At 69.4% G+C, this 57,149-nt stretch carries 51 protein-coding genes and 4 tRNA genes (1 of these 55 running past the window's edge); 27 read left to right on the top strand and 28 right to left on the bottom strand.

Going from position 1 to position 57,149, the window contains the following annotated elements; genetic code table 11:
- Positions 1–3,068 carry the 3' portion of a hypothetical protein gene (locus tag ACFSJG_RS25240; RefSeq protein ID WP_378487991.1) on the top strand. The gene continues 262 nt to the left of window position 1, outside the view, so only the last 3,068 of its 3,330 coding nucleotides appear in the window; the start codon falls outside the window, past its left edge; it ends in the stop codon at positions 3,066–3,068.
- Here the strand turns inward: ACFSJG_RS25240 and ACFSJG_RS25235 are convergent.
- Both ACFSJG_RS25235 and ACFSJG_RS25230 read right to left on the bottom strand, forming a co-directional pair.
- Positions 3,058–3,831: an ABC transporter permease gene (locus ACFSJG_RS25235; RefSeq protein ID WP_378487990.1), complete on the bottom strand. Its 774-nt coding sequence runs from the start codon at positions 3,829–3,831 to the stop codon at positions 3,058–3,060. The genes ACFSJG_RS25240 and ACFSJG_RS25235 overlap by 11 nt on opposite strands.
- The gene (locus ACFSJG_RS25230; RefSeq protein WP_378487989.1) at positions 3,828–4,790 is read right to left on the bottom strand and encodes an ATP-binding cassette domain-containing protein; all 963 of its coding nucleotides are present in this window, start codon (positions 4,788–4,790) and stop codon (positions 3,828–3,830) included. The genes ACFSJG_RS25235 and ACFSJG_RS25230 overlap by 4 nt, the downstream gene beginning before the upstream one ends.
- Positions 4,791–4,890: 100 nt before the next feature.
- On the opposite strand from ACFSJG_RS25230, the gene ACFSJG_RS25225 reads away from it, so the two are divergent.
- The 4 genes from ACFSJG_RS25225 to ACFSJG_RS25210 all read left to right on the top strand — a co-directional run bounded on the left by ACFSJG_RS25225 (position 4,891) and on the right by ACFSJG_RS25210 (position 9,179).
- Entirely contained in the window at positions 4,891–5,658 is a 768-nt protein-coding gene (locus tag ACFSJG_RS25225; RefSeq protein ID WP_378487988.1) for a TetR/AcrR family transcriptional regulator, read from the top strand.
- Positions 5,659–5,796: 138 nt separating this feature from the next.
- Complete coding sequence (locus ACFSJG_RS25220) at positions 5,797–7,287, top strand: glutamate/gamma-aminobutyrate antiporter GadC (RefSeq protein ID WP_378487987.1); 1,491 nt, start codon at positions 5,797–5,799, stop codon at positions 7,285–7,287.
- Between the two features lies 1 nt (position 7,288).
- Complete coding sequence (locus tag ACFSJG_RS25215; protein WP_378487986.1) at positions 7,289–7,798, top strand: hypothetical protein; 510 nt, start codon at positions 7,289–7,291, stop codon at positions 7,796–7,798.
- Between the two features lie 25 nt (positions 7,799–7,823).
- Positions 7,824–9,179, top strand: a complete 1,356-nt coding sequence (locus tag ACFSJG_RS25210) for a dipeptidase (RefSeq protein WP_378487985.1) — start codon at positions 7,824–7,826, stop codon at positions 9,177–9,179.
- Between the two features lie 93 nt (positions 9,180–9,272).
- On the opposite strand, the gene bcp is transcribed toward ACFSJG_RS25210, so the two are convergent.
- Positions 9,273–9,746 (bottom strand): thioredoxin-dependent thiol peroxidase, encoded by a 474-nt coding sequence (bcp, locus tag ACFSJG_RS25205; protein ID WP_378487984.1) that lies wholly within the window; start codon positions 9,744–9,746, stop codon positions 9,273–9,275.
- A gap of 74 nt (positions 9,747–9,820) precedes the next feature.
- On the opposite strand from bcp, the gene ACFSJG_RS25200 reads away from it, so the two are divergent.
- Positions 9,821–10,042: a DUF3618 domain-containing protein gene (locus ACFSJG_RS25200; protein ID WP_378487983.1), complete on the top strand. Its 222-nt coding sequence runs from the start codon at positions 9,821–9,823 to the stop codon at positions 10,040–10,042.
- A 44-nt stretch (positions 10,043–10,086) separates the two neighbouring features.
- Here the strand turns inward: ACFSJG_RS25200 and ACFSJG_RS25195 are convergent.
- Together ACFSJG_RS25195 and ACFSJG_RS25190 are read right to left on the bottom strand one after the other, a co-directional pair.
- Positions 10,087–10,162 (bottom strand) — tRNA-Lys (locus ACFSJG_RS25195).
- A 72-nt stretch (positions 10,163–10,234) separates the two neighbouring features.
- Positions 10,235–10,310 (bottom strand) — tRNA-Lys (locus tag ACFSJG_RS25190).
- Between the two features lie 300 nt (positions 10,311–10,610).
- Here ACFSJG_RS25190 and ACFSJG_RS25185 point away from each other — a divergent pair.
- Positions 10,611–11,783, top strand: coding sequence for a L,D-transpeptidase (locus ACFSJG_RS25185; protein ID WP_378488025.1), 1,173 nt, complete (start codon positions 10,611–10,613; stop codon positions 11,781–11,783).
- A gap of 8 nt (positions 11,784–11,791) precedes the next feature.
- On the opposite strand, the gene ACFSJG_RS25180 is transcribed toward ACFSJG_RS25185, so the two are convergent.
- The 9 genes from ACFSJG_RS25180 to orn form a co-directional block, all read right to left on the bottom strand.
- Positions 11,792–12,955 (bottom strand): phosphotransferase family protein, encoded by a 1,164-nt coding sequence (locus tag ACFSJG_RS25180; protein ID WP_378487982.1) that lies wholly within the window; start codon positions 12,953–12,955, stop codon positions 11,792–11,794.
- Positions 12,952–13,422, bottom strand: coding sequence for a hypothetical protein (locus tag ACFSJG_RS25175; protein ID WP_378487981.1), 471 nt, complete (start codon positions 13,420–13,422; stop codon positions 12,952–12,954). Before ACFSJG_RS25175 ends, ACFSJG_RS25180 begins: the two co-directional genes overlap by 4 nt.
- Positions 13,423–13,438: 16 nt before the next feature.
- Positions 13,439–14,167 carry a hypothetical protein gene (locus ACFSJG_RS25170; protein WP_378487980.1) on the bottom strand — a complete coding sequence of 243 codons (729 nt, stop codon included), beginning with the start codon at positions 14,165–14,167 and terminating at the stop codon, positions 13,439–13,441.
- A 156-nt stretch (positions 14,168–14,323) separates the two neighbouring features.
- On the bottom strand, positions 14,324–15,013 hold the full coding sequence (locus ACFSJG_RS25165) for a hypothetical protein (RefSeq protein WP_378487979.1): 690 nt from the start codon (positions 15,011–15,013) through the stop codon (positions 14,324–14,326).
- Complete coding sequence (locus ACFSJG_RS25160) at positions 15,010–15,801, bottom strand: CbbQ/NirQ/NorQ/GpvN family protein (protein WP_378487978.1); 792 nt, start codon at positions 15,799–15,801, stop codon at positions 15,010–15,012. The genes ACFSJG_RS25165 and ACFSJG_RS25160 overlap by 4 nt, the downstream gene beginning before the upstream one ends.
- Positions 15,798–17,303, bottom strand: a complete 1,506-nt coding sequence (locus tag ACFSJG_RS25155; RefSeq protein WP_378488024.1) for a nitric oxide reductase activation protein NorD — start codon at positions 17,301–17,303, stop codon at positions 15,798–15,800. Before ACFSJG_RS25155 ends, ACFSJG_RS25160 begins: the two co-directional genes overlap by 4 nt.
- A 158-nt stretch (positions 17,304–17,461) precedes the next feature.
- Entirely contained in the window at positions 17,462–18,070 is a 609-nt protein-coding gene (locus ACFSJG_RS25150) for a TetR family transcriptional regulator (protein WP_378488023.1), read from the bottom strand.
- Positions 18,071–18,214: 144 nt separating this feature from the next.
- A tRNA-His gene (locus ACFSJG_RS25145) sits at positions 18,215–18,287 on the bottom strand.
- 87 nt (positions 18,288–18,374) lie between these two features.
- Positions 18,375–18,974, bottom strand: a complete 600-nt coding sequence (gene orn / locus ACFSJG_RS25140; RefSeq protein ID WP_378487977.1) for an oligoribonuclease — start codon at positions 18,972–18,974, stop codon at positions 18,375–18,377.
- Between the two features lie 114 nt (positions 18,975–19,088).
- Here orn and ACFSJG_RS25135 point away from each other — a divergent pair, with 114 nt between their 5' ends.
- A complete protein-coding gene (locus tag ACFSJG_RS25135) occupies positions 19,089–20,804 on the top strand; it encodes a helicase HerA-like domain-containing protein (RefSeq protein WP_378487976.1) in 1,716 nt (571 codons plus the stop codon).
- 53 nt (positions 20,805–20,857) lie between these two features.
- Here the strand turns inward: ACFSJG_RS25135 and ACFSJG_RS25130 are convergent, their stop codons facing one another.
- The 5 genes from ACFSJG_RS25130 to ACFSJG_RS25110 form a co-directional block, all read right to left on the bottom strand.
- On the bottom strand, positions 20,858–22,495 hold the full coding sequence (locus tag ACFSJG_RS25130) for an AMP-binding protein (RefSeq protein WP_378487975.1): 1,638 nt from the start codon (positions 22,493–22,495) through the stop codon (positions 20,858–20,860).
- A gap of 90 nt (positions 22,496–22,585) precedes the next feature.
- Entirely contained in the window at positions 22,586–23,911 is a 1,326-nt protein-coding gene (gene lysA / locus ACFSJG_RS25125) for a diaminopimelate decarboxylase (protein ID WP_378487974.1), read from the bottom strand.
- Between the two features lie 123 nt (positions 23,912–24,034).
- On the bottom strand, positions 24,035–24,838 hold the full coding sequence (cmrA, locus tag ACFSJG_RS25120; RefSeq protein WP_378487973.1) for a mycolate reductase: 804 nt from the start codon (positions 24,836–24,838) through the stop codon (positions 24,035–24,037).
- Between the two features lie 69 nt (positions 24,839–24,907).
- Complete coding sequence (locus tag ACFSJG_RS25115) at positions 24,908–26,914, bottom strand: oxidoreductase (protein WP_378487972.1); 2,007 nt, start codon at positions 26,912–26,914, stop codon at positions 24,908–24,910.
- A gap of 20 nt (positions 26,915–26,934) precedes the next feature.
- Positions 26,935–27,513 carry a PadR family transcriptional regulator gene (locus ACFSJG_RS25110; RefSeq protein WP_378487971.1) on the bottom strand — a complete coding sequence of 193 codons (579 nt, stop codon included), beginning with the start codon at positions 27,511–27,513 and terminating at the stop codon, positions 26,935–26,937.
- Positions 27,514–27,649: 136 nt separating this feature from the next.
- Here ACFSJG_RS25110 and ACFSJG_RS25105 point away from each other — a divergent pair, with 136 nt between their 5' ends.
- Positions 27,650–28,987 (top strand): MFS transporter, encoded by a 1,338-nt coding sequence (locus ACFSJG_RS25105; RefSeq protein ID WP_378487970.1) that lies wholly within the window; start codon positions 27,650–27,652, stop codon positions 28,985–28,987.
- Here the strand turns inward: ACFSJG_RS25105 and ACFSJG_RS25100 are convergent.
- Together ACFSJG_RS25100 and ACFSJG_RS25095 are read right to left on the bottom strand one after the other, a co-directional pair.
- Positions 28,984–29,556: a DUF4203 domain-containing protein gene (locus tag ACFSJG_RS25100; RefSeq protein ID WP_378487969.1), complete on the bottom strand. Its 573-nt coding sequence runs from the start codon at positions 29,554–29,556 to the stop codon at positions 28,984–28,986. The genes ACFSJG_RS25105 and ACFSJG_RS25100 overlap by 4 nt on opposite strands.
- Positions 29,553–30,395, bottom strand: coding sequence for an alpha/beta fold hydrolase (locus tag ACFSJG_RS25095; RefSeq protein WP_378487968.1), 843 nt, complete (start codon positions 30,393–30,395; stop codon positions 29,553–29,555). Before ACFSJG_RS25095 ends, ACFSJG_RS25100 begins: the two co-directional genes overlap by 4 nt.
- A 190-nt stretch (positions 30,396–30,585) precedes the next feature.
- Here ACFSJG_RS25095 and ACFSJG_RS25090 point away from each other — a divergent pair, with 190 nt between their 5' ends.
- Both ACFSJG_RS25090 and ACFSJG_RS25085 read left to right on the top strand, forming a co-directional pair.
- A complete protein-coding gene (locus ACFSJG_RS25090) occupies positions 30,586–31,803 on the top strand; it encodes a PucR family transcriptional regulator (RefSeq protein WP_378487967.1) in 1,218 nt (405 codons plus the stop codon).
- Entirely contained in the window at positions 31,800–32,810 is a 1,011-nt protein-coding gene (locus ACFSJG_RS25085; protein WP_378487966.1) for an endonuclease/exonuclease/phosphatase family protein, read from the top strand. Before ACFSJG_RS25090 ends, ACFSJG_RS25085 begins: the two co-directional genes overlap by 4 nt.
- 13 nt (positions 32,811–32,823) lie before the next feature.
- On the opposite strand, the gene ACFSJG_RS25080 is transcribed toward ACFSJG_RS25085, so the two are convergent.
- Positions 32,824–33,438 (bottom strand): TetR family transcriptional regulator, encoded by a 615-nt coding sequence (locus ACFSJG_RS25080; RefSeq protein WP_378487965.1) that lies wholly within the window; start codon positions 33,436–33,438, stop codon positions 32,824–32,826.
- Between the two features lie 173 nt (positions 33,439–33,611).
- On the opposite strand from ACFSJG_RS25080, the gene ACFSJG_RS25075 reads away from it, so the two are divergent.
- The 5 genes from ACFSJG_RS25075 to ACFSJG_RS25055 all read left to right on the top strand — a co-directional run bounded on the left by ACFSJG_RS25075 (position 33,612) and on the right by ACFSJG_RS25055 (position 37,406).
- The gene (locus ACFSJG_RS25075) at positions 33,612–34,661 is read left to right on the top strand and encodes a ferredoxin reductase (RefSeq protein WP_378488022.1); all 1,050 of its coding nucleotides are present in this window, start codon (positions 33,612–33,614) and stop codon (positions 34,659–34,661) included.
- A 26-nt stretch (positions 34,662–34,687) separates the two neighbouring features.
- A complete protein-coding gene (locus tag ACFSJG_RS25070) occupies positions 34,688–35,866 on the top strand; it encodes a fatty acid desaturase family protein (RefSeq protein ID WP_378487964.1) in 1,179 nt (392 codons plus the stop codon).
- Positions 35,867–35,873: 7 nt separating this feature from the next.
- Positions 35,874–36,131 carry a hypothetical protein gene (locus ACFSJG_RS25065; RefSeq protein WP_378487963.1) on the top strand — a complete coding sequence of 86 codons (258 nt, stop codon included), beginning with the start codon at positions 35,874–35,876 and terminating at the stop codon, positions 36,129–36,131.
- A gap of 229 nt (positions 36,132–36,360) precedes the next feature.
- Complete coding sequence (locus tag ACFSJG_RS25060; RefSeq protein WP_378487962.1) at positions 36,361–37,110, top strand: HNH endonuclease family protein; 750 nt, start codon at positions 36,361–36,363, stop codon at positions 37,108–37,110.
- Between the two features lie 32 nt (positions 37,111–37,142).
- Entirely contained in the window at positions 37,143–37,406 is a 264-nt protein-coding gene (locus ACFSJG_RS25055; protein WP_378487961.1) for a hypothetical protein, read from the top strand.
- 43 nt (positions 37,407–37,449) lie between these two features.
- Here the strand turns inward: ACFSJG_RS25055 and ACFSJG_RS25050 are convergent, their stop codons facing one another.
- Positions 37,450–37,803, bottom strand: a complete 354-nt coding sequence (locus tag ACFSJG_RS25050; protein ID WP_378487960.1) for a VOC family protein — start codon at positions 37,801–37,803, stop codon at positions 37,450–37,452.
- Between the two features lie 67 nt (positions 37,804–37,870).
- The gene (locus ACFSJG_RS25045) at positions 37,871–38,401 is read right to left on the bottom strand and encodes a MarR family winged helix-turn-helix transcriptional regulator (protein WP_378487959.1); all 531 of its coding nucleotides are present in this window, start codon (positions 38,399–38,401) and stop codon (positions 37,871–37,873) included.
- Between the two features lie 75 nt (positions 38,402–38,476).
- On the opposite strand from ACFSJG_RS25045, the gene ACFSJG_RS25040 reads away from it, so the two are divergent.
- Together ACFSJG_RS25040 and ACFSJG_RS25035 are read left to right on the top strand one after the other, a co-directional pair.
- Positions 38,477–39,877 carry an FUSC family protein gene (locus tag ACFSJG_RS25040; protein WP_378487958.1) on the top strand — a complete coding sequence of 467 codons (1,401 nt, stop codon included), beginning with the start codon at positions 38,477–38,479 and terminating at the stop codon, positions 39,875–39,877.
- Between the two features lie 99 nt (positions 39,878–39,976).
- Positions 39,977–40,150 carry a hypothetical protein gene (locus tag ACFSJG_RS25035; RefSeq protein WP_378487957.1) on the top strand — a complete coding sequence of 58 codons (174 nt, stop codon included), beginning with the start codon at positions 39,977–39,979 and terminating at the stop codon, positions 40,148–40,150.
- Between the two features lie 20 nt (positions 40,151–40,170).
- On the opposite strand, the gene ACFSJG_RS25030 is transcribed toward ACFSJG_RS25035, so the two are convergent.
- The 3 genes from ACFSJG_RS25030 to ACFSJG_RS25020 all read right to left on the bottom strand — a co-directional run bounded on the left by ACFSJG_RS25030 (position 40,171) and on the right by ACFSJG_RS25020 (position 42,125).
- A complete protein-coding gene (locus tag ACFSJG_RS25030; protein ID WP_378487956.1) occupies positions 40,171–40,830 on the bottom strand; it encodes a hypothetical protein in 660 nt (219 codons plus the stop codon).
- A gap of 97 nt (positions 40,831–40,927) precedes the next feature.
- The gene (locus tag ACFSJG_RS25025; RefSeq protein WP_378487955.1) at positions 40,928–41,350 is read right to left on the bottom strand and encodes a hypothetical protein; all 423 of its coding nucleotides are present in this window, start codon (positions 41,348–41,350) and stop codon (positions 40,928–40,930) included.
- 701 nt (positions 41,351–42,051) lie between these two features.
- Positions 42,052–42,125: transfer RNA gene (locus ACFSJG_RS25020), tRNA-Arg, on the bottom strand.
- A 126-nt stretch (positions 42,126–42,251) separates the two neighbouring features.
- On the opposite strand from ACFSJG_RS25020, the gene ACFSJG_RS25015 reads away from it, so the two are divergent.
- Complete coding sequence (locus ACFSJG_RS25015; RefSeq protein ID WP_378487954.1) at positions 42,252–44,282, top strand: bifunctional copper resistance protein CopD/cytochrome c oxidase assembly protein; 2,031 nt, start codon at positions 42,252–42,254, stop codon at positions 44,280–44,282.
- On the opposite strand, the gene ACFSJG_RS25010 is transcribed toward ACFSJG_RS25015, so the two are convergent.
- On the bottom strand, positions 44,279–45,202 hold the full coding sequence (locus tag ACFSJG_RS25010) for an oxygenase MpaB family protein (RefSeq protein ID WP_378488021.1): 924 nt from the start codon (positions 45,200–45,202) through the stop codon (positions 44,279–44,281). The genes ACFSJG_RS25015 and ACFSJG_RS25010 overlap by 4 nt on opposite strands.
- Before the next feature lie 141 nt (positions 45,203–45,343).
- Between ACFSJG_RS25010 and ACFSJG_RS25005 the strand changes: the two genes are divergently transcribed.
- The 8 genes from ACFSJG_RS25005 to ACFSJG_RS24970 all read left to right on the top strand — a co-directional run bounded on the left by ACFSJG_RS25005 (position 45,344) and on the right by ACFSJG_RS24970 (position 56,996).
- Positions 45,344–45,994, top strand: coding sequence for a TetR/AcrR family transcriptional regulator (locus tag ACFSJG_RS25005; protein WP_378487953.1), 651 nt, complete (start codon positions 45,344–45,346; stop codon positions 45,992–45,994).
- 371 nt (positions 45,995–46,365) lie between these two features.
- Positions 46,366–47,484: a lipase family protein gene (locus tag ACFSJG_RS25000; RefSeq protein ID WP_378487952.1), complete on the top strand. Its 1,119-nt coding sequence runs from the start codon at positions 46,366–46,368 to the stop codon at positions 47,482–47,484.
- Positions 47,485–47,564: 80 nt separating this feature from the next.
- Positions 47,565–48,707 carry a lipase family protein gene (locus tag ACFSJG_RS24995; RefSeq protein ID WP_378487951.1) on the top strand — a complete coding sequence of 381 codons (1,143 nt, stop codon included), beginning with the start codon at positions 47,565–47,567 and terminating at the stop codon, positions 48,705–48,707.
- An 82-nt stretch (positions 48,708–48,789) separates the two neighbouring features.
- On the top strand, positions 48,790–50,463 hold the full coding sequence (ettA, locus tag ACFSJG_RS24990; RefSeq protein ID WP_378487950.1) for an energy-dependent translational throttle protein EttA: 1,674 nt from the start codon (positions 48,790–48,792) through the stop codon (positions 50,461–50,463).
- Positions 50,463–50,882 (top strand): acyl-CoA thioesterase, encoded by a 420-nt coding sequence (locus ACFSJG_RS24985; RefSeq protein ID WP_378487949.1) that lies wholly within the window; start codon positions 50,463–50,465, stop codon positions 50,880–50,882. The genes ettA and ACFSJG_RS24985 overlap by 1 nt, the downstream gene beginning before the upstream one ends.
- A gap of 111 nt (positions 50,883–50,993) precedes the next feature.
- Entirely contained in the window at positions 50,994–55,895 is a 4,902-nt protein-coding gene (locus tag ACFSJG_RS24980) for an NAD-glutamate dehydrogenase (protein ID WP_378487948.1), read from the top strand.
- Positions 55,892–56,347 (top strand): acyl-CoA thioesterase, encoded by a 456-nt coding sequence (locus tag ACFSJG_RS24975; protein ID WP_378487947.1) that lies wholly within the window; start codon positions 55,892–55,894, stop codon positions 56,345–56,347. The genes ACFSJG_RS24980 and ACFSJG_RS24975 overlap by 4 nt, the downstream gene beginning before the upstream one ends.
- On the top strand, positions 56,340–56,996 hold the full coding sequence (locus ACFSJG_RS24970) for a DUF8185 domain-containing protein (protein ID WP_378487946.1): 657 nt from the start codon (positions 56,340–56,342) through the stop codon (positions 56,994–56,996). The genes ACFSJG_RS24975 and ACFSJG_RS24970 overlap by 8 nt, the downstream gene beginning before the upstream one ends.
- The last annotated feature ends 153 nt before the right edge of the window (positions 56,997–57,149 follow it).

The following is a 57,149-nucleotide window of genomic DNA, read 5'->3' as shown; positions in this document are numbered from 1 at the left end:
CCGCGCAGATCATGCCGCACAGCAACCGGATTCCCGACGACCTCGCCGCGGATGTCCTCGCCACCCGCGGCCCGGAATTCGCGGCACGGTTCGTCGGCGCGGTGTGCGTGTCCTCCCGCCGGGCATGGGAGCACTGCACATCGGCGCACGCCGGCGTCGCGGTGCGGTTGGTCGCCCGGCACACCCTCCCGGTTCCCGAGAACATCGAGTACCTCAAGGACTGGGCCGTGTACGCCCTCGGCGCCCTCACCGGGCGGGGCGAGCTGTTTCCCGACTCCCGCGGCTGGATGGACGCCGCGGCGATCGAGTCCGGGTACGCCGCTCACGCTCGTGTCGCCGTCGCGGTGGGAATGCCCGCGACGGGCCCCTTCCCGGAGACCCTGCTGCCCGCGATCGAACGTGGCTGGATCGACCGCGACGAGGTGGTCGAGCTGGCGTTCGCGGCGCTCGACGCGGCGCAGCGGCCCGGCGACCGGAAGGCGTGGTTGCAGTTGCTGCTCGGCGGACTCGCGGTCGGGGACGATGTGCTGCAGGATCGCGCCGACGCGCTGATCTCGGTGCTGGCCTTCGGTGATCCGTTCGTCGTCGAGGCCCTGACGCCCGTCCTCGTGGCCGACGCGGACGACGACCTCCTGGTCGACCTGCTCACCGTCGCACTCGGGGTGAAGACCCGCAAGGCCCGCCGGTTGGTTCTGAAAGCCGTTGCCGCCAGACCGAAACCGGGCGCCGACGCGGTGGACGCGCTGACGCCACTGGTGGCGGAGCACGCAGCCGACGGGGATCGTACGCTCGTACGCGCCGCGGAGGCGGTCCTCGCCGCCTGGGACGTGACGGTGGACGCGGCCGAGGCGGAAGCGGATCCGGTGCGGGGCCTGTGGCGCGCCACCCCACCGCTGTGGGAGGTGCCGCGGTTCGAACTCGGAAACGTCGGCCCCGCAGCCCTCACCGATGCCGCCGCCGCATTGCTCTCCCGTGGGTCGAGTGCGGTCGACGTCGAGGTCGAGCATTTCCTCGCACTGGCGAACGCGGTCGCGCACGACGATCCGGACGCCGCCCGCGCGGCGCTGCGGGGTGTCCCGGAGAACTGGATCGAGGGTCTGTGCGTGGTGCCGTCGTGGCGGGACGGCGGCGACAACCCGCTGCGTGATCGTGACTCCGACAGCGATTCGCTGTGGGTGAGCGCGACGGTGTGGGAGCCGTTGCGGGCGCGGGAAGCCGCGGTCGTGGCTCGGCTCGGCGCCGCGCCGAACCTGCTGTCCACCCCGTCGTGGGTGGATCTGCGAATCGACCCCGCGGACCTGCTCGAACGGGTTCGTGAGTACACGGCGACGGGCGCGGCCGCCGCGGAAGCCGATCTGTACCTGGCGATGACGCGCCTCGACCTGGCCTCGATGACCGACACCCGGCGTGCCGAGTTCGCCTCCCTCGCGGTGCCGGTCGTGCTGCAGTCCGGTGAGCCCATGACGGTCACCGTGGGCGGTGCGATCGCCGCGTACGCCGTGGATCCGGTGGTGGAGCCGCCCGTCGTGGTCGACGCGCGGTGGAAGTCGTGGCGGCCGGCTCTGACGCTGCCTGATGCGTTGGCGGACTTCCCGCCGCGACTCGACGACGAGTCGTACCGGACGCCGGGCCTCGCGGTGTTCCCCACCTGGGGCGACGCGGCGGGAAGCGACGTCACGCACGACGAGTCGGCGGAACGCGGAGCCGTGCTGCGACAGGCCGCCCGCCGGGCCGTCCCGTTCACCCCGGGGCTCGCGGTCAACATGCTCGGCGCCCAACGCGGTTTCCATCACGCCGCGGCGGCGGACGGCGGCGCGGCGGTGGTCGAGGCGTGGCAGCGGGGGCTGCTGCGCCCGGGGGTCGCCGACGTCCGGCTGTTGGACTGGAGCGCCGCGCCGCCGCGGAACCTCGCGGCGTTCGCGCGGTCCGCGGTCGACCTGGCGGAGGAGGGACTGCTGTCGGTGCTGTGGCCGGTACTCGACGCGCTCGTCGGTGCCGGGCTCGAGGCGCCGCGGATGCCCGCCGGGACCGCCGACGTCGCCGAGGCGATCGCGCGGTTGCTCCCGGAGGCGCGCGCCGCCGTCGACGCCGGTGCCGCTGACGCGGCGGTCCTCGATCTGCCGGGCACCCGTGGTCTCGCGGCACGCCCGGGCAGTTCGCGTGCGGCACAGGTCGCCCGCGCAATCGTGGCCCAACTTCCCGAACCCACCGCCGCGGCACCGCTGCCGCCTGCGCCCGCCACCGGGCCCGAGTTCGCGCAGGTCTGGGCCGACGGCGCGGGAACCGCACCCGCGACTCCGGACGGCGTCACTCTGACCGCCGCCTGGGCGGACCCTGCCGCGCCCACGAAACGCATCGTCCTCGACCTCACCCTGCCGGGCCGTGTCGACCGCTTCCGCGTGGACAAGGGCTGGTACTACGACCTCGAGTGCGAAGGTCAGTGCGCCGCAACGAGATACACACGCGATTCACCTTCGGAGCGTGGCCCCCGTGATTCCTGGCTGTACTGGGACGCCGACGCCGGGGCGCTCGCCGTCGCCGAGCACCGGAACCGCACCGCCGGCACGGATGCCCCGCTCGACCGGAACGGGCCGGTGCCGCCGCTGACCACGTCGATGGTTGCGGTCGTGCTCGCCGGTCTCTGCCACGACGCACCGGACCTGTACTACGTCACCGCGATCCTGACAGCCCGTGCGGTCGGGTCCGAATCGGTCCGCGCTGCGATGCGGGCCCTGCTCACCCAACCCGATGTCAGCCCCGCCCGGATGATGAAAGTGCTCGAGAGCGACCCCGAGCTCTTGCCCGTGCTGTGGCCCGTCCTCACCGAGTCGGTGCGGTGTGCGGCCGAGACGAGCGGCCCGTTGCCACGCTGGCTGAACCGGGTGCTCGACGTCGCAATGCGTTCCGCGCCGGTGCTTCGCGAGGCGGCGCTCCGCGGACTGATCCCCGAGGATGCCGCGGCGTGGACCGGACTGGCGGCGGTGGCCGGGCGTACGGGATCAGCGGCTGCGGTGGTCAAGGCCCGCACGCTGCTCGGGGAGCTGGGGCTGCCTGCGGTCAGCGCGTGAGCCGCCGCCGGTACAGGACGTTCGCCCAGACGAATCCGACGATCGCGATCCCGGCGCACCAGGCGACGGCGAGCCAGGCATTCGACCCGATCTCGGTTCCGGTCAGCAGCCCCCGGACCGTCTCGATCACTGGTGTCACCGGTTGGTTCTCGGCGAACCCCTGCAGCCAGGTCGGCATGGTCTCGGCGGGGACGAACGCGCTGGACACGTAGGGGACGAACATGATCACGAAGGTGAACCCGCTGGCGGCCTCGGGGTTCCGGGCGATCAGCCCCAACGCCGTGGACAGGTAGGAGAGCGCGACGAGGAACAGGGCGAGCAGCGCGAACGTCGCCACCCAGCGGACCGGGTCGGCGGTCGGCCGGAAGCCCATGACGACCGCCACCGCGATCACGAGCGCCGCGGTGATGAGGTTTCGTGCCACACTCGCGAGGACGTGGCCGGTGAGGAAGGCGGATCGGGCGATGTCGAGGGTGCGGAAACGGTCGACGATGCCCTCCGTCATGTCGGAACAGACGCTCACCGCGGTTGTCGCGGCGCCGAACGCCGCACAGAGCAGGATGATTCCGGGCACGACGTAGTTCAGGTAGTCGGTGCCGGTGTCGATCGCACCGCCGAACACGTACACGAACAGCAACATCAGCGCGATCGGCAGTGCCAGCGCCATGATCACCGAGTCGGGGCTGCGCAGCAGGTGGGTGAGGTTGCGGCGCAGCAGGATCGTGGTGTCGGCGACCGTGCCGGGAAGGGTGGGAGTGCTCATCGCGCAACCGCTTTCGTCGTGGTCTCGCTGCTGCGCTGCGAGCCGGTGAGTGCGAAGAAGACGTCGTCGAGATCGGGTGTGTGCAGCTCGACGCGCTCGACTGTCAGTGTCTCGTCGATGCGGTCGAGAAGTGCGCGGAGTGAAGCGATGCTGCCGTCGGTGGGCGCGGTCAGCGCGAGGGCGTTCGCGTCGACGGTGGCATCGGACAGTGCGCCCGCCGCGCGCCGAAGGTCCTCGGGGGAGCCGAAGTGGAGCTCGACGTGCCCGCCGGGGACGAGGGCCTCGAGTTCACGCGCCGTGCCCTCGGCGACGATCCGGCCGCGGTCGAGGACGGCGATCCGGTCGGCCAGTTCGTCGGCCTCGTCGAGGTACTGGGTGGTGAGGAACACCGTGACGCCGCTGCGGACCAGTTCGCGCACGACCGACCACATCTCGCGCCTGCTGCGGGGGTCGAGTCCGGTGGTCGGCTCGTCGAGGAACAACACCTCGGGATCGCCTGCCAGGCTCATTGCGATGTCCAGGCGCCGGGCCATACCACCGGAGTAGGTGCCGGCCCGTCGGTCCGCGGCCGCGGTGAGATCGAACCGCTCCAGGAGCTCGTCGGCCCGCTTCCGTGACGAGCGTCGACCGAGGTGGTTCAGCTCGCCGACGAGGGTGATGTTCTCGCGGCCGGTGAGCAGCTGGTCGATCGCGGCGAACTGGCCGGTGACGCTGATGGCGCGGCGGACCGCGCGCGCGGACCCCGGCAGCGGGTGCCCGGCGACGACGACGGACCCGGAGTCGAAGGGCAGTGCGGTGGAGAGGATTCGGACGGCCGTCGTCTTGCCCGCGCCGTTGGATCCGAGCAGGGCGAACACGGTGCCTGCGGGGACCTCGAGGTCGACACCGGTGAGTACGTGCTGGTCGCCGAACGATTTGTGGAGATCTGTCACCGCGATCGCGGTCGTATGTGCGGTCATGTCTCGCTCCCGGAGAGTAACTGCGTATGGCATAAACTATTGTTTAGACCATACGCAGTTTTAGGATGAGCGCAAGTGTCGAACGGTGGAAGGGAGTCTCGTGGAGGACTCGGAGGTGGTGTCGGATCCGGATCTCCCGCGCTCGGTGCGGCTCGCCTGGGGAATGGAGAAGGCCGGCGCGCGCGGCCCGAAACGCGGACTGAGTCTCGAGCGGATCGTCGACTCGGCGGTCGAGGTGGCCGAGGAGGAGGGAGTCGGCGCGCTCTCGATGGCCCGGGTCGCGAAGCGTCTCGGGTTCACCACGATGTCCCTGTACCGATACGTCGCGAGCAAGGACGAGCTGATCGACCTGATCAGCGACCGGGTGATCGGTCCGCCGCCGGTCGTCCCCGCCGGATCGTCGTGGCGAACGGGCTTGCGGCACTGGGCCCGCGCCGAGTACGACCAGCTGATGCGGCACCGCTGGTGGCTGCAACTCGCCGTGGGCTCGTCCCCGCCCACCGGCCCGAACAACATCGCGTGGCTCGACGTCGGACTCGGCACCCTGGCGGACACGCCGCTCTCGCCCGCACTGCGTTTCCAGGTCGTCCTCAACACCTCGCTGTTCGTCATCGGCCGCGCCCGGTTCGCCGCCGACTTCTTCGCCGCCTCCGTGGACCCGGCCGCCGAGCGTGGCGTTGCCCGGTACGACTACGGGTTCGTGATCGGGAGGCTCGTCGCGGGCGGCGACTTTCCCCATCTCGCCGCGACGTTGTCCGACGGTGCGTTCGACGCAGACGAGGGAGTCGAGTGGAGCGACGCCGACTTCCTGTTCGCCCTCGACCTGTTCCTCGACGGAGTGGAGAAGCTCGTCGACCGGAGTTCCTGACGTGTTCACCCGATCCGGGTGAATGTTGCCCGGCGTGCTGCGCTCGGCGGCCGCGGGGCGGATAGTGCAAGGAGGAAGCCTGCGCCGTCGCCTGCCTCCCCGGTCCGCGGCGGCCCGTCCGACGGGATGGTGGAGCCGATGAGCGTCGAGACAGCCGGAGAACCGAAGTCCGCGCGCGTGCTGAGTTCCGCACCGCGACAGCAGTACATCACCTGGATCGCCCTGGCGATGATGACGACCAGTTCCGTCGCCAGCCTGCGGTCGGCGCCGTCGATGGCGGTGTACGGACTCGCATGCATATTCCTCTACGTGGTGCCGGCGATCGTCTTCCTGCTACCGACGTCGCTGGTGTCCGCGGAACTGGCCTCGGGGTGGTCCGGCGGCGTGTACCGCTGGGTCGGCGAGGGCATCTCCGACAAGGCGGGATTCCTCGCCGTGTGGTGTCAGTTCGCGATGACGATCTTCTACTACCCGACGTTGCTCGCCTACGTGGCGAGCACGTTCGCGTACGTCATCAACCCGGCGCTGGCGTCGAACGGCCTGTACACCGCGATCATCATCGTGACGCTGTTCTGGACCGGTGTCTTCGTCTCGTCCCGTGGCATGAAGGCGGTCGCCGGACTGTCCAGCGCCGGACTCGTTCTCGGGACCCTGATCCCCGGCGCCCTGCTGATCGTGATGGGCATCGTGTTCCTCGGGCAGGGGAACACGTCGGCCGCGCCGATGGAACTGTCGGCGCTGCTTCCCGCCTGGACCGGAATCGCGTCGCTCGTGCTGATCGTCAACAACTTCCTCTCCTACTCGGGGATGGAGATGAACGCGGTGCACGTGTCGAGCCTGCGCAAGCCGGCCTCGGAGTTCCCGAGGGCGATGTTCGTCGCCATGGGTCTCGTCCTCGCGATCTTCATCCTGCCCGCCATCGCCATCAGCTGGGTCGTCCCCGCCGAGAAGCTGTCTCTGACGGCGGGCGTCATGCAGGCATTCGACTCGTTCTTCGCCTACTTCGGCTTCGGTTGGGCCACTCCGATTCTCGCGTTGATGCTGATCGCCGCCTCACTCGGCGGAATGCTGACGTGGCTGGCCGGGCCCTCGAAGGGGCTGCTGATGATCGGGCGGCAGGACGGCTTCCTCCCGCCGATCCTGCAGCGGCTGAACAAGCACGGCATCCAACGGAACATCCTTGTGGCACAGGGCGCGGTGACGACGGTGATCGCACTGCTGTACGCGTTCATTCCCGAGGTGTCGAGCGCCTACTGGATCCTCTCGGTCATCACGACCCAGGTGTATCTGGTCGTGTACGTGCTGATGTTCGTCGCGGCGATGCGGCTGCGCCGCAGCAAGCCGGACCATCCTCGCGGCTACCGCGCGCCTGCGTTGTTCGTCCTGTGCTGGGTCGGGCTGGTCTCGAGCGTCGCGGCCTTCCTGATCGGGTTCGTCCCGCCCTCGCAGTTCGGCGGCGGCAGCGTCTTCGTGTACGTGCTCATCGTCGGTGGCGGATTCGGCATCGTGGGCCTCGGTGTTCCCCTGCTGATCCTCGCGCTGCGCAAGCCGTCGTGGAAGCAGGATCTCACCGTCGACCCGACGAGCGCCGTCGCCGCGGCGCAGGACCCGACGAGCGGGGAGGAGTGACATGGACACGCCGACACCGAGTTCGGATCAGTCACCGCCCCCGCCGGACCCCGATGCGGTGAGCCTGGCGCCGGGGGACGACCTCCACGAGCGACCCGAGAACACCCACCTGATCCTGTATCTCGCTGCCTTCGCGCTGTTCGTGGGCCTGACCGTGTGGGGACTCGTTGCGTATCAGCACAGTGAGAACGACGACCAGGCACGCGAGAAGGCGATCGAGCTGGCGGTTCTGTTCTCGGCGTCCGACCTGAAGTCGCCCGACATCGACGCCACCGCACGGGTGCTGGGCACCGACGGCGGTGCCGCATGCGCCGACGACGGCAGTGCGTTGCGGGAAAGCCTGTTCCATCAGCAGATCGTCAACGGCGCGGCCGGGCCCGGACAGCGTCCGATCCTGGTCGCCAGGAACCTCCTCGAAGGTGAGCGGCTCGTGCTCACGGTCTACTGCCCGGACCGGCTGCCCGAGTTCGACGCCTGGGTCGACGGTCTGAAACTCGAAGCCGGGGAATGATCCCCGGCGCAGGAGAGGAGTTGGCGTGGCGGACGAGGTGACGACTCGCGACGTGCGGTCGGCGGTGCAGGAGCTGATGCCGACGGCGAAGGACGAGCTTGCGACGCTCGTGGGGTTCCGATCCGTGGCGGATCCCCGTCAGTTCCCACCGGAGGGGTGTCTCGCGGCGGCGAACTGGGTCAGGGAAGCGTTCACGGCTGCGGGCATCGGATCTGTCGACCTGGTCGAGACGGTCGACGGGTCGCATGCGGTCATCGGGCATCAACCCGGACCGCCCGGGGCGCCGACAGTACTTCTGTACTGCCACTACGACGTCCAGCCGCCCGGTGACGAGAGCAAGTGGACGACCGAGCCGTTCGAGCTCACCGAGCGGGGCGGCCGCTGGTACGGGCGAGGCGCCGCCGACTGCAAGGGCAACATCGTGGCGCATCTGCTGGCGCTGCGGGCCCTGGGGTCGCCGTTCCCCGTCGGGATCCGGGTCGTCGCCGAGGGCACCGAGGAGATGGGGACCGGCGGACTGGAGGCGCTGGTGGAGTCCCGCCCCGAACTGTTCCAGGCGGACATGATCGTCGTTGCGGACACCGGCAACGCCGCGGTGGGTGAGCCGACCGCGACCGTCACCCTGCGCGGCATCGCGAATGTCGTCGTGCACGTGGAAACCCTCGCCGGCGAGGTGCACTCGGGGATGTTCGGCGGGCCCGCGCCTGATGCGTTGGCAGCGCTGGTTCGGCTCCTCGACTCGCTGCGGGACGAGGCCGGCGACACCGTCGTCGACGGGCTGGAAAACGGACAGCAGTGGGACGGCGTCGGATACGAGGAAGCGCAGTTCCGAACCGATGCCGGCGTCCTGGACGGGGTCGGGTTGGTCGGCACGGGCGCCGTCGCGGATCGGGTGTGGGCGCGACCGGCGCTGACGATCCTGGGCATCGACTGCCCGCCCGTCGTCGGGTCCGCGGCGGCGATCCAGCCGCGGGCGTCGGCTCGGCTGAACCTGCGGGTGCCTCCCGGCATGGATCCAACGGTCGCGCAGGAGGCACTGACCAGGCATCTGGACGCCCATGCGCCGTGGGGTGCGCGGGTGACCGTCGAACCGGAGTCGGTGGGCGCACCGTTCCGGGCCCGGACCGACGGGCCCGGTTACGCCGCGCTCGCCGAGGCGATGGCGGAGGCGTTCGGGAAGCCGCTCGGCACCGTCGGGCAGGGTGGGTCGATTCCGCTGTGCAACGTCCTCGCGGAGAAGGTGCCCGGGGCGGAGATCGTGATGCTCGGCGTCGAGGAGCCGCGCTGCCTCATCCACGCGCCGAACGAGAGCGTCGATCCGTCGGAGATCGAGAACCTCGCCGTCGCCGAGGCGCTCTTCCTCCGCAGCTTCGGGTCCTGACCGACCCGCACCCGCGATTGGCTGAAAGTGCCGTTCGTGCCGTTGAAGCGCACGAACGGCACTTTCAGCCGGAAGCGGGGGTGGTCGGGGAGGTCAGACCGAGAGGTCGCGGCGGAGCTTGGCGACGTGGCCGGTGGCGCGCACGTTGTACTGCGCCACCTCGACCTTGCCGGTCTCGTCGATCAGGAACGTCGAGCGGATGACACCCTGGACCGTCTTGCCGTACATCTTCTTCTCGCCGAACGCGCCCCAGGCCGTCAGCGTGGTCTTCTCGGGGTCCGACAGCAGCGGGAACGTGAGCGCCTCGTTGTCGCGGAACTTGGCGAGCTTCGCCGGCTTGTCGGGAGAGATTCCGATCACGTCGATCCCCGCCTCGTTCAGTTCGGCGAGGTTGTCGCGAAAGTCGCACGCCTGCTTGGTGCAGCCCGGCGTGCTGGCGGCGGGGTAGAAGTAGACGACGACTTTGCGGCCGCGGTAGTCGGCGAGCGAGACGTCGTTGCCGTCGGCGTCGGGCAGCGTGAAGTCGGGCGCGGTGTCTCCGGGGGCGAGCCTGTTGTTGTCGGTCACGATGGCCAGGCTACTTGTCGGCGGTCGCCGGGTACGGTCATGGCAGGAAAGACCGACCATGAGAGGAAGTCCACGTGCCCAGGGACACCGAGAGCATTGAGCGCGACATCGAGCAGGCGCGCAATCAGCTCGCCGCCACCCTCGACGAGCTGAGCGTTCGCACCAACCCGAAGCGACTGCTCGAGACCACGAAGGCCGCGCTGGTCTCGAAGGCGAGCGAGCCGCCCGTCACGTTCGCGCTGATCGGTGCGGGTGCGCTGGTCGCCGTCCTGGTCCTGCGCAAGATCTTCCGCTGATACGACAGCAGGCCCCGATCCGGAAGGATCGGGGCCTGCTGTGGTGGTGCGCCATCAGGGACTTGAACCCCGAACCCGCTGATTAAGAGTCAGCTGCTCTGCCAATTGAGCTAATGGCGCGCGCCAGGACCGCGGCGAGGCGATGCCCGACACACTAGAGGCCCCGATCTTCTCGATCAGGGCCTTTCGTGGTGGTGCGCCATCAGGGACTTGAACCCCGAACCCGCTGATTAAGAGTCAGCTGCTCTGCCAATTGAGCTAATGGCGCCTGGTGCGTCCGGCGGGCCGGATGGCTCGCTCGGTGCGAAGAGAACATTAACAGCCCGGCACGGGGTATGTGAAATCGGCAGGTCAGATACGGTTTACGGCGAACGTCCCGTAACGGACGTGGGCGCGGGATCGATTGCAATGTGAACGTTATGGGCCTGTGGCTGGTCCCCCCGACGTGCCCGCGCAAAGACCTGGCAAAATCGCTGTCCGCGGGTTCTGTGCGCGAATGGCTTCCGTTGGGGCGGGGACCCGCCGAGTGGACGTGTGAAGTGGGGTAGCGGTGACGAAGTTTCGGATCATGGTCGCGATGGCCGTCGCGTCCGCGGCGGTGCTGGGGGTGTCGGGCTGCACCGTCCCGTCGAGCGGCGAGGCGTCGGCTGCGCCGGCGATCGACGTCAATCCCGTCACCGAACTGATCAAGCCCAAACTGACGTCGGCGGTGCCGGACGGCGCCGTCGGGCACTCTCCCAGCGATCCGGTGACGGTGCAGGTTCAGGACGGCAAGCTCGCGAACGTCACCCTCGTCGACGCCGCAGGTGCCGCCGTCCCTGGCGAGATCGCCACCGACGGACGGTCGTGGGTGAACACCGCGCCGCTGGTCTACAACGGCAACTACCGCCTGCAGGCCGAGGCGATCGGTCTCGGAGGCTCGGGCGCCCTCGTGTCGAGTTTCGCGACGAGCTCGCCGGGCAACCTGACCCAGCCGTACATCCTGCCCACCGAGGGTGAGGTCGTCGGGATCGGGCAGCCGGTCGCCGTGCAGTTCGACGAGAACATCCCCGACCGCGCCGCCGCGCAGGACGCCATCACCGTCACCACGAATCCGCCTGTCGAGGGCGCGTTCTACTGGGTCAACAACCGTGAGGTCCGCTGGCGGCCGGAGCACTACTGGGCTCCCGGTACGACGATCACCGTCTCCGTCGACGTGTTCGGCCGCGACCTGGGCAACGGGCTGTTCGGCCAGGCGAACGGGAAGTCGGAGTTCCGTGTCGGCGACGCACTGGTCGCCACCGCCGACGACGCCACCAAGCAGGTCACGTTCGAGCGCAACGGTCAGGTCGTCATGACGATGCCGACGTCGATGGGCAAGGACAGCACTCCGACCGACAACGGCGTCTACATCATCGGCGACCGCTTCGACCACATGGTCATGGACTCGTCGACGTACGGCGTCCCCGTCAACTCCCCGCAGGGTTACCGGACGGAGGTGGACTGGGCGACCCGGATGTCGTACAGCGGCATCTTCTTCCACTCGGCGCCGTGGTCGGTGGGTCAGCAGGGGTACTCGAACGTCAGCCACGGCTGCCTGAACCTGAGCCCGTCGAACGCCAAGTGGGTCTACGACAACACCAAGCGCGGCGACATCGTGGTGGTGAAGAACACCCTCGGCGGCACCCTGTCGGGCGTCGACGGCCTGGGCGACTGGAACATCCCGTGGGAGACCTGGAAGGCGGGCAACGCCGTCGTGTGACGGTTGCGTCAGCCGCCGTCGACGAGGCTTGCGAGCAACTCGAAGCTGTCGTGCGCGGTCACGGCGGCGACGGCCCGTTCCACGCCGACCCGAGAGACGTCGAGCGGCTGCATCCGGTCGCCGGCCTCGGCCGTGCACACGGCCGCGAGGAACCACTCGGTGACGGCGGCGCGGTACAGCGTCCACAGCCGCCCGGGGTCGAGGTGGATTCCCCTGTCGTCGAGCCGGCGGACGTAGCCGTCGACGAGGTCGCGTTCGACGACACGCAGCATCGCGGGGTCGACGGATGCGGTCAGGAAGTAGGCGACGTCCCGGACGCCGGGGCCGGCGCACGCGATCTGCCAGTCGAGGAACCCGGGTGAGTCCGCCTCGAAGAACAGGTTGCCGGGGTGTGGGTCACCGTGGATCAGTGTCTGCGGCTCACCGGCCCAGAACGCGTCGATCGCGCTGCTCCGCTCGTAGAAGATCCGGCACTGCCGCTTGACCTCGGCGGGAACGAGATCGGCGGTGTGCCCGGTGATGCCGCCGAGGAATCGTCGTCGGATGAGGTCACCCAGCCGGACCTCGGCGGCCGGACGTCGTGCGAGGGGCGCGAGATCTCCGGTGAACCGGTGGGTGTTCCAGTATGCGGCGTGGAGGTCGGCGAGAGCGTCGACGACGGCACGGGCCTCGGTGACGGTCACCGTGTCGACGCAGGTGCGAAACGTCGCCGTCGGGGCGAGATCCTCGAGGATCAGGACCGCCCGCCGACGTAGCGGATCCTCCTGCGCGGCATGGCATCGCGGCACCCGCACGGGAGGCTCCTCGCCGAGTGCCCGGTAGGCGGCCACCTCCTTCGATCCGAGCCGAAACACATTCATCAGGACGTGCTGGAGGTAGTTGCGTGGCGGCAGCTTGCAGAACAGGGTCGCGGGCAGTTCGCCATCCGAGGTGACGCCGAGGCGGGCGCGTGCCGCGGTCCCGGAGTCGTGTTCGATCACCCGCACCGAGGTGATCGAGCGCGGGTCCACCCCGACCGCGTCGGCGAGCCACCGCGGTGTCACGTCCTCGGCACGGCGTGGGATCGCCGCCCCGTAGGGGACTGCGCGGTCGGCGGCCGCGCGGGCCGCCTCGGTGACGGCGAGTCCGGCCCCGAGCGCGGCGGACCGCGCGCGCGACTCGGTCCGGATCACCGGGGGGCCGTCTGGGCGTCGTCGGGTGCGGTCGCCGCGGACTGCTCCTGCGCGGCCTGGCGCGCTTCCCGTTCCTCCTTGTTGCGCACGAGCTCCCGGAATCCGATGCGGTCGTACTGCGGCTTCGGCTGCACTCCCCATTCGTCCTCTGCGGTGTCCCGTCCTGCGCCCTCGGGCTTCCCGCCGAACGGGGGACCCTGGATGGGGTAGGGGTAGTCGCATTCGGCGTTCTCGTCGGACCACCGGACCTTCATCATCTCGTCGCAGATCTCGGTGAGCGACAACGTGGGGAAGCCGTACCAGATCGCCAGTGCGGGAACGGTCATCGAGCCTTCGACGACGAGCGCGACGAGGCAGACGATGATCCCGCGCTTGAGGTAGCGGTGCATGCGGGAGAACTGCGGCGTGGTGCCGAGGGGCAGATCCTCGTCGGTGTCGGGTCCGGCCTGCGGGGTGTCCTTGGTCATGGGATTTGTCCTCGGTTCAGTCGGAGAAGATCTCGCGATTGACGGTGTGCAGGTAAGGGATTGCGAGGAACGGCGTGATGTAGAAGATGTCGAAGAGCCACCAGCCGAACACCGGAACCACGGTGGCCTCGTAGCGGATGTCGGCGTACATGGTCATGTTGACGATGTAGCCGACCCAGATGACGACGCCGAACCAGCAGGTGACCGTGAGCCACTGGTGGCCCCACCGCTTCATCTGCAGGAACGCGATGGCGGCGGCGATGCGCATCGGGAAGACGACGAAGATGCAGGCGATCTCCCAGCCCTTCTCGCCCGGTGCCGCCGAGCCGCCGATCCACATCTCGTTGTAGTGCCAGAAGTAGCCGTTGTCGACGAAATTGCCCCAGGCGGTGAAGAACACCCGGTTGAGCAGGGTGTGGCTGGCGAGGACGTCGAGGGTCCAGCCGATGCTGTTGAGGAAGGCGTCGAGGATGACCAGGTAGCCGATCAGGGTGACCATGATCGGCCGCGTCGACAGCCCGGCGAGCGTGGCCTTCCGCTGGAGGTACAGGCCGCGCAGGAAGATCGGCAGGCCGACGAATCCTAGGACCAGGGTGCCCATGACCGCGGTGCCCGCGATCAGCCAGCGGTCGGCCTCGCGCTGCGCCGCGCGGCTGGCCTCCTCGTGCCCGTCGAGGCCGTGTCCGGTCGATGGCGGACCGGGGGTGCCGGATTTCCGGTTGCGGGTGACGATCGGCAGGTTCATCGCGCTGCCCTACCAGTCCCGGTGCAGTGACATGTTCAGTTGGATCAGGAACATCGCCACCAGGAATCCGTACATCGCGATCTGGAAGACGATCAGTGCGCGCTTGCGTCGACGGTCCTGCTCGTTCATCTCGTTCTCCTCGCTGTGGCGGATCGGTCAGTCGGTGAAGATCTCGCGATTGACGGTGTGTAGGTAGGGGATTGCCAGGAACGGAGTGATGTAGAAGATGTCGTAGAGCCACCAGCCGAAGACCGGCAGGATGGTCCCGGTGAACCGGAGGTCCGCGTACACGGTCATGTTGGTGATGTAGCCGACCCAGATCACGACGCCGAACCAGCAGGTGACCGTGAGCCACTGGTGGCCCCACCGCTTCATCTGCAGGAACGCGATCGCGGCGGCGACGCGCATCGGGAAGACCACGAAGACGCAGGCGACCTCCCAGCCCTTCTCGCCCGGCGCCGCGGATCCGCCGATCCAGAGTTCGTTGTAGTGCCAGAAGTAGCCGTTGTCGGCGTAGTTGCCCCAGGCGGTGAAGAAGACGCGGTTGAGGAGCGTGTGGTTGGCGATGAGGTCCAGTGCCCAGCCCACGGTGTTGAGGAATGCGTCGAGGATGACCAGATAGCCGATCAGTGTCACCATGACCGGCCGGACCGACAGTCCATCCTGCTGGGCTCGGTGCTGCAACCACACGCCGCGCAGGAAGATCGGGAGGCCGATCAGCCCGAGAACGTAGGTGCCCATCAAAGCGGTACCCGCGATGAGCCAATAGTCGGCCCGGCGCTGGGCCGCGCGGCTGTCCGATTCGTGTTCGTCGTGGGTGGGGCCCTTGGGGATCGTGCTGGTCATCGCGGCGCCGCCCCGGACAGGTGCGCGGCCGCGATCTCGTGCAGGCCGTCGTGGATCGCGCCGTCGCTGCTGAGCGGAGCGAGGATGCACGCCTGCGCCGCCTCCATCTCACCGGCGCCTGCGACGACGAGCCTGGCCGCCGCCACGAGCACTCGGGTCGACGGCGGCTCGAAGTGGAAGACGTCGTCGGCGTCGCGGATCGTCACCGCGCAGCGGACGAGTCGTTCGGCGACGGCTCGTTCCACACCGGATTCGGCGACGACGACGTCGACCTCCCGTTCCGCTGGCAGGTACCGCATCGGCACGGTGACGAAGCGTTGGCGGAAGGACGGTTTGAGATCCTTGAGCGAGCTTCGGTAGGCGGGATTGTAGGAGCTCACCAGCATGAAGGTGTCCGGTGCGGTGACGGTGTCGTTGGCTCGGTCGAGGTACAGCGTGCGCCGGTGGTCGGTGAGCGAGTGCAGGATCGCGAGCGAGTCGTGCCTGGCCTCGACCACCTCGTCGAGGTAGCAGATCGCCCCGGTCCGGACCGCGGTCGTCAGTGGGCCGTCGGTCCAGACCACGTCGCCGCCGGTGACCATGAACCTGCCGACCAGGTCGGCGCTGGTGAGGTCGTCGTGGCAGCTGATCGTGATCACCTGCCGCCCCAGCAGGTGCCCCATGTGTTCCACGAAGCGGGTCTTCCCGCAGCCGGTCGGGCCGGTGAGCATCACGGGCATGTGCTGGGCGTACGCCCACTCGAACAGTTGCACCTCACCGCCGCCGGCGAAGTAGAGGTCGTCGTTCACGCGCTCACCAACTCTCGATGGATGTGGGCCAGAACCTGGGGGAGGTCGTCGACGTGGCGGATCCGCCTGGACCTGCGCTCCCCGAACACTTCCGGGAGGGGATCGACCCGCACCGGGCCGATCCCGACGTAGTACACCGACACGCCCGCCTCGTCGGCCTCGTCGAGGGCGTGGGCCACGTCGGCCCAGGCGTACCGGCCCTCGTACCCCTCGTCGGACATCAGGCCGTCGCCGATGACGATGAGCAGTCGCCGCTCCGACGCCTGGTCCAGGAGCCGTCGGGTGAGGTGCCGGATCGGCGCGCCGAGCCGCGTGTACCCACCCGCCCGCAGGCCCAGGCTGCTCGGGTCGACGAAATGCGGGTCGGTGAAATCCTTGAGGCAGTTCACCTCCACCCGGTGTCGGGTGTTTCCCGAGAACACGAAGATGCCGTGCCGCTCCCGTGACAGCGTCATCGCCCGGGACAGCGCGTCGGCGCAGGCCAGCTCGATCCGGAAGGCCCGGCCGCCGTTGGTGCTGAGCGACGAACTGCCGTCCAGCAGCAGCGCCGTGCTGACGTCGCGGGCGCTGGGCACGAGGTCGCGGAAGAGTCGCGGCTGGGACGGGGTTCCGGTGAGGGTGTCGAGGTGGTGGGTGACGTAGCGGTCCAGGTCGAGGTCGGAGCCGTCCTCGAGGCCGCTGCGCATCGTCCGGTGGGTGTGTTCGGCGAACCAGCGACGGATGTCCGGTGAGACCGCGGTGACGGGGCTGTTCCGGGTGGGGTGCCTGCGTTCGAGCACCGCGACGTGGTCGGGTAGGAACGTCCCGCGCCACATGTTCCACTCCGGGTAGGGGATGCCTGCCCGCTGGTCGGGCCGGATCTCTATCTCCTCGTTCTCGGGCTTGCTCGGTGGGGGCAGGTTCGAGTTGCGGGCGCCGCCGTCGCCGCCGACCGGCACGGACATCAGCCGCTTCGCGTCGGTGCGCGAGGATGTCCAGGGCATCCGGCCGTAGGCGCGGCGCACCGCCGAGGACAGCGCGCCGCGGGCGGGTGCGCGGAGGGGCAGGGCACCGAGGACGGGGTGGCCGTCGATCGGTGTGTGGGAGCGCGCCAGGGACAGTGCTCGGTCGATGATCTCCCCACCGTCGAGGGTGTGGTCGCCGATCTCGAGATTCGGCACCCGACGGCGGATCTCGGGGACGAGGCCGGGGAGTGTCTCGGCGATCCACCCGGCGGCCACGCCGCCCTCGACGAGGGACAGGGCCCCGAGTTGCCGGGCGTCGAGTTCGTGCAGGTCGTACTCGGCGATCCGATCCTTCGACGGCGAGCACTGGAGTGCCACGCCGCAGGTCAGTGTCGACCGCTCCCAGTCGGCCGAGAGCGGTGGGTAAGGCACGTTGACCATGCGACGGCCGGGGCTCAGACCGAACCCGCGGTGTGGCCCCGTGGTCAGCCGCACGCCGTCCCGCCGGCGTTCGGAGAACGCGACGGCCGTGAGCGCGCAACTGCGCTCGACGGCCATCGCGTGTGCGGTGTCGGTGACGGCCACGGGGTGCTCAGAAGGTCCCGATGTTGCGCATGATCCAGTACCAGAAACCGATGACGAGGATCATCAGTCCCCAGGCGAAGGCGAGTCGGACGATTTCCTGCCACATGGTGACTCTCTTTCGGTCGGTGTGATCAGCGGGGCTGGAGGCTCCGCAAGGTGGTCGTCAGGTAGCTGTCCAGCACTGCGGTGCGCAGCGGTCCGGCGCCCGAGGTGGTGGACAGCAGGCCGTAGAGGCCCAGCAGGAAGATCGCAGCGCTGTGGTACGGGTCGACGGCGATCTCGGCCTCACCGGTGTCGCGGGCGCGTCCGAGGATGTCGACGACGAGTCCGATGAGTGCGTGTTCCCGCCAGGATTCGGTGAGCGGGCGGGTCGGCGAGAAGTACAGGGCCAGAAGGTCTTTGAACAGGCGATTGCCGAGCCGTTCCTCGATGGCGAGGGTCAGTTCGACAATTCGTGACAGCGAGGACTCGAGATCCCTTGGCGTCCCGAGGAATTCGGTCAGTTCCCGGGCGATGCGCGACTCCTCGCGCTGTTCCAGTTCCAGGAGCACGTGTTCCTTGGTGGGGAAGTGGAAGTAGAACGTTCCGCGCGACACGCCCGCGCTCGCCGCGATGGCGGTGAGGTCGGCGTCCGCGGCACCCCGGTCGCCGAACTCCGCGACGGCGGCGCCCAGCACCCGTTCCCGGGTCTGGATGCGTTGGGCGTCGCGCCCTGTCGTGAGATCCCGCTTGCCGGCCATCATGCTCCCGCATTAGTTGCGATTGAGCTTCCCGTAAGTCCAACGGGAATGATGATTGCACTTTCGTTGACGTTTGTCAGCGAATGCGGGGAATGTCGACGAAACGAGAAAGGCCCCCGACCGGAGTCGGGGGCCTTTCTTCGGGGTGACCGACGGGACTCGAACCCGCGACAGCCAGGATCACAACCTGGTGCTCTACCAACTGAACTACGGTCACCATCGCTTCCGGCGATCAGCCCTAGGGCCGTTCGTCAGCAGCGTGGACGATATTAGCGTGTGCGGAGCCGAGAAAGCCAATCGGCCCCTATTCGCTGGTCAGATCCTTGACGACGGCGGCGATGTCGCCGGTGGACGGTCCGGGTTCGGCGACGAACGCGGTACGTCGGTAGTACTGCAGCTCCCGGATGGACTCCTTGATGTCCGCCAGGGCGCGGTGCGCGAGGCCCTTCTCCGGCTGACCGAAGTAGATCCGCGGGTACCAACGCCGGCACAGCTCCTTGATGGAGGAGACGTCGATCATCCGGTAGTGCAGGTACTCGTCGAGCTCGGGCATGTCGCGGGCCAGGAAGCCGCGGTCGGTGGCGATCGAGTTGCCACACAGCGGCGCCGTTCCCGGAGCGGGAATGTGCTCCCGGATGTACGCGAGCACCTGCTCCTGCGCCTCTTCCATCGTCACTGTCGACGCCCGCACCTCGTCGGTGAGCCCCGACTTGGCATGCATCTCCTGAACGACGTCCGGCATGTCCGCGAGCGCCGCGTCGTCGGCGTGGATGACGATGTCCACGCCCTCGCCGAGGATGTTCAGTTCGCTGTCGGTGACCAGCGCGGCCACCTCGATCAGCTTGTCGGAGCCGAGCCGCAGCCCGGTCATTTCGCAATCGATCCACACAAGTTTGTCCTGCACGAGGTTCCACAGTAGCCAGCGCTTCCTCGGTTAGTGTTCGCAGTGGAGTCGAAATGACGGTCGGGACCGCTGTCGCGGCCCTGGTGTCGGTGTTTCTCGTCGAGGGAGGCAGGCATGTCGGTGGATCCCGGGTCGGATGCGGCGGCGCTCGCAGACAAGGCCGCGGCCGCGAAGGCGGCAGCCGAGGAGGCGGCTCGCGTCGCAGCAGAGGCAGCAGCAGCAGCCGAGGCCGCCGCAGCCGCGGCCGCAGCGGCGGGCGGTCCGACCGAGGGCGCAGCGGCGGGATCGTCGGCAGCGCAGGAGATCGCCGCCGGCTACGCGACCTCGGGTGGAGCACTCGAACTGGGCACGGTGATCGTCGACGGCGTCGTGGACCCCTCGGCCAGGGTGCGGATTCCCCTGGCCACCCTGAATCGGCACGGTCTGGTGGCGGGTGCGACGGGCACCGGCAAGACGAAGACCTTGCAGGGAATCTGTGAGCAGCTGTCGGCGGCGGGCGTGCCGGTCGTGATGGCCGACGTGAAGGGGGACGTGTCGGGGCTGGCCGCGCCGGGCGCGGCGAGCGAGAAGATGGCGGCCCGCGCGGCCGAGACGGGAATCTCGGACTGGGCCCCGGCCGCGTTCCCCACCGAGTTCGTCTCCCTCGGGACCGAGGGCATCGGCATCCCGATCCGGGCGACGATCACCGGCTTCGGCCCGATCCTGCTCAGCAAGGTGCTGGGCCTCAACGCAACCCAGGAATCGACGCTCGGGCTGATCTTCCACTGGGCCGACACGCAGGGTCTGGCGCTGCTCGACCTGAAGGACCTGCGGTCGGTCATCGCGCATCTGACGTCGGACGAGGGCAAGGCCGATCTCAAGGGCATCGGCGGTGTCTCACCTGCGACCGCGGGCGTCATCCTCCGCGCGCTCGTCAACCTCGAGGCGGACGGTGGTGACACCTTCTTCGGCGAGCCGGAGTTCGACGCCGCGGACCTGTTGCGGGTGGGCCCGGACGGGCGCGGTGTGGTGACGTTGTTCGAACTCGGGGACCAGGCGTCGCGGCCGGTGATGTTCTCGACGTTCCTGATGTGGGTGCTCGCGGACCTGTTCCAGACGCTGCCCGAGGTCGGTGACGTGGACAAGCCCAGGCTCGTCTTCGTGTTCGACGAGGCGCACCTGTTGTTCGCCGACGCCTCGAAGGCGTTCCTGCAGCAGGTCGAGCAGACGGTGAAGCTGATCCGGTCCAAGGGCGTCGGCGTGTTCTTCTGCACCCAGTTGCCGACCGACGTGCCCAACGCGGTGCTTTCGCAGTTGGGTGCGCGAATCCAGCACGCGTTGCGCGCGTTCACCCCGGACGACCAGAAGGCGCTGGCCAAGACGGTTCGGACCTACCCGAAGACGGAGCACTACGACCTGGAGAAGGCACTCACGTCACTGGGTACCGGCGAGGCGGTGGTGACGGTGCTCTCCGAGAAGGGCGCGCCGACACCGGTGGCCTGGGCGAAGATCCCGCCGCCGCGGTCGCTGATGGACACCATCGGCGAGGACGCGATCCGCGCGGCGGCGACGGCGAGCCCGTTGCACGCGAAGTACGGCGCGACCGTCGACCGGGAGTCGGCCTACGAGATGCTCACCGCCCGGCTGGCACCGCCGTCGCAGCCCGCGCCGGACCTGCCGCCCGCACTGCCGGACCTTCCCGACCTGCCGCCGCCCGCACCCGACGAGCCGACCGCGGTCGAGAAGATCATGCAGAACTCCGCCGTGAAGAGTTTCCTGCGGTCGGCGGCGACGGTCGCGGGGCGGGAGATCTCCCGCTCGATCTTCGGGACGAGCCGCCGCCGACGCTGACGGAGCCGTGCGTGATTTCACCCCACCTGGCGTGAGAATCACGCGCAGGCGCGTCAGCGCAGGAGTCGGGGGACGACCTTGCCGGTGGCGTTGCGGGGCAGCTCGTCCAGGAAGGTGACGTCGCGGGGGACGCAGAACCGTGCCAGGTTGGCGCGCACGTGGTCGCGGACGCCGTCGACTGTCAGCGCCGCGCCGTCCGCGTCGTCGGTGCGGACGACCCATGCGGCCAACCTCGACGTGAACTCGGGGTCGTCGACGCCGAGTACCGCGACCTCGAGTACCCCGGGCAGCTCGGAGAGCAGGTTCTCCACTTCACGTGGGTAGACGTTCTCGCCGCCGGACACGATCATGTCGTCGCTGCGTCCGTCGAGGAAGAGCAGACCGTCGTGGTCGAAGTGGCCGACGTCGCCCGTGGACATCAGTCCACCGACGACCTCCTTCTCGCCGCCGGTGCGCGTGTAGCCCTCGAAGAGCATGCCGTTGCCGACGAAGACGCGGCCCACTGTGCCCGCGGGAACCGGTGTGCCGTGATCGTCGAGAATCTTGACGACCGTGCCGAGCGGCGGCCTGCCCGCGGTCGTGGGGTGGACGCGCAGCTCGTCGGGCTGCGCGATCGACGCCCAGCTGACCTCCGTCGAACCGTAGAAGTTGTAGAGGACGTCGCCGAACACGTCGAACGTCTTGTGGACGACGCCGGTGGGGATCGCGGACCCGCTGGCCGCGATCACGCGCAGCGACGACAGGTCGACGTCGCGCTCGTCCTTGGGGAGGTCGGTGATGCGCTGGAGCATGGTCGGCACCACCCACAGGGCGTCGGCGCGGTGGCGCGCAACGGATTCGACGGTCCCGGCGGGGTCGAAGCGGCGGGTGAGCACCAGCGTCGAGCGCAGCACCAGCGCGATCTGGACACCGGCCAGGCCCCAGGTGTGGAAGACCGGTGACGCGACGACCGTCGTCCCGCGACTGCGGAGCGGCAGCCGCGACAGCACCGCGGAGGCGGGCATCCAGCTGCGCGGCTCCGGCCGGGACGCACCCTTCGGGGTGCCGGTCGTACCGGAGGTGAGGACGACCAGGCGACCCCGCCTGGGCCTGCGGGGCAGGACGAGACTGCGGCCGCCGTGGCCGTCCTCGACGAGCCCGTCGACGCGCGCCCAGCCCGCCGAGTCCGCACCACCGCCAGTGGGATCGTCCGGATCCTCGAACACCGCCACCCGCAGATCGGATTCGGGGAGCAGTGGGGTGAATTCGGGATCGACGAGCAGCCAGTCGATCCGCTGTTCGGTGAGGATCTCGGCGAGCTGCGACGCCGACGCGCCGGTGTTGAACAGAACCAGGTCGGTACCGAGCCGGGCGGAGGCGCCCATCGCCAGGAGGAAGCCGCGATGGTTGCGGGCGAGGACTCCGATCCGGCCTCGCTCCCGCAGACCCCGGTCGTAGAGGGCGATCGCGAGTGCCTCGGCGTCGGAGTCGAGTTCGCGGAACGTGACGGCGCCCGCGTCGTCGATCACCGCGATCCGGTCACCGTCGCGGCGGGCGGCGACGGCGAGCAGGCCGCCCGCGGTGAAGTCCCACTGGAACCAGGCCGTCGCGACGTCGGTGAGTGTGCGCGGTCCGAGTGGGCCGACGATCCCCGCCCTGGTGATCGGGACCAGGCCCTTGACGAGATCGGTTGCCTGGGAAATTCTCGGCATTCGGCTGGTCCTCCTGGCGGGTCGGATGTCGCGCGGCTACGACACCCGACCCAACTTACTTGCCAGTAAGGACGGGCGCCAGGTGCGGACTCAGATGCCGACCTCACGCTGCATCAGGTCCGCGACGGTCTCTCGGCGGATCAGTTCGCGCGCCGTACCGTCCGCGACCGCCACGACCGGTGGCCGGCCGACCGCGTTGCACGACGACGCCATGCTGTGATGGTAAGCGCCGGTCACCGGTACGGCGAGCACATCACCCGGACGGACGTCGGCCGGCAGCGGAACGTCGGCTGCGAGTTCGTCCCCGGCCTCACAGCGCCGCCCCGCGACCGTCACCGACTCGACGGGTGCAGCCCCGCGCCGGTTGACGAGCGCGACGGCGTGACGCGCGTCGTACAGCCCGACCCGGGGGTTGTCGCTCATCCCGCCGTCGACAGCGACCACCGTGCGCCCGCCCGGAATCCGTTTCACCCCTGCCACCCGGTAGAGAGTCACCCCTGCGCGACCGACGACGGCGCGCCCCGGTTCGAGCGTGATCCGCGGGCGAGGGAAGCGATGCCGGGCGCACGCGTCGTCCAGAGCGTCCTCCACCGCTTCGGCCAGTACCGCGGGGTCGAGGCAGGCGTCGCCGCTCGTGGACGAGATGCCGTGGCCGCCGCCGATGTTCAGTTCGGAGAGGATCGTGCCGTGCTCGGCTCGGACGTCCGCCATCGCGCCGACCATCCGGTCGATTGCGGTCGCGTAGCGTGCCGGATCGGTGATCTGCGAGCCGAGGTGGCACTGCAGGCCGATCAGATTCAGTCGCGGCTGCGCGAGGATCCGCGCCGCCGCCTCGGCGGCGTGACCGTGGTCGGGCGGGAACCCGTGCACCGGACCGGAGCGCTCGGCGTGACCGTCCAACTCCGGGTCGACGCGGAGCAGTACGTTCTGCCTGCGCGCACACGACGCGGCCAGCATCGTGATCTCGGTCTGCGACTCGACCACGATCCGGCCGACCCCTGCGGCGCGCGCTGCGGCCAGGTCCGCGGACGTCTTGACGCTGCCGTGCAGGATGATTCGGCGGGGGTCGACACCGGCAGACAGGGCGACCGTGAGTTCGCCGGCCGACCACACGTCGAGGGCGAGTCCCTCCTCCGCTGTCCATCCCGCGACGGCCCGGGTGAGCAGTGCCGAGCCGGCGTAGGCGATCTCGGCCTCCGGGAACAGTTCGCGGTAGGTGCGGCACCGGTGCCGGACGTCGCGTTCGTCGAGCACGTACACCGGCGTGCCGAACCGGTCGGCGATATCGGACAGTGCCAGGCCGCCGACGGTGACGCGTCCGAGGTCGTCGACGTGGGTCGTGGCCGGCCACAGCGCCGGGTCCAGGCGCGGTGTCATCACCGCACGCAGCGAGGGGAGGATGTCGAGCAGGGTCACGGTGAACTCCTGAAGGTGGGATACACCTTCCGGAGTACTCGACACCGCGCTCGGGATCGGCGTCCCTGACGAGGTCTTTACGTCGCGTGGCGCCGGCTTGACGAGAGCCTGACGGCCGACCCGCTACCCGCCGAGCTTCTTGTAGAACGTGCCGACGATCGGCGCGACGACGGCACGCGGGCTGTACCCGCCCGCGACCGACATGCCCTTGCTGAGAATGCCGGGGACGACGCGCATCTTGTTGCTCGCCAGGCCGTCGAGCGACAGCTTCGCCGTGTACTCGCTGGAGATCCAGAGGAAGTCCGGGACCAGCTTGTCGACGATCGACGCGTCGGCGGGGTCGGGGACCTCGGTGCGCACCGGTCCGGGAGCGAGCAGCGTGACGTGCACGCCGGAATCCTTCAGTTCGCCGCGCAGGGACTCGGAGAACGTGTTCACGAACGCCTTCGTCGCGGCGTAGGTGGCGTTGTTCGGGATCGGCATGTTGCCCGCAGCCGAGCCGACCATGAGGATCCCACCCGAGCCGCGGGCGATCATGCCAGGCAGGACTGCGAGCGTGAGATCGTGCACCGCAACGGAATTCAGCTCGACCTGTGCCCGTTCGTACGCGGGGTCGAGCTCGGAGACCGGACCGAACGTCGCGATGCCCGCGTTGTTGCACAGGATCGAGATCTCACGCCCCGCCAGTTCCGCCACGAGCGGCGCGCGCCCGTCCCGGTCGGACAGGTCGACCGCGCGCACCTCGACGGTGACGCCGTGCGCCGCGGACAGCCTCTCGGCGAGCGCGTTCAGCAGGTCCTCGCGGCGGGCAACGAGGATCAGGGAATGACCCCGAGCCGCGAGTTCGGCGGCCAGTGCCTCCCCGATTCCGGAGGAGGCGCCGGTGACGACGGCACGGGCTTCGGGCGTGGGGGAAGGCAGACTCACGTCGCCCAGGCTACCTGTGCGCACTTTCGGTAGTGCCCACTACCAAAAGTGCGCACAGGGGCGAAGCCCCTACAGGACGGCGGCGAGACGCGTGCCCTGCTCGATGGCGCGCTTGGCGTCCAGCTCGCCTGCGACGTCGGCGCCGCCGATCACGTGGACCGTCATGCCGGCGGCGGTCAGGTCGTCCTCGAGGTCGCGCACGGATTCCTGGCCCGCGCAGACGACGACGGTGTCGACTGCGATCGTCCGAGGGCGCTCACGCTTGTCCCCGAAGGTGATGTGCAGTCCCTCGTCGTCGATTCGTTCGTAGTTCACGCCCGAGATCTGCTCGACGCCCTTCTTCTTCAACGCGGCCCGATGGACCCACCCGGAGGTCTTGCCCAGTCCGGCACCGATGGGCGAGGACTTGCGCTGGAGGAGGAAGACCTGGCGCGGCGACGGCGCGACCACCGGCTCGGTCAGCGCGCCCGGCGCCGCCTCGTCCTCGGTGACTCCCCATTCCCGGTTCCACTCCGCGAGGTCGAGGGCCGGGGAGTGGTCGTGGGTGAGGAACTCGGAGACGTCGACACCGATCCCACCCGCACCGATCACCGCCACGCGATCGCCCGCGGGCCTGCCGTCCCGGACCAGCTCGGCGTAGGAGAGGACGCTGGGATGGTCGACGCCGGGGATCGCGGGGATGCGCGGCGTCACCCCGGTCGCGAGCACCACGTCGTCGTAGCCGCCCTCGGCGAGTGCGGTCGCGTCCACCCGGGTGTTCAGATGCACTTTCACGCCCGCGGTCTCCAGGCTGCGGGTGAAGTACCGGATGGTCTCTGCGAACTCCTCCTTGCCGGGGATCCGGCGGGCGATGGCGAACTGGCCGCCGATCTCGCTGCCCGCCTCGAACAGGTTCACCTCGTGGCCGCGGTGCGCGAGGTTCAGCGCAGCCGACAGTCCGGCCGGCCCGGCGCCCACGACTGCGATCGACTTGCGGCGGCGGGTGGGGGAGAGCACGAGTTCGGTCTCGCGTCCGGCGCGCGGGTTGAGCAGGCAGGACACGTGCTTGTTGGCGAACGCGTGGTCCAGGCACGCCTGGTTGCAGGCGATGCAGGTGTTGATCTCGTCGCCGCGGTCGGCGGCGGCCTTGTTCACCCACTCCGGATCCGCGAGCAGCGGCCGGGCCGCCGAGACCAGCTGCGCGTCACCGCGTGCGAGGATCTCCTCGGCGGTCTCGGGCATGTTGATCCGGTTCGATGCGCACACGGGGATGCTCACCTCACGGGCCAGCCGCTCGGTGAAGGAGACGAACGCGGCGCGGGGCACGGAGGTGACGATGGTGGGCACGCGGGCCTCGTGCCAGCCGATGTCGGTGTTGAGGATCGTGGTGCCCGCGGCCTCGAGTTCCTGTGCCAGGTCGACGATCTCGGCCCAGGTCTGGCCGCCCTCGACGAGGTCGGCCATCGACAGTCGGAACACGATGACGAATTTCTCGCCGACGGCGGCGCGGATGCGCCGGGTGATCTCGACGGCGATGCGACGCCGATTCGCGGGGGAGCCACCCCACTCGTCCGTGCGCCGGTTGGTGCGCTCCGCGAGGAACTGGTTGAGGAAGTAGCCCTCGCCGCCCATGATCTCGACACCGTCGTAGCCGGCGTCCTGAGCGAGCCGGGCGCAGCGCACGTAGTCGTCGATGGTCGACTCGATGCCGCGCCGGGTCAGGGCGCGCGGCCGGAACGGGTTGATCGGTGCCTTGATCGACGAGGCGGAGACGCTCAGCGGCTGGTAGGAGTAGCGGCCGGCGTGCAGGATCTGGAGGGCGATCTTGCCGCCCTCGGCGTGCACGGCATCGGTGATCTCGCGGTGCCGGGACGCCTGTTTGCGGGTAATGAGATCGGCGCCGAACGGCAGCAGCCACCCCGTGCGGTTCGGTGCGTAACCGCCGGTGATGATCAGGCCGACGCCGCCGCGGGCGCGTTCGGCGAAGTACGCGGCCAGTTTCGGCACGTCCTTGGTGCGGTCCTCCAGGCCGGTGTGCATCGAGCCCATCACCACGCGGTTGCGGAGCGTGGTGAACCCGAGGTCGAGCGGGGACATCAGGTGGGGATACGGGTTGTTCACTCGCGCATGCCTTTCGGATTGGGCGCCGTCGGTCGTTCGGTGGCCGGGATCAGGGCGTCGAGCACCTCCTGGCACCACTGGCCGAATCCCTCCTCGACGCGGATGCCGCCGCGCAGGACGAGGTACTGGTGCAGGTCGGTGCCGGACAGTCGGTCGGGGGTGGGGAAGTCGCGCTTCTCGATGAGCCGGTAGACCTCGAGCCGCCCGGCATGGGCGTCGCGATGCCGGGCCACCTCCGCGCGCAGTGCGTCGAGGTCGCCGTGCGCGGCGCCGCGGATCTTCACGGCGAGTTCGTTGCGCAGGTGTCCGGCGTCGGTCGGTTCCGCGATCCATCGGGCGAGCTCGGCGCGCCCCGCCTCGGATACCTGGTAGACGCGCTTGTCGGGCCGGCCCTGCTGGCCGACGGTCTCGCCCGTCACCCAGCCCGACTCGTCCATCCGCTTGAGCACGCGATAGATCTGTTGGTGGCTCGCGCTCCAGAAGAAGCCGATCGAGCGGTCGAAACGCCGGGCCAGCTCGTAGCCGGAGCCGTCCTGTTCCGACAGCGAGACCAGTAGTGCATGTTCCAGTGCCACCTCGTCAGTGTCCGGCACCTCCGTCCGATATGCAACTAAGCGCATACTCACCCCGATGCATATAGGGCGCCGCGACGACGCGACGCGGCGTCCGTCGAGCGGTCGATCGGGTGACCACCTGGCCTAGGCTCGCGCCATGAGCACAGCGGTCGACGGCGGCGGCGCCGCACGGGGAGGCGGGGGCGCGATCACGCGGGGTCAGGTGTTCGCGTGGGGACTGTGGGACTGGAGTTCGGCGGCATTCAACGCCGTCATCGTGACGTTCGTCTTCTCCGTCTACCTCACCGACGCCGTCGGTGACGACCTGCCCGGATCGGTCTCGGCGAGCAGTTGGCTGGGCTGGTCGCTCGGCGCCGCGGGACTGGCGATCGCGCTCCTCGCTCCGGTCACCGGGCAGCGGGCCGACGCCGCCGGCCATCGCAAGCGCTCACTCGCGTTGCTCACGACCACCGTCGTCGGCTGCATGCTCGCCATGTACTTCGTCGAGGACGACCACCACTACCTGTGGCTGGGTCTGGTGCTGCTCGGGGTCGGATCGGTGCTGTTCGAACTCGCGCAGGTTCCCTACTTCGCGATGCTGCGGCAGGTCTCGCGTCCCGACAACATCGGCCGCGTCTCCGGATTCGGCTGGGCGATGGGCTATTTCGGCGGCATCGTGCTGTTGCTGGTCTGCTACTTCGGGTTCATCTCCGGCGACGGGGACACCCGCGGACTGCTCGGCGTGAGCACCGACGGCGGGATGAACATCAGGATCGTCGTGGTGCTCGCGGCGGTGTGGTTCGCCGCGTTCGCGATCCCGGTGCTCTTCGCGGTGCCGGAACTGCCCCGCCCCCCGCGGGCCGGCGAAGGCCCCGGATTCCTGGGCTCCTACCGCGTGCTGTGGAACGACATGCGCGCCCTGTGGTCGACGGACCGCAACACCGTCGGCTACCTGCTCGCGAGCGCGCTCTTCCGCGACGGCCTGGCCGGGGTGTTCACGTTCGGCGCAGTGCTCGCGGTCAACGTCTACGGGATCGCGTCCGGGGATGTGCTGCTGTTCGGGGTCGCGGCCAACGTCGTCGCGGCGCTCGGTGCGCTCGGCGCGGGCCGTCTCGACGATCGCCTAGGCCCGAAGACCGTGATCGTGTGGTCGCTCGGCTCGATGCTGGCCGCGGGGGCGTTGCTGCTGGCCGTGTCCGGGCCGGTCGGCTTCTGGATCCTCGGCCTGGTGCTGTGCCTGTTCGTCGGGCCCGCGCAGTCGGCGGCGCGCACCTTCATGGCACGACTGAGCCCCCACGGGCAGGAGGGGCAGATGTTCGGTCTGTACGCGACGACAGGACGCGCCGTCTCGTTCCTGTCCCCGACGTTGTTCGGACTGTTCGCGTGGATGTTCTCGAACGACCGCGCAGGCATCCTCGGCCTGCTCGTGGTCCTCGGTGCCGGACTGGCGGCGCTCCTCGTGGTGCGGCCGCCGTCCGAGTCGCCGACCGCCTAACGGTCGCGGTCGATCCCCAGCTTCTCCGGGAAGAGGCGACGCTGGACGATCCAGCCGGCAACCGACAGCCCGATCCACGCGAGTGTCGAGGTGACCTGCTGCCAGCCCGCCTCCGGGTGGCGAAGGAACTCCAGGGCGCCGGTCATGCTGCCGAGTCCGGTGAGGATCATGCTGGCGCCACCGATCGACGTCAGCCACAACAGGGCCCGGGCCCGGAACTTGTCGGCGAGGAAGGCGGCCGCGACACCGACGGCGAGGATCACGATGGCGCTGAGCGCCCAGTTGTTGTCGCCGGGTTGCAGGACGTCCGCGATCTTCGCGCCCGCCATGGCGCCGGTGATGCCGCCGATGAAGTAGGCAGAGAACCGGAAGACGAGGGTGGTGACGACCCATGCGGCGACCGCACCGATCAAACCGAACAGGAACAGCGTCGCGAGGGAGGCGTTGAAGAGGTCCGCGACGAGCCAGCCGAGACCGAATCCGGCGGCGAGCACCGCCAGGTGCATCGAGCGGATGCCGTAGAAGCACAGCAGTGCGCCGATCAGGAGTACTGCGATACCGCCGGTCATACCCGGGCTCCTTCCACGCGGTCGACGATGATGTCGGCCAGTCGGTCGGGTGCCTGTTCCGGCACCCAGTGGCTCACGCCGTCGAGTTCGACGAATCGGTAGGGCCCGGTGACGTACTCGGCGCACTTCGCGGCGGTGGCGCGGCTGACCGCGTCGTCGCGGTTCGACCAGACATAGGTGGTCGGCACCGTGATCGCCGGGACGTCGGTGAACTCGCGGCCCATCGCCCGGTACCAGGACAGCGCCGCGGTCAGCGCCCCCGGTTCGGTGAGGACACGGACGTGCTCGTCGACCAGCTCCGGGTCGACGGCGCCGGCGAACATGTCGCGCAGGCGTTTGCCGCCGTCGGGCAGGAGGGCACGTTCGGCGGAGTCGCCGTGCCGGAAGATGCCGATGTACCGCGAGCGGGTCTGCTGGTCCGGGTCGTCGCGCAGCCCCCACGAGAAGGCCGACGAGTGCGGAACCGACACCGCCGTCAGTGACTCGACGCGATCGGGATGACGTGCCGCGGTCCACCACGCGACCGCGGCGCCCCAGTCGTGGCCGACCAGGTGTGCGGATCGGATGCCGAAGTGGTCGAGCAGGGCGACGACGTCGCCGCCGAGACGGTCCACGGTGTAGTTCTCCACCCCGACCGGCCGTGCCCCCGGGGAGTACCCTCGCTGCGACGGCGCGATCACCCGGTACTGTGCGAGCCGCGGAAGCACGGGACGCCAGCATGCGGACGTCTCCGGGAAGCCGTGGAGCAGGACCACCGGGGTGCCGTCGGCGGGACCGGCGGTCGTGACGTCGAAGGTGTGCTCGCCCAACGTGATGGCTGACGTGACTGCCGGTTCCATTCGTCTCCCGCCTCCGTGGCCGCGCGGCTGTGCGGGGCCCGCTGGGCGAAACACTACCGCCGCAGCGGCGTTTTGGGATTCGGACGTGCCGACGGGGTGTTATGTGTGAGACGAGGGTGCTGCGCTCGACGACGGGACGTCGCGCGCGGCGAGCGGCGCCAGATCGTTCCCAATAGGCGGGAGGACGGACGTGACAGTCGACAACAGTCGGCCACCTCTGCGGATCGCCGGACGCGATGTCGCGCGGTCGCTGTCGGCCGGTACCGGCGATCTCGCGGCCGCGGTCGCGGCGCGGCTCGCCGACGAGATGCCGATCTATCGGGCGCTGCCGCCGGGCGAGATCGAGGCGATCGCCTTCCGCTGCATCGAACTGTTCGCCACACTGCTGTTCGAACGGAGGCCTCCACGCGAGTCCGAACTGGCCGAGCCGCGCAATTCCGCGGCACGTCGGGCGGAGGAGGGCGTGCCGCTCGAGGCGGTGCTGCACGCCTATCACATCGGCGTGGAGATGGCGTCGGCGTCGTTGTCGAGGGGGGCGGGGCCGGATGACGTCGCCGACGTGCTGGTCGTCAACGCGATGGTTCTCGACTTCCTGCGCCGGCTCACGATCGCGGTCAGCTCCGCGTACTTCGACGAACGCCAGATCATGGAGAGCCAGGAGAACTCGGGTCGGCGGTCCCTGATGTCCGCGCTGGTCGCCGGCGAGGACCTCGACGCGGTCGTCACCCGCACCGGATTGCGGCTCGCGCCGAAGTATCTGGTCCTCAGTCTGTCCATCGGCGAGAACGAGGACGAGCGCCGGCTGGGCGTGAACGGCACCGTGGCGGGCCGACGCAAGGTGCGTCGCCTGCAGGGCGAGCTGGACCGGATCACTGGTGAACCTGCGCTGACGGTGATCGACAGCAGTGGTGGTCTGGCGTTGGTGCCGTGCCCGCCGAGCCCACCCGACTGGGAGCAGCTGAGGGTCGTGGTGGAGCGTCTCGAACGTGTGCTCGGAGCCCCCTTGCACGCGGCCGGGACCACGGCGACGCCCGCGGGCGTGCCGGAGTCGGTCGAGCAGACCACCGACATCCTGGCCCTGGTGACGAGATCGCATCGTGCGCCGGGTCTGTACCGGCTCGCGGACGTCCTCCTCGACTACCAGTTGAGTCGTCCGAGTGCGGCGCGGCGCGAACTCGCCGCCCTTCTCTCTCCTCTGACCGGCAAGCCGGAGTTGATGCAGACCCTCGAGGCCTACATCGCGTCGGGGCTCAACCGGCGGGCCACCGCCGCGGCGCTGGCCGTGCACGCGAACACCGTCGACTACCGGATGCGGCGGGTGCTGGAGCTCACCGGTCTCAATCCCACCGATCCGTCGGACCTGCCGCGTATCGGTGCGGCGCTGGTGGCGTTGAGGTCCGGCGAGTGAGCACCGCCCCCGACGAGGTGTCCCCGAGCCGGTCGCGCGGTCGACGGGCGCGCCGGGTCGCGGTCGCAATCGGCTGGGCGGCCCTCGCGGGCGCGGTGGTCGGGGTGACCGCGCACCTGATGACGGTGACCTCGCCGCTGGTGGTGGTTGCCGCGTCGGCGGCGCCGTACCTCCTGTTCGGGTCGGTGGTGGCGGTCCTCGTCTTCCTCGCGGTCCGGCACTGGGCCGGGCTGGCGGTTGCGACGGCCGTCGCGGTGGCGGCGGCGTGGACGCAGGCACCGCTGTACCTCGGAGGCGGTGCCGCGGCGGGCGACGAGCTCGTGGTCATGCAGGCGAACATCGAGTTCGGCAAGGGCGATCCGGATTCCGTTGTCGCACAGGTACGTTCACGGTACGTCGACATCCTCGCCGTCGAGGAGCTCACCGACTCTGCACTCGCGGGACTGGACGACGCCGGGCTCGGCGACCTGCTGCCGTACCGCTACGTGCGGCCGGCGGCATCCGGAGCGGACGGCAGCGGCATGTGGAGTCGGTATCCGCTCACCGATCGGGTGGAGTACCCAGACTTCGTGATGGCGGCACTGTCCGCACGTGTGGTGCTGCCGGGCGACCGATCGCTCACGATGTTCGTGGCACACCCGCTGCCGCCGTGGCCACGCCATCAGACGCCGATCTGGGCCGACGAACTGTCCCGCCTGCACACGATTCTCGACGGGCTGCGCTCGCGGAACGACATGGTACTCATGGCCGCGGACTTCAACGCGACGTGGGATCACGCGCAGTTCCGGGCACTGCTCGGCGACGGGGTCCACGACGCCGCCGAACAGGCCGGGGCGGGAGTCCTGCGGACGTACCCCACGGACCGCTCGCTGCCGCCCTTGCTGTCGATCGACCGGATCCTCGTGTCGGGCGCCACCGCAACGGAGGTCGACGCCGTCGACCTCCCGGGCGCCGACCATCGCGGCGTCGTCGCCCGGATCGCGATCCCCGACTGGTCCGCTCGCTGACGGAGCGGATCGGTCACGTCGCCGGGCGCCAGCCACCCATCCCGATGATGACCAGCCGCAGTTGGCGTTCGGCGCGGTCGATCACGACCTCCTCCTCGGTGCCGGTGACCTCGAGCAGGTCGATGACGGTTGTCATCATCACGCTGACGACGAGGTCTGCCGCCATGTCGAGGTCGCTCCGCGGCCACTGTGCCAGTGCGGGATTCCGCCCGAGGTCGGTGCTGAGTTCGCTGGAGAACAAACGCAATTCGGATGCGATCGCCTGCCGCACCTCGGTGACTCCGCCGTAGCGCTCCCGGCTGAGGAACCGGAACTGCCCCTCGTTGGCGCGAACCTGCCGGACCAGGATGTCCAGCGAGGTGCGGGCGTCGCGTGGCACCGGGTCGCGCCGCGCCTCGCGCAGCATGCGCCGCAGCATCCGCATGCCGTCCTCGACGAGTGCGACTCCGAGTTCGTCCATCGATGCGAAGTGCCGGTAGAAGGCCGTCGGGACGATGCCCGCACTGCGGGCCACCTCGCGCAGGCTGAGCGCCGAGAGGCTGCGATCGGCGAGCAGGCCGAGTGCGCCGTCGAGCAGCGCGGCTCGCGTGCGTTCCTTGCGCTCGGCTCGACTCTCGACAGCGGTCACCGAACGAGTGTATGCCTGTGCACCGGCATAAGCGGCTGTGAACTGTTGTCGCCGTCACAACGGTCCTGCCCTTGACAACTACCTGGCACTTTCTGTCACACTCATTTGTGTACAAGTGTTCACTGAACCCGCGCTGAGGGAGTGTGCCCGTGCCGACCAGGAACCGATCTCGCATGCTGTCGCTGTTCGAGGCGATGGCCACCCCGCACCCGCTCGACCGCTATCTCGAACTCGTCGATCCGATGGCAACGGTGCGCGACCTGCGCGCCGAGGTCGTCGACGTCCGGCGACCCACGAGTGACAGCGTCACGCTCACGCTGCGACCCACGCGGCAGTGGCGCGGTCATCGCGCAGGCCAGTTCGTGCAGATCGGCGTCGTGATCGACGGGGTGCGGCACACCCGGTGCTTCTCGCCGGCCGGGACCGAGGGCGGCTCGACGATCGAACTGACCGTCAAGGCACACGAGGGTGGGCTGGTCTCGGCCCACCTCCACCGCCACGGTGAGGTCGGCCTGGTGGTCACGCTGTCCCAGGCCGACGGGGAGTTCGCCCTGCCGATGCCGCGTCCGCCGAGCGTGCTGCTGATCAGTGGCGGCAGCGGCATCACCCCGGTGTTGTCCATGCTCCGCACCCTGGTCGCGGAACGGTACGACGGTGCGGTGACGCTGTTGCACTACGCGGACAGCGCCGCCGCGGTGCCCTACCTCGACGAACTCCGCGCGCTTGCAGCGGACCACGCCGACGTGAAGGTCGTTTTCGCATACACGCATTCGGAAGACGGAGACCTGCGCGGACGATTCGGCCCCGAACATCTGGACGCCGCGGCGCCGTTGCACGCGCAGGCGCAGACCTACCTCTGTGGTCCCCCCACCCTGATGGGGGCGGTGCGCGACCTGTACGACAGTCGCGGGCTCACCGACAGGCTGCATACCGAGGATTTCGCGCCCTCTCTTGCATCCGCCGACGATGCCGACGGGTCCGTCGCATTCGCCGCGTCGGGGATCTGCACCGAGAACTCCGGGACGAGCCTGCTCGAACAGGCAGAATCCGCGGGCCTGACACCGGACTACGGCTGCCGGATGGGGATCTGCTTCACCTGCACCACGGTCAAGACCTCGGGCTGCGTCCGCAACCTGCGGACGGGTGAGCTCGACAGTGACCCCGACAAGCCGATCCAGCTCTGCGTCAACGCCGCGGTCGGCGACGTGACCCTCGACCTGTAGACACTCACCACTCGAAGGAGTGCACCATGTTCGGATTGTCCTTCACACTTCCCGCCCTGCTCGGTGGTGGCACCGAAGAGCGTGTCCCCGAACCCGTCGTCCTCTCCCGTGAACAGGTTGACGAGATCGGCCGCGAACTCGACGCGCTGCGTGACCGCGTCGTCGCCGACCTCGGTGCTCGGGATCGCGAGTACATCTACTCGATCATCAAGGCGCAGAGAGGGTTCGAGGTCGCAGGGCGTGGACTGATGTATCTCGGGTTCCTGCCGCCGTTCTGGGTGGCTGCGGTCGGGGCACTGTCGATCTCGAAGATCCTCGACAACATGGAGATCGGCCACAACGTCATGCACGGCCAGTACGACTGGATGCGCGAACCCGGGTTGAACTCGCGGGAGTTCGAATGGGACACCGTGTGCCCCGCGGACCAGTGGCGGCACTCGCACAACTACATGCATCACACGTACACCAACATCGTCGACCTCGATCGCGACATCGGGTACGGGATCCTGCGTATGGACGAGGCGCAGCCGTGGCGGCCCTACTACCTCGGCAACCCGGTGTACGCGACCGCGCTGATGCTTCTGTTCCAGTGGGGTGTGATGCTGCACGACCTCGAGGTGGAGAACATCGTTGCGCGCAAGCGTTCGTGGTACGACGTCAAGCCGCTGCTGCAGGGGATGTGGCGCAAGGCCGGTCGGCAGGTGCTCAAGGACTACGTGATCTTCCCTGCGTTGACGGGACCGCTGTTCGTCTCGACTCTGCTCGGCAACGCCACCGCGAATCTGGTCCGCAACGTGTGGGCGTACTCCATCATCTTCTGCGGCCATTTCCCGTCGGGCGTACAGAGTTTCAGTCAGGACGAGACGGCGGACGAGACGCGCGGCGAATGGTACGTGCGGCAGATGCTCGGCAGCGCCAACATCGAAGGCAGCCGACTGTTCCACATCATGTCGGGCAACCTGTCGCACCAGATCGAGCACCACCTGTTCCCCGACCTGCCCGCGAACCGCTATCCGGAGATCGCACCCGAGGTTCGCGCGTTGTGCGCCAAGCACGGCCTGCCGTACAACACCGGCGGGTTCTTCCGCCAGGTCGGGTCGGTGTGGGGCAAGATCTTCTCCCTCGCGTTGCCGCCGTTCCTCACCCGGTCGACGCCTCCGACGGGTGTTATCGTCGATCGTTCCCGCGTCCCGGCCCGAGAGTGAGGCACACATGGTGGGCAAGTTCGAGCGCCGCAAGGACACCGTGCAGGAACTGACCGAGTCCGGGGCGACGCACGTCGGCCGGATCGCCGTGATCATCGCCGGGGCCGTCCGCGACGTCACGCGCGAGATCGGGGACTGGATCAGCGACGGGCTCGAGATGCGGGAGGCCTCCCGCCGGGCGCGTGAGGACGAGGAGCGGACGTCGCCGCCGTCCGAGCCCGTCCCGGACGACTCGGACGACTCGGACGGCGCGCCCGACAGATAGGTGAGGGTGCCGGCTGCGAGTCGGTGGTGCGCCGGCCGCGCGGGCGAGTGCACGTAATCAGCGTCACCGTGTGTCGTCGGCGTGGCGTGCGTTGGAAGGCGGCCGGCCGGGCCACAATACGGCCGCCTTGTCCCCGTCTGAGGAGTTGTCCCGTGAGTGACCCATCGGTGTTCCGCCCTGCTCGTGCCGGACTCGGCGGAACATCGCGGTGAACCGGCAGACGTCGCGCGTGGCCCGTTCCGCGCGTCAGGTACTCGCCGTGTGCGCGGCCGTCGTCCTCACCGCGCTGGTTGCCGTCGGCTATCTCGTGATCGAGGAATGGACGGAACCCGGTTCGGAACCGGATGCGGTCCACGCCGGTGAACTGACCGAACTGCTCGCGCGGGTGCAGGTCGCGGACGAACTGCCGATGGCCGGATACAGCAGGGAGGAGTTCCCGCACTGGGAACCGAACCGTCCCGAGTACGGCTTCGGGGACGAGTTCGCGCAGTACGCGCGGTGTACCACCCGGGAGGTGATGTTGTTGCGGGACGCGGTCGGCTCGGTCCGGCTCGATCCGAAGACCTGCGATCTGTCGGTCGGGTCGACCGGCGGCTGGCAGGACGAGTACGGAACCCTCGACCGCCAGACCGGTGCGCTGAACCCGTACAAGTGGATGACGGACTCGTCGGGCGTCGACGCCGAGCACATCGTTCCGCTCGCAGAGGCGTGGCGGTCGGGTGCTGCCGAACTGGACGAGGACACGCGCCGACGCATCGCCAACGACGCCACCAACCTGGTGGCGTCGGACCCGTCGGCCAACCGCTCCAAGGGCGACCAGGACGCGGCGAACTACCTGCCGCCCGGGAAGTTCCGGTGCACGTATCTCGATCGCTACCTTCGGGTGAAGGTGACGTTCGGACTGACCGTCGATCCCGCCGAGCAGACCGCTCTGCGCACCGCGGTCGCCGCCTGTGGCGATCCGACCGGCCTGGGGTAGGCGTGCGCGGAGGCAACATCGGGAGGGGCGAGATGGGCGACGTGGTCGAACTGCGCTCCCGTGCTGCGGTCATGACCGTCGAGGAGGGGACGGTGTCCGGGTTCCTCGATGTCACGGTGACATCCGCGGGGCGTGGGCTGGTGCGCTACCGCGGCACCGAGACGTGGCTGACCATCGGCAATCTCGAGGACACGCCACCGGCGACGTGGGAGACGGCGGCCGATCTCGCGGACGCGGTGGAGGCAGGTATGGGGGTTCGGGACGCGGCGGGCAACACCGTGCCGTTCGAGGCGTAGGGCGACCGTCGTCCCCGCGCCGCTCACGACACCGGTGTCGAGGTCACCGCTTCAGAGGGCTGTAGAAGACGATCCCGTTGCCCTTGTTGTCGTACACGACGGCTCGCCGCTCGTGGGCGTCGTCGTACGGCCCCGTCACGATCCCGCCGCCGGCCTCCTCGACGGACTTCGCCGCGGCGTCCACGTCGGGGGTCTTGATGCCGACGACGACCTGCCCGTGGATCGGGTGGTCGACCGCGGTCGCGAGGGCGATGGTCACCGGACCGCCGTCGACGGCGGCGAAGTGCGCGCCGTCGCGGAACTTCAGCGGAAGGCCGAGGGTCTCGGTGTAGAAGGCGATCGACTCGTCCAGATTGTCGGTCGACAGGATGATCATCTTCACTTCGTGGTCACTCAAGGCAAGCCTCCTACTGTGAAAGTGCCCACAGTGTAGTGCAGTTCGCCGCGCATGTGCCGCTGGGGATTCACCACGGAGAGGCTTCGACGTTGCCCGCGACACGGCGCAGCAGTGCGGCCAGCGTCGCTCGCTCGTCCTCGTCGAGTCCGTCGAGCATTCTGCGGTCGCGCTCGACCCGCGCCGGGAACTCCGCGTCGACGAGTGCCCGCCCCGCGTCCGTCAGCTGCAGGAGCACGACGCGTCCGTCCCGCTCGAACGGCAGGCGTTCGAGGAAGCCCGCCCGGGTGAGACGGTCGGCATGCTTGGTGGTCGAGGCGCCGCTGCTCATCGTCGCGGTCGTCACCTCCGATGCCCGCAGTGGCCGGTCGCTGCGGGCGAGTGCGCACAGGATCTCGAACTCGACGCGGGAGACGCCGCTGCCGGTGAGGGCGCGGTCGAGCTGGTGCAGCGCGAGGGACCCGATCCGGGTGATGCGGCCGAGCACGTCGATCGGGTCGGTGTCGAGGTCGGGCCGCGCGACGTGCCACTGGCGTCGGACGTGGTCGATGAAGTCGCCGGTCGCGGTGTCGTCCGGATCGCTGTCGGCTGTCGGCGGCATCTGCACATCGTAGCGGCATCCGCCGATAAAATTCGCAGATGTTTTACTAGTGAAATATTTGCTAGAGTCGGTGCCATGCCGACCCTCGCCGCCGCCCCGAGTCGGCTCCGTCGTACCCGGGGCGCACTCGCGCACCCGATGTCCGGCGCGGTGTGGCGGCGGTCGCTGCGCGTCCGTTCCGCCGACGCCACTCTCGCGGTCTCGCTGCGCGTCGGTCTCGCGGCAGCGGTGGTCCTCGTCGTCTTCGGCGTCACCGGGCACGGCGCGATCGCCGGGTTCGCGCTGCTCGGTGCGCTGAGCGCCGCGTTCTCGCGCCACGAACCGCTGCGCCGGACCGCACAGAAGGTCGGCCTCGTCGGCGGCGCCGTCGTCGCCTCGGTCCTCGTCGGCGGGCTCGTCGCGGTCAGCGGTATGCCGGTCGAGGCGCAGATCGGGGTGGTGGCCGTCCACGCCGGAGCTGCCGCTGCGCTGCTGTACGCATTTCGCATCGGTGGCCCCGGACCCGTGATCCTGGTGTTCGCGGCCAGTGCGGCGGTCGGATACGCCGGCAGCGCCGCTCATCTCGGTGTCGCGGTGGCGTCGGCGGCACTCGGCGCGGCCGTCGGACTCGGTGTCGCGGTGCTGCCCTTCGTGTTCCTGCCCTGGGGGCCGGCGCGACTCGCCACCGCCCGGGCCCTGGGCGCGCTGGCCCGGGTGCCCGACGGGGGCGACGTCGCTGCGGCTCGATCCGCCGTCGTCACCGCGCGGCAGACGCTCGCGCTCACGGCAGGCGCGTCCGCCCGTGACCACGACCTCGCCGCCGTGCTCGCCGAGGCGGACGCCGCACTCGATCACTGGCTGACCGACGGCGACGACGCCCGGCTGCACGCGGTCGTCCGCCACGAGCGTGAACTTCGGAAGACGAAGCGGCACAGCGCCCTTCTCGCCCAGGGTGCCGTCCTGGGCGACCTGCCGCAGCCGGTCCCGTTCCTCGCTCCGGGCCTGGGCCGGCTCGGCGCCGGTGACGTGCGCGCCTACGCGGGCCGGGTCGTGCTCGCCGCTGCGCTCGCGGGCTGGCTCGCCGCAGGTGTCGGTCTCGACCACCCGATGTGGGCGTCGATGGGTGCGATGGCCGCCATGCAGGGCATCACGTACGCGGGCACCGTCGAACGCGGGATCCAGCGACTCCTCGGCAACGTTGCGGGCGCCGCCGTTGCGGCCGGCCTGATCGCACTGACGCTCGGCTACTGGCAGACGGCGCTCCTCATCGTGGTGCTGCAGACGTGCACCGAGGTGGCGGCGGCCCGGAACTACGGGCTGTGCACCGTGTTCGTCACCCCGATGGCCTTGCTGATCGTCGGTCTCGGTACGGCGGTCGGACCCGAGATCGGGATCGGTCGCGTCCTCGTCACCGTCGTCGGTGTCGCCGTCGGGATCGTCGTCGCGGCGGTCACCCTCGGCGCGACGGATCGGTCACATCTGGCCGAGACGGTGTGAACCGGGCCCGACCCCGGGCGGCTGGGTATCTGCGCGTGATAATTGTGTGCACGCGGCCGCCCACCGACGGCGCGTGACGACGCAGAAGTGGAGATCCTGATGAGTGAGGCGGTACGCGCGGGCGACCTGGTCCACATCTCGGACACGGCGGGTACCTGGGTGGTCGAGGAGATCCGATCCGGCATCGCGCTGCTCCGGGACGGCGAGGATCGCCGCATCTCGTCGCGGGTGTCGAAGTTGACGGTGGTACGCCGCGGCGGCGGTGCCGCCTGACGGGTTGGCGGCAGTCGCTGTCACCAGGGTGTGGCCATGAACTTCTCCAACGAGGGTCGCGCCTTCGGGTTGCCCTCGTCGATGCCGGTGACGGCCCCGACGCCCGCACCGATGAGGTTGCCGAGCATGCAGCCCGCCAGGAAGTTCGGGAAGATCGACACGCAGCCGATCGCGAGCCCGACGAACGATCCGAGCATCATCCGCTGCTGGCCGCCGTTGTTCCACCCGACGACGACCTCGTTGGAGAGGTCGACGAAGGCCTCCCGTTTGGACTCGTTGTTCGGCCAGACCTGATTGGCGAAGAGCACTGCGGGTGGGTCCGTCGGTGGTGGCGGCAGTCCCAGCATTCGGGCGACTTCGTCGAGAGTGGGGACCTGCGGCGGCGGGGGAAGCGCAGGAAGATCCACCGGACTCGGGTCGGGCAGGGTCACCGTCGGCAGCGGGATCGGCTCGGGAACGGTCACGGCGGGTAGCTGCACGGACGGAAGTTCGACCGCCGGTAGCTGTACCGGAGCCGGCTGCGGCAGTGGCGGCAGTTCCGGGAGTTGAATCGACGGCAGGGGTGGCAGGGCGGGCAGTTCGGGGAGTGGCGGTGGCGCGGGCAGTTGCGCGGAAGCCGTTCCGGTGCCGACGACGATCGTCGCGACGACGAGCGCGGGCATGACAAGAGTCTTGGCCATCTTCATGGCGATTCCCAAGTGGTCCGATGTGATCCGGCGGCTTCACGGGACCCGGTAGGTGAATGTGGTGAACGGACGAACAGCCCGTCGGATGGGGTCAGGGTGTGGCGACGAACTTCTCGATCGACGGCACCACGTTCGGGTTCGAACCGATGCCCGTCGCGGCGCCCGCCACGACCCCGACCGCGGTGCCGATGATGCAGCCGGCGATGAAGTTCGGGAAGATCGACAGGCAGCCGATGCCGAAACCGATGTTCGCGCCGATGAGCGTGCTCTGCAGTCCGTTGGTGGCCCAGCCCGTGTTCACCTCGTTCGCCATGTTGTTGAACGCGTCCTGCTTGGTCTCGTTGCCGGGCCAGGTCTGCTCGGCGAACATGGCGGCGACAGGGGGTGGTGGCGGGATGGTCGGCAGCGCGGGCAATGGCGGAGGCGCCGGTAACTGAGCTGCGGCGGGGCCCGCGCCGGACGCGATCGCAGCGGTGACGAGTACGGGCAGGATCACGGCCTTGGCCATCTTCATGGCGACTCCCACGGTGATCGATCGGTTCTCGAGATCGTTCTCGCTTACACGGTGATCCGCGTCGCGCGGCTGTCCACGAACCGCGAAACGCGCTGGGACTGAATGTGACCCTGTGCGGGTCGGGCGAAGACAGGGGTTGACTTTACTCCGCACAATGCGGCCCTGCAGGCGAATCGTCGCCGGGCGGTCGACCTGCGCCGTTCGACCCAGACACGCCGTGAGCCCCGGTCGGATCGCGACCGGGGCTCACGGCGTCGGCAGTTGGTCAGGAACCGCCGCCGAGGCTGCCGAGGCTGCCGGTTCCGCCTCCGCCTCCGCCCTGCATGCCCTCCATGACTTTCAGGAGTTCTCCGAGTACTTCTACGAGATCCAACAAGACGTCCATGGTCGTACACCTTCACTGTCGGGACAGGTGGAGCGTGGGGCGACGGACCGGACGCGCCGGACTGCGTTCGCAGCGCGTCCCGTCCTCGCCACCTGGTCTGGGGACGATCGTCACGGGGGAGGCGACCGGCAGGGCGCGGTCGGAGAATTCTCGAGAATGTGCCGACCGCAGCGGTCGATGTGGAGTTCGGTCATCGGGACTCACCTCAACCCCGTGTATCGGCGCCCGGACAGATAGTGTTTCACACCACATTCGGGTGGGTCGGGCGATTCGGCACACATTCGGCCGCGGATCGGGCGCGAAACGGCCACCACGGTGCCCCCGGCAGGAATCGAACCTGCGACCTAGAGATTAGAAGGCTCTTGCTCTATCCAACTGAGCTACGGAGGCGTGACCCCTGTCGGGATCGGGTCAGGAGTCTACCGGCTCCGGTTTCGCGGTCACGTCAGGCCGCGCTGCTACGGGGCGTCGTACCTGGACGTGGCTCACACGCGCGCGCCTCCTACCCTGGTAGGCATGGCATCACCCGAGCTCGCCCACGCCGACACGCCGACGACCCGCACGGCACGTGACAGCGTGGTTCCCGTCTTCGTCGTTCTCGGGCTGATCGCCGGACTGGTTGCGGCGATGGTGGTGGGCCTGTCGGCGTCCGAGGCGCTGGTGCGGCTCGGCATCCCCGATCCCGGTCCGCTCACCACCTACGGGCTGCCAGCGGTCAAGGCGATCGGTGAGGTCGCGGCCGTCATCGCTGTCGGATCCCTGCTGCTGGCGTCCTTCCTCGTGCCGCCGCAGAAGAGCGGTGTCCTCGACGTCGGTGGCTATCGCGCGGTGCGGACCGCGTCGAACGCGGCGATCGTGTGGGCGGCGTGCGCGATCGTGCTCGTCCCGCTGACGGTCTCCGACACGTCCGGCCAGACGCTCGGCGAGTCCCTGAAGCCGGAGAACCTGTGGCGGGCCATTCCGCAGATCGAGCTGGCGGAGGCGTGGCGGAACACCGCGATCCTGGCTGTGATCCTCGCGATCTGCTCGCGGATGCTGCTGCGGTGGAACTGGACGCCCGTGGTGCTCGGGCTCGGCATCGCGACGCTGATTCCTCTTGCACTGACGGGCCACTCCTCGGCCGGCGGCTCCCACGACATGGCGACGAACAGCCTGATCTGGCACCTGGTCGCGGCGTCGCTGTGGGCGGGTGGACTGTTCGCCCTGCTCGCCCACGCGCGTCGCGGCGGCGAGTACACGGACCTCGCGGCGCGCCGGTTCTCGACGGTCGCGACGGTCGCCTTCGTCGTCATGGCGATCTCCGGTGTGATCAACGGACTCGTCCGGCTGCCGCTGCGTGAGCTGTTCTCCAGCACCTACGGATGGCTGCTGGTCGCGAAGACCGTCGCGCTGGTGATCCTCGGTGTGTTCGGGTACCTGCAGCGCAGGCAGGCGCTGCCCGCGCTGCAGGCCGACCCGACGTCCCGCGGCGCGTTGATCCGCTTCGCCGGCGCCGAGGCGCTCGTGTTCGCGGCGACCATCGGACTCGCGGTGGGCCTGGGTCGCACCCCGCCGCCGCCGGAGGACATCCGTCCGACGCCCGCGGAGGTTCAGCTCGGCTACAACCTCGACGGTCCGCCGACCGTGGCGCGACTGATGTTCGACTGGCGTTTCGACCTGATCTTCGGCACCGCCGCGATCATCGCGGCCGTTTGGTACGTCGTCGGGGTTCGCCGCCTCAAGCGTCGCGGTGACAGCTGGCCCGTCGGTCGGACCGTCGCGTGGCTGCTCGGGTGCGCGACGCTGCTGATCGGAACCTCGTCCGGACTCGGGCGCTACGCACCCGCAGTGTTCAGCGTCCACATGGGCGCGCACATGGCGCTGTCGATGCTCGCGCCGGTCCTGTTGGTGCTCGGTGGCCCCATGACGCTGGCGCTGCGCGCCCTCAAGCCCGCCGGCCCGGACGCCCCGCCGGGGGCACGTGAGTGGCTGCTCGCGGCGCTGCACAGCAAGTACTCGCGCTTCGTCACGCATCCGCTGGTGGCGTCGTTCCTGTTCGTCGGCGGCTTCTACGCGCTGTACCTCGGTGGCATTTTCGGCGCGACGCTCGACTCCCACGGCGCGCACCTGCTGATGAACCTGCACTTCATCCTCAGCGGCTACCTCTTCTACTGGGTGGTCATCGGTATCGATCCGGCGCCGCGCCAGATCCAGCCGGTGACGAAGCTGGCGATGGTGTTCGGATCGCTGCCGTTCCACGCGTTCTTCGGTATCGCCCTCATGAGCACCATGGAGGTCATCGGTGGCTGGTACTACCGATCGCTGGGCCTCGGCTGGAACGACGACCTGTTCAACGACCAGAAGGTCGGCGGCGGCATCGCCTGGGCGACCGGCGAGATCCCCCTCGTCCTGGTGATGCTGGCGCTGCTGGTGCAGTGGTCGCGGTCCGACGAGAAGACCGCCAAGCGTATCGACCGTGCCGCCGACCGCGACGACGACGCCGAGCTCGCCGCGCACAACGCGATGTTCGCCGAACTCGCTCGCCGCGACAAGGAAGGCTGGAACTAGGCGCTGCGCAGCCGCTCCCTGGCCTCGGCGGGGGTGACGGTTTCGGGGATTTCCGCGACGGGGTTTGCGAAGTGCCAGCGCAGGACGGACCGGGTCACCGGGAGGGTCGGACCGAGTACCGCCTGCATCGCGGCGGGGGACCGGGTGGCGCGTACCACGGCGCGGGCGGCGGGCACGACTGCTCGGTCGAGCGCTGCCGGCTGGTCGAAGTCGCCGAGCACGCGCATCCACTTCGGCAGTGTCGCGATCGTGGCCGGGGCCAGCATCCGGCTCGTCGCCCACAGGGGCCAGCGTCCTCGGCCGCCCTCGGTGCGGAGCAGGTAGTGCATGCCGCGCTGCGCACGTTCCGAGGTGCACAGCCGCGGCCGGACGCGCTCGAAGTACTCCCGCACCGCCTGCCGGGACGCGGGGACGTCGGCGGGCGAGCACGTCTGGAGTTCGGCCGCGACGACGCACTCTGCCCAGTACCGGTCCTCGTCCGCGGGTGACAACGGACCCGGCCCGAACATCTCGTACGCCTTGAGCACCGAATGCCAGCCGGTCACGTGGATCCACAGCTGACTGTCCGGATTGTTGGCGCCGTACCGCTTCCCGGAGATCGGCTCGATCCCGGTGGCCCGGGCGTGCACCCGCATCAGCAGTTCCGATGTCTCGACGGCGGTACGACTGTCGCCGACGGCGACGACGAGGAAGTACGAGAGGGTGCCGTCGAGGCGTCCGCGCGGATCGGTGTAGATCCCGTCGGCGTCCGCGACCGCAGCGGTGAGCATCGGGTCGAAGTGCTCGAGGGTGACGGCGCGCTGGAAGCCGATGAGCGCCGTCGGATGCGTCCACACCTTCCAGCTCGGCGAGTCCGGCCCGAAGAAGCCGTGGTCGCGCCGGGTAAGTGCCGGATCGAACGGCCATCTCCGGGTCGACATCATGCGGGTTTCGGTCACGGCTGCCTCCTCGTGGATGAATACAACGCGACCGTAGCAATGTTGCCGGGGCGAATACAACGGTTGCGTAGGATTGCTTCCGAAGGTCGGACACTAGGGTGACGCGAAGGAGGTGAGGGCCACGTGACACGGGTAGAGCCGGACCGGCCGCGGCGCAAGTACGCGCCGCGACTGCCGCCCGAACAACGGCGCGAGCAACTGCTCGACGCCGCGTTCGAAGTCACTCGTCGGCACGGCCTCCACGACCTGAGCATGGAATCCGTGGCCCACGAGGCCGGAGTGGGAAAGCCCGTGCTGTACACGGTGTTCCGCACTCGCGCGGACCTCGTCGCCGCGCTGCTCGAACGCGAGCACCAGCGCGCCGTCGCACAGGTGATCGCGGCCATGCCGACCGACCTCACCGTCTCGGGCCCGGCTGCCGCGTATGCGGCCACCGTGACCGCGTTCGTCGATGCCGTCCTCGGTGATCCGACGCGGTGGCGCCTCATCCTCACCGCACCCGACACGGCGCCGGGGGAGTACCGCGACCACCTGCGCTCGGCGCGGTCCGCCATTCTCCGGCGGGCAGTGGAGCTCGCGCGCGCGGGCATCGCACTCGAACCCGCCCTCGCCGGACTGGACGAGGAACTTCTCGCCCACACGATGCTGTCCTTCGCGGAGATGCTGGGACGGCTCGCTGTCGGCGACCCCGACTCCTTCACGCGTAACCGCCTCGCCTCGTATGCGAGTGCCTTGGCAGGCATGATCGCCGTTCCTGCGGCCCGGGCCGACTGACGGGCTGTTCGGCCCCGGCGGGATTCGCCGGTCGTGGGGACGGATGCGCATCCCATCCACGGCCTCGTCGGCCGTCCGTGAGTCGTCGCCGTCGACGTCACCCGTCGATACCTGTCGCCGACCTACCGGCGAAACGGATACGTGCACTGAAGTTTTCGTGTCGATATCGGGAAGGTGTCGAGTCGGGATCACGCCAGGGGTGCGAGACCGGTTATCGCACTTCCGAACTCGATGCCGTCGCAGTCGGATAACGTCGCGGTCACACCTCCGAAAGTCCGCGACGGCGAGCCCGAAACACAGTGTCCCGCACGGTCTTGGGCATACCGTGGATGGGCGCGCGATCACGTCCGGTCCCGACCCGGGAGGCGTCGATGAGGTGGACAGCGGTACTGCCGGTGGTGCTCGTCTCGGTGGCGGTCGCGGTGGCCGGTCTGCCGGCTCATGCAGATCCCGTGGCGGGCCCGCCGGGCTCGGTGGTCGAGGCCGGCCCACTGAACTCCGTGGCGATGCTGCCCGGAGCCGCCGAGGGGTACCGCGTCGTCTACCGCACCACCGACCATCACGGTGCGGGGCGCCTGAGCTCCGGCGCCGTGTACGTCCCACCCGGGCCCGCGCCCGACCGCGGCTGGCCCGTCGTCTCCTACGCGCACGGCACCATCGGTCTCGCCGACGGGTGCGAGCCGTCCGTCACCGGCGGGCTCGGCGACGAGGGCGCCTACATGGACCGGTGGCTGCGGCGCGGCTACGCGGTTGTCGCCACCGACTACGCGGGTCTCGGCACCCCCGGAGAACTGGCGTACCTGGACGGCGTGGCGGCCGGCCACGACGTCGTCGACATGGTCCGCGCCGGGCGGGCCACGGTGCCCGAACTGTCGCCGCGCTGGGTGGTGGCCGGACTGTCCCAGGGCGGGCACGCCGCATTGCACACGGCCCATCTCGCGACCGCCTACGGGCCGGAGCTCGACTACCGCGGCGCAGTCGCGCTCGCGCCACCGACGAACCTGGAGCAGGTGTTCCCGTTCGCCGGACCCGGAGTCTCGAACTTCGGGGTCGCGGGACTCACCAAGTTCACCCTCTTCACGATGGTGGGTCTGGCCGGTGCCCGCCCCGACCTCGACGTCCCTTCCCGCCTGTCACCGCGGGGCCGCGAACTGGCGGCCCTCGCGACGCAGGTGTGCACCACGGATGTCGGCCGACAGATCGGGAAGATGCAGGTCGGGGAGTTGTTCTCGCGTCCGATCGACGACCTGCGGCCCGCGCTGGCCGACTACATCGGCGTTCCCACCGTCGGCTACGACCGACCGGTGTTCATCGGGCAGGGAGCCGTCGATCTGGTCGTGCCGATGCCGCTGACGCTGTTGTTCACGCAGCAACTCGTGGCGGCCGACTCACGGTTCGACCTGCGCCTGTATCCGTCGGCCGATCACATCGGGGTGCTCGCCGCGTCGTTCGACGATTCCGCTGCCGTGGTGGACCGTCTCGTGAACTGACCTGCGCAGACAACGTGATCGGGGGCACCTGATTCGGCGATTCGACCCGACCGGGTGCCACGATCGGGTACTCAGGACGGATGAAACGAACCAGGGGGTTCCTCCGTGTCGCGGGCCTCGCCGCGGCAGTCGCGACCACCGTGAGCGCGGGACTCGTCTCCGCCTCGACGGCAGTCGCCGCACCGCAGGCACCCGGCACCGTCGTCCGCGACGTCGACCTGCCCGCCCCGGCCCGTCTCGCCGCTGCGAGCGGCCAGCGTCAGCTCACCTACTGGACCGAGGGTGCGACCGGTGAGCCCGCCCTGAGCACCGGGTCGGTGTACGTGCCGCCGGGGCAGGCTCCCGCGGGTGGCTGGCCGATCGTCTCCTTCGCGCACGGCACCGCAGGCGTCGGCGACGACTGCGCACCCTCGTTCGTCGGCGACACCCCGCTGACCCAGACGTTCCTGACCACCCTGCTGAACGCCGGATACGCGGTCGTCGCCACCGACTACGTGGGGCTCGGAACCGACGGCGTGCACGCCTACCTGCACGGACGCAGCGAGGGCGCCGCGGTGATCGACATGGTCCGCGCCGCGACCTCCGTCGATCCGGACCTGTCGCGCCGGTGGATGGCGGTCGGGCACTCCCAGGGCGGGCACGCCACGATGTTCGCGGCGCACGCTGCCACCCGATACGCCCCGGAACTCGACTTCCGCGGTGCCTCGGCCACGGGTACGCCCGCCAACCTCGAACTTGCGCTGCTGATCGGTGGGCCCGGATTCCCCAACGTCGGCCTGAACGGTCTCACCGCGTTCGCCGCCTTCATCATCGACGGGCTCCGGATCGCCCGGCCCGACCTGCCGATCGACGACTACCTGACGCCGGCAGGCGCCGAACTGGTTCGCGAATCGGAGACGACCTGCTACCTGCCGCTGGTGAGCAGGGCCTCCGAGGTGGGCGTCGGCGTCGGCGAGATGCTGTCGCGGCCGCTCGCGGAACCTCGGATCCACGACGCGCTGAACGACTACCTCGCGGTCCCGACCAGCGGTTACGACCGGCCGTTGTTCCTCGGGCACGGACTGCCCGACCAGACCGTTCCGTTCCCTCTCGGTGCCAAGCTGGCCGCGGATCTGCTCGTGGGCGGCCAGGACGTGACGGCCAGGGCGTACCCGGGCGAGCACCGGGTGTCGTTCACTCAGGCGACGCCGGACGTCCTCGCCTTCGTCCGCGCCCACTTGTGACCCACGCCCGCGCCGCCTGACCGGGGCAGGCGGCGCGGGCGTGGATTGGGGCGGTGTCTGTCCTGCCGATACGCTGGTGCGCATGGCGGAGTTCATTTACACGATGAAGAAGGTGCGCAAGGCGCACGGCGACAAGGTCATCCTCGATGACGTCACGATGAGCTTCTACCCGGGAGCCAAGATCGGTGTCGTCGGCCCGAACGGCGCCGGCAAGTCCTCCATCCTCAAGATCATGGCCGGCCTGGATCAGCCGTCCAACGGTGAGGCGTTCCTCGACCCCGAGGCCACCGTCGGCATCCTGATGCAGGAGCCGCCCCTCAACGAGGAGAAGACGGTCCGCGGCAACGTGGAGGAGGGCCTCGGCGAGGTCAAGGTCAAACTCGATCGGTTCAACGAGATCGCCGAACTGATGGCCACCGACTACTCCGACGAACTGATGGAGGAGATGGGCGTCCTCCAGGAGTATCTCGACCATGCCGACGCCTGGGACATCGACTCCCAGCTCGAGCAGGCCATGGACGCCCTGCGTTGCCCGCCCGCCGACGAGCCCGTCACCCACCTGTCCGGTGGCGAGCGCCGCCGCGTCGCGCTGTGCAAGCTGCTGCTGAGCAAGCCCGACCTGCTGCTCCTCGACGAGCCCACCAACCACCTCGACGCCGAGTCGGTCCTGTGGCTCGAGCAGTTCCTCGCGAGCTACCCCGGCGCCGTCCTCGCCGTCACCCACGACCGGTACTTCCTCGACCACGTTGCGCAGTGGATCTGCGAGGTCGACCGCGGCAAGCTGCACCCCTACGAGGGCAACTACTCCACCTACCTGGAGAAGAAGGCCGAGCGACTCGAGGTGCAGGGCAAGAAGGACCAGAAGCTGCAGAAGCGACTCAAGGAGGAGCTCGCCTGGGTCCGCTCCGGCGCAAAGGCCCGCCAGACCAAGAACAAGGCCCGCCTCGACCGCTACGAGGAGATGGCGGCCGAAGCCGAGAAGCACCGCAAGCTCGACTTCGAGGAGATCCAGATCCCGACGCCGCCGCGCCTCGGCAACGTCGTGGTCGAGGTCGACCACCTCGACAAGGGTTTCGAGAACCGTGTCCTCATCAAGGATCTCTCGTTCACGCTGCCCCGCAACGGCATCGTCGGCGTCATCGGCCCCAACGGCGTCGGCAAGACCACGCTGTTCAAGACGATCGTCGGCCTCGAGAACCCGGACTCCGGCACCGTGAAGGTCGGCGAGACGGTCAAGCTCAGCTACGTCGACCAGTCGCGCGCCAACATCGACCCGAAGAAGACGGTGTGGGAGGTCGTCTCCGACGGACTCGACTTCATCGAGGTCGGTCAGAACGAGATGCCCTCGCGCGCGTACGTCAGCGCGTTCGGGTTCAAGGGCCCCGACCAGCAGAAGCGTTCGGAGGTGCTCTCCGGTGGTGAGCGCAACCGCCTCAACCTGGCGCTGACCCTCAAGGAGGGCGGCAACCTGATCCTCCTCGACGAGCCGACCAACGACCTCGACGTCGAGACCCTCAGCTCGCTGGAGAACGCGCTGCAGCAGTTCCCCGGCTGCGCCGTGGTCATCTCCCACGACCGCTGGTTCCTCGACCGGACCTGCACCCACATCCTCGCGTGGGAGGGCAACGTCGAAGAGGGCAAGTGGTTCTGGTTCGAGGGCAACTTCGAGGCGTACGAGGCCAACAAGATCGAGCGTCTCGGTGCCGAGGCCGCCCGCCCGCACCGCGTCACCCACCGGAAGCTGACGCGCGACTGATGTCGGCGCCGTACAGCTGCGAGATCCAGGTTCGCTGGGGCGACTCCGACCGCAACGAGCACGTCAACAACGTGCTCTACGCGGAGTACGCCCAGGAGGGCCGCGTTCGGTTCTTCCGCGACTGCATCGTCGCGGCGGGCGCGCAGCCCGCCGCGATGGTGGTCCGGAAGATGTCGTTCGACTACATCCGCCCGGTCACCGACCAGACCGGTCCGGTCACCGCCGAGCTGGAGATCCTGCACGTCGGGAACTCGTCGTTCTCGCTCCGGCAGTCCCTGCGGGACCGGCACGGCAACCTGTGCGTCGAGATCGAGGGCGTGATGGTCGGGTTCGACCCGGCGACCGAGCGTTCCGTCCCGCTGTCCGATCGCGCGCGGGAACTGCTGCTGCAGTACTCGGCGGTCGAGGTCGCGCACTGACCGCGACACCCTGAGGTTCTCCTGGTGGCCCGTCGCTGACCCACGGTCGGCGGCGGGCCGACTAGGCTCGACGGTGCACACCAGTCCCGGCGACGAGGGGTGACCGCGAAGATGACCGTGTCCGCTGACCGTTTCGGTCCCGGGTGGACGGGCGGTCTGCCCGCCGACCTGTCCGCCCACCTGTCGGAAGTGGTGGAGGCGTACTTCCGCGGCACCGAGTTCGCATGGACCGGGGGTGCCGTCACAGATCAGGCGATGACCGCCTTCCGCGAGCACGTCGAGTTCGGGACCCACCGGCCGCATCGCGAGCCCATCGCCCGGGTGTGCGTGCCGACGCCCGACGCGCCGGCCGTCCAGGTCGTCACCGACGACATGCCGATGCTCGTCGAGTCGGTGACGGCCATGCTCGCCCGGCTCGGGGTGACCGTCGTCGAGATCGTGCATCCGGTGCTCCGGGTACGCCGGGAGTCCGACGGTTCCCTCTCCGACATCGTCGTGGAGGGCGGCCAGCACGAGTCCGAGGCTCGTGCCGAGTCGTGGATGCACCTGCAGTTGCATCCGGCGACCGATCCGGCGCTGTTCGACTCGATCGCGGAATCGGTGCGGAACGTGCTGATCGACGTGCGCCAGGTCATCTCCGACACCGAGGAGATGCGGCGGGTCCAGCGCGACCTCGCCGAATGGCTCGAGTCGCTGGCCGACGCGGGCGCCACGGGGTACGCCGACCACGCGGTCCGGGACTGTGCGGCGCTGCTGCGCTGGCTGGCGTCCGGGCATTTCGCGCTGCTCGGGTACCGCCGCTACGAGTTCGGCGACCCTGCCGCGCAAGGCACGTCGACGGCCCACGTCGTCGACGACAGCGGCCTCGGGGTGCTCGGGCCCACCACCCGCACCGATCACCGGATCGATCTGCCCGCACCGAGATTCGACGCGGACATGGCGCTCGTGATGTTCTCCCAGGGTCCGCGGCCCGCGACGGTGCACCGATCGGTGTACCCGTCGTTCGTGCGAGTCGCGGCACTGGACGCGGACGGCCGGATCGTCGGCGAGCACCGTTTCCTCGGGGTGCTGACCGTGACCGCCGTGCACGAGAACATTCTGGACATCCCCGTCGTCGCGACCCGGGCGCGAGCCGTGATCGCCCGGGCCGGAGTCGACCTGCACTCGTTCTCCGGGCAGGCGATGCTCGAGGTCATCCAGTCGATGCCGCGCACGGAACTGTTCTGCCTGCACACCGACACGCTGTTCCGGACCGTGACGGCGGTGCTGGCGATCGGGGTGCGGCGGCAGGCGCGGCTGTTCCTGCGCGACGACCACGACGGACGGTTCGTCTCCGCCCTGGTGTACTTGCCCCGGGACCGGTACAACACGCGGTCGCGGTTGGCGATGCAGTCGATCCTGCTGCGGGAGCTCGGGGGTGGCACGCTCGACTACAGTGCGCGGGTCACGGAGTCCGACCTGGCGATGGTGCACTTCACGATTCGAGCGCCCGAAGGGGAGGATGCGCAGGCCGTCGACACCTCGGCCGCCAACTGCGAGCGGATCGAGTCGCTCCTCGCCGCGGCGACGCGGGCCTGGGACGACGACCTGATCGAGGAGACCGCACGCATCCCGGTCGTGAGTTCGTCCCTGGCGACCCGCTATTCGGCAGCGTTCCCCGAGAGCTACAAAGAGGACTTCGACGCGTTCCGGGCCATCGCCGACATCGCCCGGCTCGAGGAACTGGAGCCCGGCGAGATCGACGTGGAGCTGTACCGGCGGATCTCGGCGCCCGCGGGGCGCTGGCGGTTCTCGCTGTACATCAGCGGAGACGGGGTGTCGCTCAGTCAGGTGCTGCCGGTGCTGCAGTCGCTCGGGGTCGAGGTGGTGGACGAGCGCCCGTACAACGTCGTGCGTCCGGACGGAACACCGTGCTGGATCTACGATTTCGGCCTGAAGGCGGCGCCGGAGCTCGTCGAAGACGAGATCGAACGGGAACTCGAACGGGAATCGGTCGGCCGGATCTTCGAGTCCGGGCCGGGTGCTGCCCTGCGCCGTCGGTTCACGTCCGCGTTCGGTGCGGTGTGGCGCGGTCGCGCCGAGGCGGACCGCTTCAACGAACTCGTGCTGCGTGCCGGGCTCGACTGGACGCAGGCCGCCGGTTTGCGTGCGTACGCGAAATATCTTCGCCAGGCAGGTTTTCCGTACAGTCAGCAGCACGTCGAGTCCGTGCTGCTCGCCCACGCCGACACCACCGCACTCCTCGTCGACCTGTTCCGGTCGATGTTCGACCCCGACGTCGCGGACGACGCCCGCGCCGAGCAGATCGCCGACGAGGTCCGGTCGCGCATCGACCGTGTCGTCGGACTGGACGCCGACCGGATCCTGCGAGCGCTGCTGTCGCTGATTCTCGCCACCCTGCGCACCAACGCCTTCGTGCGCGGACCCGACGGTGCGTACCGCGACGTGATGGCGTTCAAGTTCGACCCGGGGGAGATTCCCGAACTGCCCAGGCCCCGACCGCGTTTCGAGGTTTTCGTGCACTCTCCGCGCGTGGAGGGTGTGCACCTGCGGTTCGGTCCAGTCGCCCGCGGTGGCCTGCGCTGGTCGGACCGACTCGAGGACTTCCGCACCGAGATCCTCGGCCTCGTCAAGGCCCAGGCCGTGAAGAACGCCGTGATCGTGCCGGTCGGCGCCAAGGGGGGATTCGTCGTCAAACGCCCACCCGTCGCGACCGGCGACGCCGGCGCTGACCGGCAGGCGATGCAGGCCGAGGGACGGGCCTGCTACCGGCTGTTCGTGTCCGGACTGCTCGACGTCACCGACAACGTGGACCCGCAGTCGGGTCGGGTGCTGCCGCCGGACCGGGTGATCCGCCGTGACGCCGACGACACCTACCTGGTGGTCGCCGCCGACAAGGGCACCGCCACGTTCTCCGACCTCGCCAACGAGGTGGCCGCCGAGTACGACTTCTGGCTCGGTGACGCCTTCGCCTCGGGTGGCTCCGTCGGCTACGACCACAAGGAGATGGGCATCACCGCGCGCGGAGCGTGGGAATCGGTGAAGCGGCACTTCCGCGAACTCGGGATCGACGTGCAGTCGGAAGACTTCACGGCCGTCGGCATCGGTGACATGAGCGGCGACGTGTTCGGCAACGGGATGCTGTTGAGCAGGCACCTGCGCCTCGTCGCGGCGTTCGACCACCGGCACATATTCCTCGACCCGAATCCCGATCCGGCCCGGTCGTTCACCGAGCGCGAGCGGATGTTCCGGCTGCCGCGGTCCTCGTGGGCGGACTACGACCCGGCACTGATCGGACCGGGTGGCGGTGTCTGGGACCGCTCCCGCAAGTCCGTCCCGCTGTCCGCGGAGTCGCGCGCCGTGCTCGGTCTGCCCGACGAGGTCACCGAACTCGCGCCGCCCGAACTGATCCGCGCGATCCTGCGCGCACCCGTCGACCTGCTCTGGAACGGCGGCATCGGCACCTACGTCAAGTCCGCCGACGAGTCGCACGCCGACGCGGGGGACAAGACGAACGACGGTGTCCGGGTCGACGGCCGCGAACTGCGGGCCCGCGTCGTCGGGGAGGGCGGCAACCTGGGGTTCACCGCGCGCGGCCGCGTCGAGTACGACCTGAGCGGCGGGCGCATCAACACCGACGCCCTCGACAACTCGGCAGGCGTGGACTGCTCCGATCACGAGGTGAACATCAAGATCCTGCTCGACGCCGCAGTGAGCACCGGGGAACTGGCGTCGTCGGACCGGGACGACCTGCTCGCGTCGATGACCGACGAGGTCGCGCGACTCGTGTTGCGGGACAACATCGATCAGAACGCACTGATCGGCACCGCCCGAGCCGAGGCCCCCGGGATGGCCGGGGTGCACACGCGCCTGCTCGCCGAGCTGGAACGCACGCGCGGACTGGACAGGGAACTGGAGGCGCTGCCGACGGAGGAGGAGATCGAACGCCGCGGCGAGTTCGGAAGGGGGCTCACGTCACCGGAACTCGCGACGCTGCTCGCCCACGTCAAGCTGCAGCTGAAGGACGATCTGCTGGCGAGCGAGCTCCCGGACAGCGACACCTTCGCCACCCGGCTCCCGCACTACTTCCCGCGGCCGCTGCGCGAGCGGTACGCGGCCGGGATCCGCGGCCACCGGCTGCGCCGACAGATCGTGACGACGATGCTCGCCAACGAGGCCGTGGACTTCGGCGGCGCCACCTACGCGTACCGACTCGCCGAGGACGCCGGCGCCAGCGGCACCGACGCGATCCGCGCCTTCACCGCGGCCACCGAGATCTTCGATCTGCGCGGGCTGTGGTCGGACATCGCGGGCGCGGGTGTGCCTGTGGCGGTCGCGGACGACCTCGTCCTCGAGTCTCGGCGGATGCTGGATCGCGCGTCGCGATGGCTGCTGGCGAATCGCCCGCAGCCGATCGCGGTCGGCGCTGAGATCAACCGCTACGCCGAACGGGTCCGCGAACTGACACCGCAGATCCGCGGCTGGCTGCGCGGCCACCATCTGACCGAACTCGGAAACCGCACCGCTTCCGTCGTCGACCGCGGCTGTCCACCGGAACTGGCACTGCGGGTGTACGGACTGCTCGACTCCTTCCCGGTCCTCGACATCATCGACATCGCCGACATCACGGAACGCGAACACGACGAGGTGGGACCGCTCTACTACGCCCTCGACGCACACCTCGGCATCGACGAGTTCCTCACGGCGGTATCGGGACTCGAACGCGGCGACCGATGGCATTCGCTGGCTCGCCTGGCATTGCGTGAGGACCTGTACGGTTCGCTGCGGGCGCTGACGATGGAGGTGCTCGGCGGGGGCGAAACCCACGAGAGCGCGGCCGAGAAGATCGAGGACTGGGAGTCCACCAACGCGTCTCGGCTCGCGAGGGCGCGGGCGGCGCTCGCCGAGATCGGGGAGTCTGGAACCCTTGACCTCGCGACGCTGTCCGTGGCGGCGCGTCAGGTACGGAGCATGGTGCGCGGAGCGGGCACCCGAGCAGAAGGAGCACGGTGAGCGGGGTTCTTGCAGAGGCGGCCCAGCAGGGCACGCAGGTGGGTTTCCACACCAAGGTCGGGGTCCGCTGGTCCGACATGGACGTCTTCCAGCACATCAACCACGCCCGGATGGTGACGCTCCTCGAGGAGGCCCGGATTCCGTGGCTGTTCGAGGACGGCCTGCCGACGGTCACCCTGCGGGACGGCGCGGTCATCGCAGACCTGCACGTCCGCTACCGCGGCCAGCTGCGCCACGACGACGGACCCCTCGACGTGTTGATGTGGATCGAGCAGATCCGGGCCGTCGACTTCACCATCGGCTACGAGGTCCGCGCGGGCGGCGCCGACCCGCAGTCCGCACCGTCGATCGTCGCGTCCACCCAGATCGCCGCGTTCGACATCGACACGCAGCGCCTGCGCAGGCTCACGTCGCCCGAACGCGAGTACCTGTCGCGCTGGCACCGTGTCTGACCGCGCCGTCGCCCTCACCGGCCCGGGGGAGCGGGCGAACCTCGCCGCCTTCCTCGGCCGGGTGGTCCGCCTCGACGAGGCCGCCGTGGTGCGGCTGCGGCGCCGCGACGACGACCACCTGGTCGTGTGGGCCCCGACGGGATTCGACGCACTCGCCGCGCGGGTCGTCACCGGGCACGTCCGCCCGTCGGATCTGACCGCCGCCGCAGACGCACTCCTGCACGCCATCGGGTCCGACAGCGCCGACATCGACCCCGGTTTCGCGATGGACTCCGTATGGCGTGGCGCACTGCCTCCGGAGCAGGGCTGGGCGCACGTCGACGACGTCCCGGCCGCGGCGCTCATCGACCTCGCCCGCCAGGGCACCCAGGTCGCCGCCGAGCACGGCGGTCACGGGCCGCCGGCCTCCCTGCTCGATCAGGAGGTGCTCGCCGTCGACGGTGGCGGGGAACAGGTCGCAGTCACCATGCGGACGGTGTTCGCGCTGGCGGCGATGGGTTTCGTACCGGGAGGCGACGTCGAGGGCGCGGTCGTGGACCCCGCCGAGCTCGTCCGGGTCCGCGCGACGCGCACCTGGCTACGTCTCGACGCCCGCTTCGGGTCCGTCTTCGCCCGCCGCGGTGGCGACATCCCGATAACGGTCGTCTAAGGCGTATCTCCTGATCCCCTGTCGCGCCGACACGGGGATTGGGAGACAGGCCCTAGTAGGACTTTGTTAGGTCGGAAAGGTGTGGTGGCAGGTCGGGCAGGTGCCGATCCAGATGGCAAGTGCGCGTTGGATGTCGCGGACGATGCCGTACAG

This window comes from Rhodococcus gannanensis (assembly GCF_042681175.1).
Taxonomy (GTDB): domain Bacteria; phylum Actinomycetota; class Actinomycetes; order Mycobacteriales; family Mycobacteriaceae; genus Rhodococcus_G; species Rhodococcus_G gannanensis.
Note: the sequence above shows the minus strand (reverse complement) of the source record. Positions and strands in the feature narration are given on the sequence as shown.

Coding starts and splice junctions, on each gene's coding strand:
- ACFSJG_RS25235 (WP_378487990.1), bottom strand. CDS start 3,831: ATGAGCACTCCCACCCTTCCCGGCACGGTCGCCGACACCACGATCCTG.
- ACFSJG_RS25230 (WP_378487989.1), bottom strand. CDS start 4,790: ATGACCGCACATACGACCGCGATCGCGGTGACAGATCTCCACAAATCG.
- ACFSJG_RS25220 (WP_378487987.1), top strand. CDS start 5,797: ATGAGCGTCGAGACAGCCGGAGAACCGAAGTCCGCGCGCGTGCTGAGT.
- ACFSJG_RS25215 (WP_378487986.1), top strand. CDS start 7,289: ATGGACACGCCGACACCGAGTTCGGATCAGTCACCGCCCCCGCCGGAC.
- ACFSJG_RS25185 (WP_378488025.1), top strand. CDS start 10,611: ATGGTCGCGATGGCCGTCGCGTCCGCGGCGGTGCTGGGGGTGTCGGGC.
- ACFSJG_RS25175 (WP_378487981.1), bottom strand. CDS start 13,422: ATGACCAAGGACACCCCGCAGGCCGGACCCGACACCGACGAGGATCTG.
- ACFSJG_RS25170 (WP_378487980.1), bottom strand. CDS start 14,167: ATGAACCTGCCGATCGTCACCCGCAACCGGAAATCCGGCACCCCCGGT.
- ACFSJG_RS25165 (WP_378487979.1), bottom strand. CDS start 15,013: ATGACCAGCACGATCCCCAAGGGCCCCACCCACGACGAACACGAATCG.
- ACFSJG_RS25155 (WP_378488024.1), bottom strand. CDS start 17,303: ATGGCCGTCGAGCGCAGTTGCGCGCTCACGGCCGTCGCGTTCTCCGAA.
- ACFSJG_RS25150 (WP_378488023.1), bottom strand. CDS start 18,070: ATGGCCGGCAAGCGGGATCTCACGACAGGGCGCGACGCCCAACGCATC.
- ACFSJG_RS25135 (WP_378487976.1), top strand. CDS start 19,089: ATGTCGGTGGATCCCGGGTCGGATGCGGCGGCGCTCGCAGACAAGGCC.
- ACFSJG_RS25130 (WP_378487975.1), bottom strand. CDS start 22,495: ATGCCGAGAATTTCCCAGGCAACCGATCTCGTCAAGGGCCTGGTCCCG.
- ACFSJG_RS25115 (WP_378487972.1), bottom strand. CDS start 26,914: ATGTCCCCGCTCGACCTCGGGTTCACCACGCTCCGCAACCGCGTGGTG.
- ACFSJG_RS25105 (WP_378487970.1), top strand. CDS start 27,650: ATGAGCACAGCGGTCGACGGCGGCGGCGCCGCACGGGGAGGCGGGGGC.
- ACFSJG_RS25100 (WP_378487969.1), bottom strand. CDS start 29,556: ATGACCGGCGGTATCGCAGTACTCCTGATCGGCGCACTGCTGTGCTTC.
- ACFSJG_RS25095 (WP_378487968.1), bottom strand. CDS start 30,395: ATGGAACCGGCAGTCACGTCAGCCATCACGTTGGGCGAGCACACCTTC.
- ACFSJG_RS25075 (WP_378488022.1), top strand. CDS start 33,612: ATGCTGTCGCTGTTCGAGGCGATGGCCACCCCGCACCCGCTCGACCGC.
- ACFSJG_RS25070 (WP_378487964.1), top strand. CDS start 34,688: ATGTTCGGATTGTCCTTCACACTTCCCGCCCTGCTCGGTGGTGGCACC.
- ACFSJG_RS25065 (WP_378487963.1), top strand. CDS start 35,874: ATGGTGGGCAAGTTCGAGCGCCGCAAGGACACCGTGCAGGAACTGACC.
- ACFSJG_RS25055 (WP_378487961.1), top strand. CDS start 37,143: ATGGGCGACGTGGTCGAACTGCGCTCCCGTGCTGCGGTCATGACCGTC.
- ACFSJG_RS25045 (WP_378487959.1), bottom strand. CDS start 38,401: ATGCCGCCGACAGCCGACAGCGATCCGGACGACACCGCGACCGGCGAC.
- ACFSJG_RS25040 (WP_378487958.1), top strand. CDS start 38,477: ATGCCGACCCTCGCCGCCGCCCCGAGTCGGCTCCGTCGTACCCGGGGC.
- ACFSJG_RS25035 (WP_378487957.1), top strand. CDS start 39,977: ATGAGTGAGGCGGTACGCGCGGGCGACCTGGTCCACATCTCGGACACG.
- ACFSJG_RS25030 (WP_378487956.1), bottom strand. CDS start 40,830: ATGGCCAAGACTCTTGTCATGCCCGCGCTCGTCGTCGCGACGATCGTC.
- ACFSJG_RS25025 (WP_378487955.1), bottom strand. CDS start 41,350: ATGAAGATGGCCAAGGCCGTGATCCTGCCCGTACTCGTCACCGCTGCG.
- ACFSJG_RS25015 (WP_378487954.1), top strand. CDS start 42,252: ATGGCATCACCCGAGCTCGCCCACGCCGACACGCCGACGACCCGCACG.
- ACFSJG_RS25010 (WP_378488021.1), bottom strand. CDS start 45,202: ATGTCGACCCGGAGATGGCCGTTCGATCCGGCACTTACCCGGCGCGAC.
- ACFSJG_RS25000 (WP_378487952.1), top strand. CDS start 46,366: ATGAGGTGGACAGCGGTACTGCCGGTGGTGCTCGTCTCGGTGGCGGTC.
- ACFSJG_RS24995 (WP_378487951.1), top strand. CDS start 47,565: ATGAAACGAACCAGGGGGTTCCTCCGTGTCGCGGGCCTCGCCGCGGCA.
- ettA (WP_378487950.1), top strand. CDS start 48,790: ATGGCGGAGTTCATTTACACGATGAAGAAGGTGCGCAAGGCGCACGGC.
- ACFSJG_RS24985 (WP_378487949.1), top strand. CDS start 50,463: ATGTCGGCGCCGTACAGCTGCGAGATCCAGGTTCGCTGGGGCGACTCC.
- ACFSJG_RS24980 (WP_378487948.1), top strand. CDS start 50,994: ATGACCGTGTCCGCTGACCGTTTCGGTCCCGGGTGGACGGGCGGTCTG.